This is a genomic window from Ochrobactrum sp. BTU2 (assembly GCF_024539785.1).
GTDB lineage: Bacteria > Pseudomonadota > Alphaproteobacteria > Rhizobiales > Rhizobiaceae > Brucella > Brucella anthropi.
Genome location: NZ_JAHWRG010000014.1, coordinates 1 through 45,306, shown reverse-complemented (window position 1 = coordinate 45,306; position 45,306 = coordinate 1). Strand labels below are relative to the sequence as shown.

Below are 45,306 nucleotides of genomic sequence, written 5' to 3'. Positions count from 1 at the left end.
TGTGAAACTGCCATAAATCTTCTCCTTAATGACAAATAGTCTATTCAAGGAGGCGGAAGCAAACCGTGACAAGTCCAGTTCGAAGTATGGCGGCATGGACGCCTCGATGATCAGCCAGATGAAGGCTCTGGAGGATGAGAACCGGCGGCTGAAGAAGATGTATGCCGAAATGAGCATGCAGGCAGAACTGCTGAAGGAAGCCTTGGGGAAAAAATAACACGGCCGTCTCAACGCCGAGAGATGGCCGGGAAAGCAGTGGCGTTGCACGGGGTGAGCATTGCGCTTGCCTGCCGCACCTTCGAGGTCAGCGAGACCTGCTATCGTTACAGCGCCAAGCTGAACGACGAGAACGGACAGATCGCCGATCTCCTGATCGGACTGACGCGGGCGAAGAAGACCTGGGGCTTTGGCCTGTGTTTTCTTTATCTGCGGAATGTCCGGGGACATCGCTGGAACCACAAGCGCGTCTACCGCATCTACCGCGAGTTGGAGTTGAACCTCAGGATCAAGCCACGCAAGCGTTTGAAGCGGGACAAACCCGATGCCTTGACTGTACCGGATGCGCCGAACCTGGTCTGGTCAATGGACTTCATGGCAGAAAGTTTGGAAGACGGCAGGCAGTTCCGGCTGTTGAATGTCCTGGACGACTTCAACCGTGAGGGGCTAGGGATCGAGGTAGACTTTTCGCTACCCGCCGAGCGCGTGATCCGAAGCCTCAACCAGATCATCGAATGGCGAGGCAAACCGTTCGCCATTCGTGTGGATAATGGACCCGAATACGTCAGTGGCAAACTGATGGAATGGGCTGAAACGCAAGGAATTGCTTTGAGCCACATCCAGCCCGGAAAGCCGCAACGGAACGCTTATGTCGAGCGCTACAACCGCACCGTCCGACATGAATGGCTCGACCAATACATCATTGAAAGTATCGAGGAGGCACAGGAATTCGCCACGCAGTGGCTATGGACCTACAACAATGAACGGCCCAATATGAGCATCGGCGGCATAACGCCCGCACAGAAACTGAAAATGGCCGCGTAAATTCTACTGCAGAGCCCCATTAAAAACGGGGGGATTACCCTCGGATAACTAAATCCTGTTTTCTTATAAATGCATGAACTACCGTGTCGATAATCCCAGTTCCCCCGCTTTACATACTTGGGGAACGAATCTGATCAATTGCACATGAAAGCGATGAAACTATTTGGATAAACGTGCGATAAAATGCACCTTACCCGAATATATGTCTGGAGAAAAAACTCTCCCGTCACTTGTTAGGCGTGCAATGAATTCAGCCCCGCTCGGCTGACGCCTCAAAATATACCTACCTTCTTTCGGAAGAATAAGGCCTTCAGCCAAACGAAAACTACCATCTCTGTAAACTATATTCGCTTCCCAAGTCCTGCCCAGACATCGTTCTGCGGAATTCAGATCGCCTGTGCTCAACGCCTCTCGAACACGCGTGGATGAAAACTCAGATTTTAGCGGAATGACATCGACACTCACTCCATATTTTCCGGCAAGCTCTACCAAAGCGTTGCAATCCCCTTTTCGCGCTGCACCAAAGCGAAAATTTTCACCTACAATCACATGGGAAACATCTAGATTTTGATGGAGCACATGAGACACAAACATATCAGGTGTCAGCGATGCGAACTCTTTATCAAATCTTGGCTCAAAAATATAATCGATACCCAGCATTTCAGCTGTGCGGTGTTTTTGTTCGGGAAGCGCCAGTCTTTCTAAAAGCACATTGGGATTGAAGAACTGGCGCGGATGCGGTTCAACGGACATGATTGCAACCGGACGTGTCTGACCTGCAATTTGCTGAGCTTTGCTGATCAGGAATTGATGGCCTAAATGAAAGCCATCAAAATTTCCCAACGCAATCACACCGCGTGCCAGACGAGTGCCTGCCAGATTGCCATTCCGCACAATCTCGATTGGCTTTATGACAGACTGAGAGACAAACGCGCTTTCGATGAACATGCTTTAGTCCTAACGTCTAGCGTGCTCCGCGTACAAAGCTTTCGCCCAAAGCCTGTGGAAGGCTGGCTTTACGCCCTGCGATCAACAGCACCAGCATTACCATAACGAATGGCAGCATCTGAATGACATCAGTTGGCACGTTAACGCCAGCCACCTGCAAAGCTGTCGCCAGCGACAAACTTGCGCCAAAAAGAAGCGCGCCACCAAGCACCCATAAAGGGCGACCACGGGCCAGCATCGCAAGGACGATCGCGATAAAACCATTGCCGTGACTCATGAAAGGAATGAATACGCCAGCAACCGCCACCGACATGAATGCACCGCCAAGACCGGCAAGTGCGCCCGTTATCAATACCGCGGTACTGCGGGTTCGCACCACATCGACACCCGTTGCATCCAATGCTGCCGGCTTATCGCCCGCCGCCTGCAACGCCGTACCCCAATGGGTCATTCTGTAAACCCATGCAAAAACAGCGACCAGCGCAACAGCCAGATAGACTATTGGATTGTGGTTAAACAGAATGGGACCGATCACCGGAATTTCCGACAATGGCCAGATCGGCCATTTGGCTGCGCCATCCAAACGCGGATAGCTGCGCGAGAATTGTACAAAATGCAGCAATGCAGTTAGACCTTGCACCGCAAGAGTGAGCGCAATGCCGATAACAATCTGATTGAGGCCCAAACGCACACAAAGCAGGGCCATGAATGCTGCAACAAAAGCGCCAGCAGCAGCGCCCCCGACAAAGCCCAGCCCCATATTGCCTGTACTCCAGGCGACAAGAAAGCCAGCATAGGCACCCGCGAGGATCATGCCCTCAAGGCCAATATTGAGTACGCCAGCCTTCTCGGAAAGCTGCTCACCAAGCCCCGCGAGCAAAAGTGGCGTTCCCGCAGCAATTGCCCCGAGAAACAAAGTGATGATGAAACTTTCGGTAAAAAGTGACATTGTCTTTCCTCAGATCTTCGCACGGTATTGGCGGTGTTTGTCGATATATTCAGCCAGCGCCAGCATGATCAGCAATAGTGCAACAATGACCAGCGAGAAGAAGCTCGGCACACCAAGACGACGTGCGGCACTCTCGCCGCCAATTGTCAGCGCAGAAAACAAAAAGACGTAAGCGATTGATCCGAAGCCATTCAAACGGGCAAGGAAAACCAGCGGTACGACGGTGAGGCTATATGCCGGGTTCCAGTCTGCACGCACATTGCCCTGTGTTCCCAAAATATCGACAGCACCAGAGAGACCGGCCAAACCAGCGGAAATTGCAAAGACCGCGATTGTCAGCTTCGGCACAGAAAGGCCCGCATGAACGGCGGCGCGCGGATTTGCGCCCACGAGACGCAATTTCATCCCGAACGATGTTTTCGTCATCATCAGATGCATAGCGATGATAACGACCAGACCCACAATCAAACCCGACGAAATGGTGGTATCAAACAGCTTCGGCAGACGCGCATCGACCGGCAAAGTCCGGGTCTGCGGCGTTGTGGTTGCCGGATCGAGAAAGGCTAGCTTAACCAGAACATTAGCAAGCGAAACACCAAGAAAGCTCATCATCAATGTGGTGATGATTTCATTGATACCATGCCACGCTTTGAGCGTTGCAGGCAAAAGCCCCCAAAGAGCGCCAATCACAAGTCCTATGATCAGACCCAGTGCCAGATTAAGCCAGATCGGAAGTCCTGCAGCATGCATCAAAGGTGTTGTTGCGGCAACGATCACAGCCGCAAGCAGGAATTGCCCATCACCGCCAAGATTCCATATGCCAGCACGGAAAGCGACTATCAGGCTCGCCGCAATCAGCAGAAATGGTCCCATACGCGTGAGTGTGGCCGACAAGCCTGATGGCGATAATATCGCTCGCTCCACAACATAGGCATAATAACTCAATGGGTTAACACCCATAGCCAGGAGGATAAGCCCTCCCAAGATCAAAGCAGCGATCAAAGGACCAATGCTGACAGTCATTATTTTGCCCCAGGCCGCAAAGGGCGAACGCATAGTCGGGCTTACCGCTCCAGCCGTGCCAGCCTGTTGATCGCTCATTCTTTTTCTCCGGTACTCATAAGGCGACCGATTGCATCGCGCGCGCCCACACCATTTTGAACTGTGCCAACGATCCTGCCCTGATCGATCACAGCGACCCGATCCGCCAGTTCAAGAAGCTCATCAAGGTCTGTCGAAATCAGCAAAACCGCTTTGCCAGCATCGGCTGCATCGCGAATGCGCTGTCGTGTGGCACGTATGTTTTTCACATCAAGGCCATAGGTCGGTTTTGCGAAGATAACCGCTTCCGCAGATCCGGTCAGTTCGCGTGCCAACAGTACTTTCTGGATATTGCCGCCCGACAAAGTTCCGACAGGCGTTTGTACATCTGGCGTGCGAATATCAAAATTACGCACATGATCCTGCGCCTGCGAGCGAATGGACTGCGGCTTTTCGATGCCTTTTTTCCAGAAAGGCGAAGCACCAATATCTTTAAGCAAGAAATTGGTAGCGACAGCGAATGTCCCTACGGTCCCTTCGCCCAACCTGTCGTCGGTTACGTAACGCAATCCCGCCGTGCGACGCTCGCCTACTGTTAGCGAGCCAATTTCCGCACCATGCAGCCTCACACTACCCGAACAAGCTGTTTGCCCGGCCAAGGCTTCTGCCAGTTCTTTCTGGCCATTGCCATCAATGCCTGCAATGCCAAGGACTTCCTTCGATCTCAGTACAATGGAAACATCGCGGACCGGAATACGACCCGCGTTCGAATTCAGCTTTAAAACCTCCAGCACAACAGAACCCAATTCGCGGGTAGCGTGATAATCGCTCGCGCTATCGTCAGTCGCTGACTGGCCAAACATTAAACGAATAATATTGGCCGTATTCTGCTGATCGCTATTCTCATTGAGTTCGTCAGGTGTAATTGCACCAGCATTTTTACCAAGGCGCAACACAGAAATCCGGTCGCCATAAGCAAGTGCTTCATTAAGCTTATGGGTGATGAAAATCACCGCCAGCCCTTCAGCAACCAGTCGGCGCATCAATTGCCCGAGAGAAACGGCCTCATTGGGCGTCAGCATGGCAGTTGCCTCATCCAGAATGAGACAGCGACTGCCGCGCATCAAGGCGCGCAAAATTTCGACCTGCTGACGCTCGCCAAGAGAAAGGCTCGAAACCAGCGCAAAAGGATCAACGCGCAAACCGATACGACTTGCTGTTTCATTGATACGTTTCGCAATGCCACTTCGGTCTGGCTTGCGCCACCATGTACCGCCGAGGGTAAAGTTATCGACGACAGTCAGACTTGGCACCAGCATCGAGTGCTGAAACACCGTTCCTATTCCCAATGTGAGGGCGTGACGCGGAGAGGTTATGTTGACCGCCGAGCCGTCAATCTCGATAAATCCTTCGTCTGGCTGCTGTAAGCCTGACAACATGCCGACCAAAGTAGATTTTCCGGCACCATTTTCCCCCAGCAAAACATGAACTTCGCCGGGCCAGATATCTGTGCTGACATTATTATTGGCAATCACTCCGGGAAAGCGTTTGGTTATACCACGCAGACCCACAAATGGCTTTGCCTTAGAATTCGATGGAAAGGCTACGTTTATAACTGACGCCTGCATCTCACTATCCTTCATGCAAATCCGTCTCGTCGCATCTTGACGGGCCGCTTTCAAAGGCGGTCCGGCAAGATGTAAGTTCATTGCTCACAGCATCAAACGCCCCAATTAATGGCATTTTGACGAATGCGACGAGACGAGTTTAAGAGCAGGCTGGCTCACTTGGAGGCGACAGTTTTTACCAGTACGTGAACGCTATCTGCATCAAACTTTGGCTCTACCTTGATAGCGCCCGAAACAACATCAGCCTGCAGAGCTTCCATTTGTTTCCAGACATCATCCGGTATGTTTTTGGTCTTCAGAAGTCGAAGACTGCCATCACTCAGCTTGATGTTATAGTTGTGGCTACCGTATTTTCCGTCCTTCAAATCCTTGATCATCGCAGCATAAACCGGCGTCAGATCCCAGATAACCGAGGAAAGTAGATTGCCTTTGTCAATCGACGTTTTATCGCCGATCACATCAATGAAATAGGCTTTTCCGCCATCGGTGGCAGGTGTCGTCTCAACGGCTTGCAACATACCAAAGCTTGAACCATTGCCCTGTCCGAAGATAATATCGGCACCAGAAGAAATAACCGTTTCCGCCACGCGCTTACCGCCAGCAGCATCGGCATATGCAGCCGGTCCAATCACGGCATAGCGAACTTCAACTTCTGGATTTTCAGCCTTCACGCCTTGCGCAAAAGCAACTGACATGTTGTTCCACGACGGCGGCTCACCGGATACGACGATCCCAACAACCTTGGTTCTGCTCATCTTTGCGGCCAGTCGGCCCGCGAGATATGCACCGTCGCTGCCAGCAGCCGTGTAATCAGCAATCTTGCCTTCAGCAAGCTTGTCCGGGCTATCGACAATAGCGACAGGAATATTCATTTCGGCACCGATTTCCGGTGCGGCTGTATTGTAGCCAGATGCATGTGCAATCAGCAGACCAGCGCCATCTTCAGCAAGTTCGCGCAGTGTCGGGCGAACGTCGCCATAACCAAGATTTTCGGCAACAACCACCTTGACGCCAGCGGCTTCGCCTGCCGCTTTCGCAGCATCGACGCCTTGCTGGTTCCAGCCCATATCAGTTCCCATTTCCGGGGCCAGAATAGCGATGGATGTAATTTCCTCGGCCAAAGCACTACTTGACATCCAGCCACTCAGGGCGAGAGCCAGCACAGCACTACTGACTGTTCCTGCTATTGTTTTTCTCATTTTATTGTTCCCATTTATAGATTTTTGTTGACTATTTAATCAATCCCGGATGATTTTTAAAGTATAACCGGGAGCAATGTTTCAAAATGAAAACTCAACTTACCTTTCTTGCTTTAGCAATTCTTGGCTTTAATACGGCATCTGCCGCAGTTAATGCACAGTCGCTTGATATTACGGTCGAGAACAGTGGCAAAACCGCATTGGTATGCTCTGCTTCAATCGCGCATTGGTTTTCAGCAGACCTCGGTGAAGTCAGCCCTGGCGCCAGCCGATCCTTCAGCTTTGGCGTGGATGTGAAAACGGGCAACGTCTTCCAGCTCAATACAGTCGGCAACGAGATGGCAGTGCAGCGCATCTGGTGTGGCCACAAAGGCAATGACTGGGCAACGCGGGCAGAAATTCCGATGGAACGACGTGCAGGCGTTAGCCCGAAGCCGATCCGTTTACGTTGTGTGGCAGACACCGCAACAACACGATGCACCCCCTCGTGACGAAACCCATTCAAGCTGACTTTTAATCCACCACAGCCTTGCATCTGACGCCTCAGTTACGGAAGGGGAGGTTTTTGAAGCGGATCACTTAGGCGATCTCGGTAACCCAAAAGCCACAACCCCGATTGACAGTGCGAGAATACGATAGCATGATCATACCGTAATACAATAATGAAAAAATCAACTAGAGGCGATTTTACGATTTTTCTTTTATCTTGCTGTATTTAAACAGAAAAATCTGAAATTATGTCAGCAGTATACACGAGAGAGTAAAAAATGCGCACTGCAATTGTCACTGGAGCCAGCCGCGGACTGGGTCGAGCTTTTGCTATCGGACTGGCAAAAGATGGATTCGCACTAAGCCTTTGTGCTCGTGATGGAGCAGCATTGGAAGAAACTGCGGAACTCGTCCGCGCCGCTGGTTCGCCGCAGATCGTCATCGTTGCTGCCGATCTTTCACATGCTGGCGCTGCTGAAAAAGTCGTATCCGAAACGCTCGCTGTAACCGGGCAAATTGATGCGCTCATCAACAATGCTGGCGCAACCAAGCGGGGTGATTTCTTATCGCTAACAGACGAAGATTTTCATGAGGGATTTGCTCTCAAGTTTCATGCAACAGTTCGGTTTTGCCGTGCTGCTTGGGATGCTTTGTCTCAAAGCAAGGGAAACATCGTGAATATATCAGGCGTTGGCGCGCATACGCCTGAGCCCGATTTTACCATCGGTGGATCAGTCAATTCGGCCCTTATCAACTTTACAAAGGCAATTTCCAAACGTGCGCAGGGCACAGGCATGCGGATCAACACGCTCTGTCCCGGCCATATCGTGACTGATCGTTTAAGCCGCCGGATCGAAGTATTGGCAAAAGAACGCAATATTTCCATCGAAGCTGCACGCGAAGAAATCCGCGAGGCGCAAGGCATCCAGCGTTATGGCGAGGCAGACGAAGTTGCAGACGTCGTGCGCTTCCTGTGCAGCCCAGCGGCTGCCTATGTGCATGGCACGGTTATCAATGTCGATGGCGGCGCGACGCAGGGGATATAGAGCGCAAAATGAAAATGCCGGGGCAAAGCCCCGGCATACTAATCAGGCATCAGCCTCTTCGGCAATTCGCTCTCGCAGAATAGCTATTGCAACCTTACCCGCGTTCATGACGTGGTAAGCCGCCGCCTTGCGCGCTTCCTTGCCGCGTCTTGCAGCAAGATGACCAACCACTTCTTCAAGCTCAGCCAGACTCTCACGCGTACGCCCCGGCGCACCAAGCGACGTCGCACGCAAAACCATGACCCGCGCGTTGAGCGATGACAGCGTATGACCAAGCGCTTCATTATGTGCGCCGAAAATCAGGCAATCATAAAAAGCATTCTTGGCTTGCAGGCGTTCCAACGGATCGGTGACTTTGTCACCTTGCTTGAGCACTTCAAAAGCAGCTTTAAGCGCCTCAATATCTTCGTCCGTTGCATTGCGGGCAAAAAGCTCGCAAGCAAGCCCTTCAAGCTCTACACGAACCTGATAGATGCCCTCTGCCTGCTCCGGCTTCAGACGTGCCACAATCGGCCCGCGATGCGGTACGACTTCAACAAGCCCTTCACTTTCGAGCTGACGAAGAGCCTCGCGCACAGCCGTACGGCTGACACCCGTCATCTCACACAGATCGCGCTCTGTAATGCGCTGGCCTGCCGTAAAATATCCCACTGCAATCGAATTGCGGATGCTTTCCGTCACGCTGTGACGCACGGGAGCCGCCGCTTTTATCACTTTAAAATCAATGGGCGGCGTTCGCCCATTCATGGATACAGTCATAAGTTTATACCCCTTTTGGTGTATGGGGACCGGTATTACCGTATTACTATACGCTAATTGCTTGTTTTGAAAGCATCAGATTTCCGACCATGCCTGTTTAACGTGCAAAACTTCAATTTTGTGCCGCTTCTATCACCGCCATCGCAGCCGCAACCCCTGCACCTACATCAATTCCAGAAACGCCCGCAGCCTTGAGACCACCGGCAATTGCCGCAACGGATATCAGCGAATACGGCGGGCGAGCCGTCGGCCCCATGTGCCCGATGCGGGTCAGTTTTCCGAGTGTTTCACCACGACCCGATGAAAAGACGACCCCATAAAGATCGCGAATAGAAGCACGCAGTTTCGCTTCATCAATGCCGTCAGGGATTGCCACGGCTGTACATGTTGCCGAGGCAATCTCTTCGCGTGCCGCCCAGAGTTTCAGTCCTGCTGCCTGCACCCCTGCCCGACAGGTCTTTGCAGTGAGTGCATGGCGCGCCCAGACGTTTTCCTCGCCTTCATCGAGATAAATATCAAGCGCTGCATCAAGCGCGTTGATCTCGGAAACTGAAGGCGTAAACGGAAATGGTCGGTCTGCCCTGTGCGCATCTTTCCAGTCAACAATCGAAAGAATTGAGGCGCGTGGCGCATCAGGATTAGCGGCCATTTTTTCCCATGCAGCGTCGCTTACATGCAACAAGGTCAATCCGGGCGGGCAACCCAGACATTTATTCGGACCCGTTACAAAAACATCCGCAAACGATGTCTCTGGCAGAACATCCATACCACCAAAGGCTGAAACGGAATCCACAATAAACAGCTTGCCCGCAGCCCTTACAACTGCGCCAATTTCGGCAACCGGATTAACTGTTCCAGATGGTGTATCATGGTGACAAATCGAAACCACGGTAACATCAGGCCGTTTCTTCAAGAAATCCGCGACCGCTTCAGCCGTCAGCACTTCGTTGTAGGGAACTGCCAGTTCTACGACTTCTTTTGCGTAGCGTGCCGCCCAATAGCCAAAACCTTTGCCATAAACACCTGAGACGAGATTAAGCACCACATCGCTTTTGGTAATAAGCGAAGCCGCCGCAGCCTCCAGCCCCAACACAGGTTCTCCCTGAAGAATGACCGGCGGTGTATCGGTGTGAAAAGCGCGTTGCACCTTCTCATTCACAGATTCATAAAATGCCAGAAAGGCTGGATCATAATCATAGAGAACAGGGCGCGACAGCGCACGCAGCACTGCCGGATAGGCATCCACCGGGCCGGTGGTCAGCGTGAATATCGGATCGGCAATTTTCCCAAAGCTCATATCGCTCTCCCATTCATATCCGTATTATCTCGTGTCATCGCGAGAAAAGCAGTTCCATCGGCAGCATCTTCGATAGTTTCAAGCGAAGCGATCAGCTTATCGGCATCGAGATCACCCCCGCGCCAGCGCATCTGCGCCCGGAATTTTGCAGCAAGATCGGCATCTGTCATCGGATGATCCAACCCGCCTTTGGCAGCATCAATCCTGTGCCGAATTTTGCGTCCGTCATGCAGCAAAAGACAAACTTCCGCAGCTTCAAATGTAAAGGAAGGATCATCTGAGAAAGATAGCTTTGACGCCAAATCCTTCAATTGTTGATCTTGCACAGCGTGATCAGAAAAAGCTTCAAGATCCGCCCTCCCCCACAGCAAACTAACTGCCACGGCATGTTGCGCACTCACCTGCGAAAGTCTTCCAGTCGTCACATTAGGACGATCTGTGCGCTGCCGCAGCAGCGGATGCCCGATAAATGTTATCGAAGCAATTTCATCTGCTTTGAAATTGCATTGCGCATGAAGTGCAAGACAGGCTTCGATAACCGGATTAAGAACAACGCCGCATGGATAAGGCTTGAAAGTGTTTTTCAACATCTCCCAGCGGCTTCCAAGTCCATCTGTAACGGCTGAAAAATCGGGCGTATCGGAGTGCAGTGCCAAGAACCCTCGTGCACCCTCAAGCGGTGTAGCGGGACCCGTGTAGCCATTGGCGGCCAGTAAAGCAGACATCAAACCAGCGCGTGCAGCCTGCCCTACTGAAAGGCTTTTTGACATGGTGCCAAGCGTTTCAACCGAACCCGCACCTTGCGCCAATGCATGCCCTAAAGCATCGACAAGCTGCGCGGGTGAAAGCTTCAATAATTTACCCGCAGCAAGCGCTGCACCGAATGCGCCACACGTTGATGTAATATGCCAGCCACGCGCATAATGAACCGGGTGCAAGGCATTGCCCAGCCGACAAGTGACTTCCGCCCCGAGAACGAAAGCTTCAATCAGTTTCGATCCTGCTATTGGCTTTCCTTCAGCAGCCAATGTCTCTGCCAATGCCAGAACGGCAGGTGCTACGGGGGCTGACGGATGAATGACTGTCGGAACATGGGTGTCGTCGAAATCAAAAATATTGGCCGAGGCCGCATTGATGTACGCAGCCCAAAGCATATCAGCGCGTTCTGAACGTCCGATCAAGCTTGCCGTTGCAGGCCCTGAAAAAGCTGGCAGCATTGCCACCAGCTTTTGGATTGCAGCTTCATTTGAACCGCCTATCGCCGTGCCCACCATATTGAGCATCGAGCGCCGTCCGGCAGCGCGCACGGCATCAGGCATTGCCGGTGGCGAATGAACAAATTCGGCGAGTGCAGCGCTCAAACCTGTCATGTCATGCGCCAGCAGCTTTGCCGCGCACTTCTGTGCCAGCCCATTGTTCTAGAGGCCGAATGATCGCAGTCATATCTGCATCCGGCCCCAGATCAGCTTTGGTGATGGAAAACAGCATCCGCACGGCATTGCCAACCAGCATCGGCACACCAAGTCGTTCTGCTTCTTCAAGGCAAAGCCGAATATCTTTGAGAGAAAGCGCAATTGCGAAACCAAAATCAAAGCCACGCGGAAGCACAAAACGCGGAATTTTATCAACACTTGCCGATGTGCGACCCGAGCCAGCATTAAGCACTTCGATCATGACATCAGCATCAAGTCCGGCTTTGGCACCCATGACCATCGCTTCAGAAGTGATCGCAAGTGCCGCAGCAGAGCAGATATTGTTGATGAGCTTCATCACCTGCGCCTTACCGGGTTCTTCGGCAACACGGATTACTTTACCAAGCGCCAAAAGCATCGGCTCAACAACACTGAAATGCGCGGATGGCCCCGCAGCCATCAAGGCAAGAGTTCCCTTTTTCGCACCTGCGACACCGCCTGAAACCGGGCTGTCAATCAGGGCAATATTCGCTTCCGACAGGATTTCGGCCAAATCCATTTCAGCTTTTGGGCCGGTCGTCGATAAATCGACAACGCGTTTTACAACACCGGGATTTGCTGCAATGGAGCGTCCAACAGCGAGAACAACTTCAGGTGTTGGGAGAGACAGGAACACGGTTTCTACACGGGCGCAAAGCTCTTCAAGGCTGTTAGCCGCATCTGCTCCTGCATTTGTCAGCGCTGCAACCGCAGCTTCTGCACGATCATTGACCACAAGCTTATAGCCTACACCAATGATCCGCTCCGCCATCGGGCGCCCCATATTACCAAGCCCAATAAAACCCACTTCAGACATTCCGCTCTCCTGTTATCTTGATCCCGCTGTCAGGCAAAAGACCAACCATTATCCACCGGTATTGCTGCACCATTGATGCCTTCGCTGGCAGAGCCGCAAAGAAACAATGCAAGTGCAGTCACCGTATCCATTGGAATAAACTTTCCGCCCGGTTGGCGGGTTGAAAGGAAAAGACGCGTTGCTTCCTCTTCGCTTAAACCTTTTTCAGCAGCCAGCACTTTGATCCGACCGAGTGCTGAATCTGTCGCCATCAGCCCCGGACAAATGGCATTGCAGGTAATTGCCGTTGAAGCCAGTTCAAGCGCGACAGTGCGCGTCAGGCCAATCATCGCGTGTTTGGTGGTCACATAATCCGCGCGTTCTGCAAGAGCGATCAGACTATAAACAGACGCCATATTGATGATCCGCCCCCAGCCACGTTCGCGCATGTTGGGAAGGCAAGCCCGTATCAGCCGAAACGGTGCTGAAAGATTGACCTCAAGCGCACGATCCCAGTCAGAATCCGCCAGCGATTGCACAGGCGAAATTTTACGAATAACCGCATTGTTGATGAGAATGTCGATACTGCCCAAATGCTTTTTAGCATGCTCAACAAGCTGATCTGCGGCCCCCTCTTGTGATAAATCAAGCGCCAAAGCGTCGACCGACTGACCTGTCTGATCAGCCAGAGCCTTTGCAACATCGTTTACTTCCGATCGGATATCGGTGAGGAAAATGCGGTTTCCAGCTTTTGCAAAAACCCGCGCAAGCTCAAGCCCCAACCCTAGCGCTGAACCTGTAATCAGCACACCGCGACCTGCTGCCGAACTCATCGCGCCAGTTCCTCCCACGTCAAAGCCGGCTCGACATCCAATCGAACAACAATGCCGTCAAGCGTTTCCGACGGCGCACAATAGGCGCGCATCACTGCCGGATCGTGCCCCGGCACGATATGATCAAGGGTCGGAGCCAGTTCAATTAATCGCGCATAACCACGAATGAGTGCTGCCTCGTCAAACAATACGGGAAATGGATTCTCACGCTCCATATTGGCGTAAAAATGCGTCGCATCAGACGCAAGAACCACCCAGCCGCGCTTCGTGTAAACGCGAACCGCCTGCAAACCTGCACTATGCCCCGGCACCGAATGCAGCCATATGCCAGGTGAAAGCTCCTTATCGCCACGATGGAACTCAATCCGACCTGCATAAAGATTGCGGATATAATCAACGATGTTTTCAACATCGAATGGCGCACGCGCTTTCGGGTCACACATACATGGGCCTGTCGCATACCCTGCCTCATTGACTTGAAGATGAAAGCGGGCTGACGGAAAAGCACTGACGGTTCCGGCGTGATCATAATGAAGATGCGTGAGAATCACCTCTCTGACTTGGTCGGCATCCACATCCATGAGTCCAAGCGCATCAACGGGACGACGCAAAAGCGTCCGGCCCCGCGTATCTGCTGCTTGCTGCCCAAAACCAGTATCGATGACGTAAATTTCGTCTGCTCGACGCGCCAGCCAGATGAAATAATCCAGATTTTCACCCGACTCATGCGGGTCAGCATAAAGAAAATTATCTTTGGCCGTCCGTCCGACATGAGTGGCATAACGAAGTGCGTAAAGCTCGAAAGGCTCTGGTTTCTCGTTAAAATCTGCCGCGGGAACCGTCATCATTTGCCCACTTTACGTTGATGTTTGCCGAAAACTGCCGAACTTTGTTTTCAGTATGACCGTAATCTTGTCATACAATCTATTGACAGGTCAAGTCCGGCATGTCTAACCTTGGGACAATCAGAACGGCAAAATCAGTCTGAAGCCAGACAACAAAAACGACAGCCGTGCTGCCCACCTTAACGGAGAGATGCATGACTCGTCCCGAATTTAGCGGTGAACAATTCCAGAAAGGGCTGAAGGTCAGACGTGAAGTGCTTGGCGATGGCTATGTAGCGCCCTCACTGGCCAGTGCAGACGATCTGACGGCTCCATTACAAAAGCTGGTCACGGAATGGTGCTGGGGTGAAATCTGGACCCGTCCGGGGCTGGAGCGCAAAACCCGCAGCTTTCTCAACCTTGCAATGCTGACTGCATTGAACCGTCCACATGAAGTAAAAATTCATGTGCGCGGCGCTCTGAATAACGGCGTTACGGAAGAAGAAATCGTCGAAGTTATTCTTCAGGCTGCGATCTATTGTGGCGTACCCGCCGCACTCGATTCCATGCGTGTTGCAACGGAAGTCATCCGTCAGATGCGCGACGAAAAGGCCGCAGGCGCCTGATCGAAATACCGAAAACGCTCAATAAAAACGGGGAACACCCGCGATTCCAATTGCAATAGGAGGCCCATGTGACACAGGGAACAGCAGCAAAAATCGCAAGTCAGCCGCATCGGTTGAAGACAGGCGAAGAATACAAAGAGTCGCTCAAAGATAATCGCCAGATTTGGGTCGGCGGTCAGAAACTCAATTCCGTTTATGACGAACCTGCACTCGCGAAAGGTATCGACCTTCTCGCCTCGATGTTCGATGATCAGTTTACTGAAGAACATGCTGACGCCACCACCTATTATGATGAGAAGGCAGGCGCAGTCCTAAGCCGTTCATGGCAGATTCCGCGCACCAAGGAAGATCTTGCCGCGCGTCGCCGAATGATCGAGTACACCTCGCTCAAGACCGCAGGTACCTTTGGTCGCCCGCCGGATCTTGCACCATCAATCGTTGTCGGCCTTTACGCCTATATGCCGACCTTCAAGAAAAAGAAGTCGCTGATTGAAGGTATCGACCCGGATTTTGCGGAAAACATCGAACGCTATATGGAATATGGTCAGAACAACAATCTGACCGCATCGGAAAGCCTCGCAGGGCCACAGGCTGACCGCTCGTCGCCAAAAGCTTCGGAAGCATCGCTGCTCAAGGCCCGCAAAGTCACCAAAGATGGTGTTTACATCTACGGTGCAAAAACCGTAGGTTCGATTGCCGCACAGGCAAACGATATTTTCTTCACCAATCTCGGCGGCATTCAGGAAACACCGGCAGATGCCTGCATCTGGGGTTCGGTTCCAATCGACACGCCCGGCATCAAGATGATCTCGCGTGAGATGGTCTCGCAGCCGTTGACGAGCAAGTTCGATCATCCGGTCGCAAGCCTTGGTGAAGAAGCCGACCAGTTCATCGTGTTCGATAACGTGTTCGTTCCGAAAGAACGCCTGTTCAACCTCGGCGACCCAACGGCCATGAGCTATTATGGACCTGTCTGCGTGTTCGCTCACTGGCACGTTCTGACGCGTCTTGCTGTGAAGGCCGAATTGTTTGTCGGCGCAGGCCAGATGGTTCTCGACTATCTGGGCACAGGCAAAATTCCTGCCGTCCAGATGATGCTCGGACAGCTCGTCGAATATGCGCAGACACTTCGTGCGTTCGTGACAGCAGCAGAAGCACTCGCAGTTCCGACCGAAGGCGACGTCATGCGTCCGGACGTTGGCATGCTGACTGCCGGTCGCCTTTATTCGATCGAAAACTATCCGAAGATCATCCATATCCTTCAGGAAATGTGTGGTCAGGGACTAGTGATGCGCTTTGGCAAAAAAGCGTTCGACAATCCGGAAGTCGGCCACTTCCTGCATGAATTGCTGCCCGGACATGGCGTTTCGGCAATGGTCAAAGAGCAGCTGATGAACTTCATCTGGGATATGACATCCGGCTCGCTGGCTGGCCGCGTCGCCCTGTTTGAAAACGTCAACGCAACGCCTGCACCGGCTCTTCGCGCACGACTCTATAACGAAGTCAAACGCGATGGTTATGTTGCTCAGGTGAAGAAAATCGCTGGCATCGAATAGACCCTGCATGCCCTGCCCGGTGAAAATCGGGCGGGGTTCTTCCTTTCGGGAATATTGGAGATTGCGATGGATCACGCCACGCTTGTCGACCAGTTTTATGAAGCCTACGCGTCACGCGATGCGGAAGCTGCCGCATCTCTTTATCATGCTGATGGCTGGCATGAAGAAGTTGCAATGGGAAAGCGCCGCGAAGGTCATTCAGCACTTTCAAAAGGGCTGACCGGCTTCTGGCGCATGTTGCCGGATGTTGCATGGGAGCGCCGTGGATATATTCGCGCAGGCAATCAGATTGCAGTCCCCTACCACATGACCGGAACTTTCACACCACGCGCAGAGAATACCACACCGCGCAAGATCGCGCTTGATGGTTTACATATTTTTGAAGTCAGCGATGGGCTGCTGACCGGCACAAAAGATATGTGGGATCTCGACCTCTTTAAAGCGCAGATGGGTTGAGACGATGGACGATCTGGCAACAAAAGACGGCATCGCAATCGGTGAACTGATTTCAAAAGGTGAAATCAGCGCAACCGAAGTGCTTGAAGCAAGCATTGAACGAATAGAGCGGCTTAACCCGCAACTGAATGCTGTTGTGCACGCACATTTCGACCTAGCCCGGCAGCAAGTCAAAGATGGACTGGCAAAAAGCCCGCTTTCCGGTGTGCCTATGCTTCTCAAGAATACTGGCTTTGAAGCAGAAGGAATGCTGCTGTCGAGTGGCTCTGAGTTGCTGCGCAACGTGATCAGCAAACGAGATTCTACGATCACAGCACGCTACAAGGCAGCTGGTATGGTAATCTTAGGCAAATCCAATACGCCGGAATTTGCTTTGAGCTTTACCAGTGAGCCAGAAGCTTTCGGCCCAACGCGCAACCCATGGGATTTAAGCCGCACGGCTGGCGGATCGTCTGGTGGCTCCACCGCAGCCGTTGCAAGCGGCATGGTGCCACTTGCCAACAGTTCCGACGGCGCAGGCTCAACACGCCTCCCCGCAAATCATTGCGGATTGTTCGGTTTCAAGCCATCGCGATTGGTCAATCCCGTTGGTCCCGTTGCCGCAGAAGCTATCGGCGGCATGTCCACGCCCCACGCAGTTACATGGTCAGTGCGCGACAATGCGGCGATGCTGGATATTTCTGGCGGCAGCGATCTGGGTGATCCATGGGCCTCACCGTACATTTCCGAAAACTATCTCTCAGCGCTCGATAAAACGCCACCACGTTTCAAAGTAGCGATGATTGCCGATGCGCCTGACGGCAGCCCCATTGCACCTGAAATGGTCGAAAGCATATGCGAAACGGCCAAATTACTTGAGGACCTCGGTCATCATGTCGAAGAAGTCGCTGATGCGGGCTATGATGCGGAAGCTCTGAAAGCAGCGTGGCGGATCGTTGTAGGCGTGAATGTCGCTCTGGGCGTGACGGGCGGTGATGCCACATCAGCCAACATCTCCAAACTTGAACCGGTCAATCAGGAGTGGGTACACGAAGCACTCGCAATTCCCGGTACGCGCTACCTCTGGGCCATCAATCAGCTTCATGCGTCTTCACGTGCAATGGCGAAGTTCTTCAGCCAATATGATATCATGCTGACCCCTGCTGCAGCCGAACCCGCTCCCCTGTTGGGTAAGCTTGCAGGTAAAGGCCAAAGCATTGATGCATTTTATGATCAGTTCTGGTCGCACTCTCCCTTTACCGCTGTTTTCAACGCGTCCGGCTGCCCCGCAATGTCTGTTCCACTTGGCATGAGTCCATCAGGCCTGCCGATTGGCTCGCATATTGGAGCGGGCTTTGGAAAAGACGCATTGCTCTTTTCCCTCGCAGCAGAGTTGGAGCGTGCGGCTCCGTGGATCAACCGGCGTCCAGCGATTTTTGGCTAAGGAAAGCACCATGAAAAACTCAGAAATCCTTACCCTGAATGCTCGCGAAATCGCTGCCGCCGTCAACGCCAAGACGCTTTCCGCCCGCGCAGTTACAGAAGCCTGCCTCGAAGCAATCGCCGAAAAAGACGGGCCGGTACAGGCATGGGAATATCTCAATATCGAACAGGTACGCACCAATGCCGACCGTTTTGACAGCAACGGAATCACAGGAACTCTCGCCGGTGTTCCGATTGGCGTAAAAGATGTGATTGATACGATCGACATGCCAACTGGTTATGGCACACCCATCTATAAAGGCTTTCAACCGCCATGGGATGCGCCCGCGGTGCAGATCGCTAAAAATTCCGGCGGACTGATTTTAGGTAAGACAGTCAGCACAGAACTTGCCATGGCAAGCCCCAACAAAACCCGCAATCCGCATAATCCAACACACACACCCGGCGGTTCGTCGTCCGGTTCCTGTGCAGCGGTTGCAGCGGGCATGGTGCCGCTGGCATTTGGTACACAAACGTCGGGTTCTGTTATCCGCCCGGCAAGTTTTTGTGGTGTGACGGCTTTCAAACCAACTTTCGGCGCGATCAATACCGTCGGCATAAAAGTTCTCTGCCACGGACTTGATACGCTCGGTATCATCGCACGCAACATCGGCGATGCAACCCATTGTGCAGCAGCACTCAGCGGACGTTCTGAACTCGCAAACCTCACTCCAACAGCGCGACCACGCATCGGTGTGCTGCTCGGAACTCGGCTTGAAAAAGCTGAAGGCTATGCAATCGAAACCGTTAACCAGCTCGCATCCATTGCCGGCGCAGCAGGCGCTGAGTTGACTTTTATTCCAGCGCCAAGCTGGTTTGACGGTATCTTCGATCTACATGAAGCTGTCATGGGCTGGGAAGTCACTCAATCGCTTGCTTCCGAAATCAGCCATAACTGGAACGAATTGACTCCCGTTACCCGCGTCATGCTCGAAGATCAGGGCCGCATAGACGAAGCCCGCTATCGTGCAGCAATGCATGAAATTCCGGGAATTCGCTCCATGATGGATGCAATCTTATCCCGCTTCGACGCTGTCCTTACACTTGCCGCTCCCGGCGAAGCCCCTCAGGGTATGCCGACTGGCGACCCTATCTTCAACCGCCTCTGGAGCGTTTTGCAGGTGCCCCTCATCTGTCTGCCGGTGTCCAAAGGGCCCAAAGGCCTGCCAGTCGGCGTTCAACTCGTCGGTGCCCGCGGCGCAGATTATCGCCTTGCCTCGGCGGCACTTTTTCTGGAAACCGCAATCGCTGAGAAAGGAGGCACATTATGAGCCATCCCCAAACGGATCAGCTAACCGATGATTTTCGCACCGCGATGCGACAGCTTGCAGCTACCGTCAACATTATCACCGCCGGTGAAGGTGAAACCCGGCGTGGACTAACGGCGACAGCCGTTTGTTCCATGTCAATCACGCCACCGTCGATGCTTGTCTGTGTCAATCGCTTTGGCGAAGCACATAAGGCAATCACTGCGGCTGGCAGTTTCTGCGTCAATATTCTCGCCGATGCCCAAAGGGAAATCGCCATGCGCTTTGCTGGCCAGATCGGCGAGATGGGCGAGGACAAATTTGCTCCCTATAGCTGGACGCATCTTGCAACCGGCGCACCTGCGCTTGATCTGGCAATGGCAAACCTCGACTGCGAAATCGCATCCGTTTCAGAAACAGAGAGCCACTCAATCTTTATCGGTAAGGTTAAGGCCATTCGATTTGGCCCGGAGACTTCGCCACTGCTTCACTACAACCGCAACTTCTTCACGCTGGCCAATCAGACCGCGTTATAAGACACCAAATCAAAGGGAGCTGACTGCGACCACAATAATAAAAATGTACGGTTTTCCCAAACCAAAGCACTCGTGGATGCAGCGATCAAACAAACGGGCAAGTGCCCAACGGAGGTATCTATCATGTCTATCAGTGACGCACAGTTCTTGAAGGGCTGGAGACAGGTGCTCGAAAGGTGCAACCTGAAAGCTGGCGAGCAGGTTACAATTCTGACAAGCGACGACAGCAACAAACAGATTGCTTATATCGCCAAGCTCGCCGCTTCTGATCTGGGCGCTGTCGTTACCGAACTTAACCTTGCGCCTGTGAACAGCGAAAAGGCCATCTCGCCGGATAAATCCGGCTATATCGGCAAGACACCGCTGGACGGCAATAATGCTGCACTCGCCTGCCTCAAAGCATCCGATCTTGTCATCGACACATTGCAGCTTTTGTTCTCAAAAGAGCAGGAACAGGTACTGAAAACCGGTACGCGCATGTTGCTTGCTGTTGAGCCTCCGGCAATCATGATGCGCCAGATCCCGCGCCCGGAAGACAAGCTGCGCGTCCTTGCCGCTGCCAAAAAAATTGGTGCTGCTAAAGAAATGCATGTCACCTCAAAAGCTGGCACAGATTTCCGCTGTCGTCTTGGTCAGTATCCGGTGCTTACACAATATGGCCTTGCCGACGAGCCGGGCCGCTGGGACCATTGGCCAAGTTGCTTTTCCGCACGCTGGCCGGATGAAGGCAGTGCCGAAGGTACAATCGTTATCGACGAAGGCGACATTCTGCTGCCGTTCAAAAAATATGCCCGCTCGCCAATTACCGTTACCATTGAAAAAGGCTTCATTGTTGACATCAAAGGCGGCTATGATGCTGAATTCATGCGCAAATTCATGGAAAGCTTCAATGATCCGCGCGCTTATGCCATGGCGCATGTCGGCTGGGGACTTGAAAACCGCGCGAACTGGACCGTTCTTGGCCTATACAACCCCGAAGCACAGCTCGGCATGGATGCGCGCTCTTTTGCAGGCAATTTCCTGTGGTCATCCGGGCCAAATACGGAAGCTGGCGGAGATCGCGATACGCCATGCCACCTCGACATTCCGCTGCGCAATTGCTCCGTTTCGCTCGATGGCGAAGTGATGACGCTGGAAGGTGCAGTTATTCCTGCAGATCAGAAGTAAGACCATGGCACAATATGATGTGGCAATTATCGGGGCCGGCTCTGCCGGCGCCCTTATCGCGGCGCGTCTCAGCGAGAACCCTGCGCGCAATGTTTTGCTGATTGAAGCGGGTGAAACGCCTTCCGACCCAGATATTTTGAAGCCATCCATGTGGCCCGCCATCCAGCATCGCAGCTATGACTGGGACTACAGGACAACACCGCAGAAACACGCAGCAGGCAGAAGCTTTGCATGGGCACGCGGCAAGGGGCTTGGAGGATCAAGCCTGCTCCACGCCATGGGCTATATGCGAGGACACCCGGCTGATTTCACCCCCTGGGCAGAAGCCACAGGTGATGAGCGCTGGAGCTGGCAAGGTCTTCTGCCATCTTTCATGGCAAACGAAGACCATATGTTTGGAGGTGATGGTATCCACGGCAAAGATGGTCCAATGCCAGTGTGGATTCCAGATGACGAAGTAAGTCCACTCGCACGGGCATTCATGTCAGCGGGCAACGCCCTCGGCTTGCCGCGCATCTCTGGCCATAATACTGGCCAAATGATTGGGGTTACACCCAATTCCCTGATGATCCGTGAGGGACGCCGCATCACTGTCGCAGAAGCATGGCTTACGCCCGAAGTCTGTGCTCGACCAAACCTGACGATCAGGACTGCCACGCTCACGCGCTATCTCAAACTGGAAAAATCGCGTGCTTCCGCAATTGAACTGGCAGGTCCCGAAGGTCTTTCCACCATTACGGCAAGCGAAATCATCCTGTCTGCCGGTTCATTGGAAAGCCCTGCATTGTTGATGCGTTCTGGCATAGGGCGTGAAGACGTACTCCGCGAGGCCGGCGTGACCTGCCACATCAAGGCGCCAGAACTCGGACTTAATCTGATGGATCATCTGCTTGGCGCGGGTAATCTTTATGCCACGAAAAAACATTTGCCTCCGTCACGTCTGCAACACTCTGAAAGCATGGCTTATATGCGTGCAGGAGATTTTTCAGCTGATGGCCAACCAGAAATCGTGGTCGGATGTGGCGTTGCACCGATTGTTTCTGAATGCTTCAATGCGCCTGCCCCGGGCAGCGCCTACTCTTTCCTTTTTGGTGTTACCCACCCTACAAGCCGGGGTGAAATACGAATAACCGGATCACAACCAAACGATCCCTTACACATAGACCCATGTTACTTACAGACTGAAAATGACAGGAAACTCTTCCGTGCAGCACTTACCGCTGCACGCGAAATCGGGCAGCATTCTGAACTGGATGCATGGCGAGACCATGAAATGTTTCCGGGTCCACTTGCAACCAACGACGAGATAGACGCTTTCATTGCCGAGGCTGTCATCACCCATCACCATCCTTCAGGAACCTGTCGAATGGGCAAAGATGAAATGTCGGTCGTGGATGCAAACCTCCGCCTACGTGGATTAGACAATCTCTATGTTGTTGACGGCTCGGTTCTGCCAAGCCTAACCGCCGGACCAATCCATGCTGCTGTTCAGGCAATTGCTGAAAATTTTGCAATCTGTTTCAATTGAATTCATGTAGGCTCGCAGTATTAAAGGCACCGTTACGTTAACCTGAGAGTCAACGTAACTCACTCTTTGACGCATTTTCTATGCAGATTTCAGGCAAGCGATTTCACGCCACATGTTGTTGGCGGTTTGTCGTAACTCACGATGATCGGCGGCGTTGAACTGGTTGCGGGGAAAGTGATGCAGATTGTAAATGGGATCATGTATCGACGTAAAGCGTTGCACATGCCGCGCTGATTTAAAGCGCTTCATGACACACTCTCGTCGTCGGATCGGCTGATGCGAATTCTCTGCCCGATTGTTTAAACCCTTATGCTGACGATGATCGCAAACGCTCAGGCCGATCTCAAGATTTGCAGCACCGTAAGAACCCAGCTTATCGTTCACCATGACGCGAGGCGAACAGCCTTGCTCAGATAAGAGTTTACGAATAAAGCGCTTGGCAGCCTTGGTATTGCGGTGTTCTTGCACGAGGACTTCAAGGACAAACCCATCCTGATCAACCGCGCGCCAAAGAAGGGGTCGTTTGCAGGAGGGGGCGGAATCCTACGCTAAGACTTTGGCCAGCGATATTCTCCGGTGAGATTGATGTGCTCCCATCCGAGAGGTGAGACGTGAGCCAGAACATCGGGCGATATCAGTTTTCCATCGCGTTTCTGGTTAGCGACGACTTCACCCAGCTTCATGGTGTTCCAGAAGATGATAATTGCCGCGAGCAGGTTCATGCCAGCGATTCGGTAGTGCTGGCCTTCGGCGGAACGATCGCGGATTTCGCCCCGGCGATGGAAGCTGATGGCCCGCTTCAGCGCGTGATGTGCCTCGCCCTTGTTGAGCCCTATCTGGGCGCGGCGTTGCAGATCGGCATCCAGAATCCAGTCGATCATGAACAGGGTGCGTTCGATGCGGCCGACCTCGCGCAAGGCCGTGGCCAGTTCGTTCTGCCGCGGATAGGAAGCGAGCTTACGCAAGATTTGGCTGGGCGCGATGCTTCCAGCGGCAATCGTAGCGGCGATGCGCAAGATATCAGGCCAATTCCGCTCGATTATGGCCTGATTGATCTTTCCGCCAATCAAGGTCTTCAAATGCGTCGGCGCGGACGAAGGATTGAATGCATATAGCCGCTTGGACGGAAGATCGCGAATCCGCGGGGCGAAGCGGTAGCCGAGAATGGCACATGCGGCAAATACGTGATCGGTAAAGCCACCCGTGTCGGTGAAATGCTCGCGGATATTGCGACCGGCATCGTTCATAAGCAGACCATCGAGGATGTATGGAGCTTCGCTCGCCGTTGCAGGAATCACCTGGGTTGCGAACGGCGCATACTGATCCGAGACATGACTGTAGGCTTTCAGGCCCGGGGTATTGCCATATTTAGCGTTGACCATATTCATGGCCTCACCTTGCTCTGTGGTGACAAAGAACTGACCATCGCTCGAAGCCGACGTACCCATGCCCCAAAACCGGGCCATGGGTAACGCCGCTTGCGCTTCGACAACCTTGGCCAGCGCCCGGTCGTAGGCTTCGCCTTCGACATACCATCGCCCTATGCGGATCAACTCCCAGAAAGTGTGGGTGTTCGTCGCGTCGGCCATCTTGCGCAGGCCGAGATTGACCCCCTCCGCAAGGATGACGTTCATCAGCCCGATCCGGTCAGCGCAAGGCGCTCCGGTGCGCAGATGCGTGAACGCTTCCGTGAAGCCAGTCGCTGCATCCGCTTCCAACAAGAGATCGGTGATGCGCGTGGGCGGGATCTGCTTGTAGAGATCAAGCACTAGATCTTCGGCGCCTGTCGGCGCGGCGGCTTCGAGCTTCTCAATAGGGGTCAGAACAAGAGCTGCTCGAAATCGTACGCTAAGACCGAACGGAGCGGGAACGTCATGCAGCGCGGAGGATTCTTCCAGGAAGTCGCAATGGCCTGAAGCCTTCGGGCATCTGCTGCTCGGTGTCCCAGGAATAGATGCCGGTGAGATTTATGTGCTCCCAGCTGAGTGGCGAGACATGCTTGAGCAATATGTCGGGGATAGTTCGACCACTTTGACGCAGATGGGCTACGGCACGGCTGAGATAAACGGTATTCCAGTGGACGATGGCGCTGACGACAAGGTTGAGGCCCGAGGCACGGAATGCCTGACTTTCGAACGATCGGTCGCGGATTTCGCCGCGCTCATGGAAGAAAACGGCCCGCTTGAGCTTGTGGGCGGATTCTCCTTTGTTAAGACCGGCTTGACATCGCCGGCGAAGTGCCGGGTTGGAATACCATTCGATCATAAACAGGGATCGCTCGATGCGCCCGAGCTCACGCAGGGCTTTCGCCAACTGGCTCGGTTTCGAGGATGCCGCCAGCTTTTTGAGGATCATTGAGGGCGCAACAGAGCGTGTCGTGATTGATGCCGCCAGATGGAGAAGGTCATCCCAGTGTTCCAGAATGAGGGCGGTATTGATCGGCGCGCCGATATGGTTGGCCAGTGCTGGATATGAGTCGGCCTTTTCGAAAGTATGGAACTTCCGGTCCTTGAGATTGCGCAGCCGAGGCGCAAAACGCTTTCCGATCAGAGTGAAGAGGGCAAATACATGATCGCTCGCACCTCCGGTATCGGTAAAGTGCTCCTCGATCTCCAGGATGGTGTCGTGGTCGAACAGGCCGTCGAGAACATAGGCTGCCTCGCTCTCGGTCGGGCTGATCGGCAGAATGCTGAAATAGCCGTACTGATCGGAAAGGTGGCTGTAAAATTTCGAGCCTGGCTCGCTGCCATAATGCAGGTTGATATCACCGCGTTTGGCGGCACGATCACTGGCCCGGAAGAACTGACCATCAGATGATGCGGTCGTCCCTGTTCCCCAGAGCTGGGCGTGGGGATGACGCGCATGGGCGTCGGTCACACATGCCTGCGCTGCGCGATAGGTTTCCGTGCGGGCATGGAACATGCGCATCCATCCGATCTGATGGGCGCTGATCCCCTTGGAGGCTCCGGCCATACGTTTCGGGCCAAGATTGGTGGCGTCCGCGAGCGTGCCGGCGAGCATGGCCGGAATGTTTTGCGGTGAATCGCCCGTTCGAACATGGGTGAACTGGTCGGCAAAGCCGGTCCACTCATGCACGTCTCTTAAGAGATCCGGCACTTCGACAAGCGGATACATTTCGCTGAGTTCGATATTTAGTTCATCGGCTGCAGCGGGCACTTCGCTCGCCAGCGGTGTTACAATCAGGGTTCCGGCATCGAGACGGACGCCTTCAAGTTTGCCGTTGCGGGCGCGATGGGCGAGACGTTTCAGATTGAAGTCCAGCAATTGTTGCATTTCGGTGAGCCAAGCCACCCCGTCGCGCTGCACACCGAGCCCAAGCTGGTCAGTTTCCTTCAGCTTGGTAAAAGTAGGGCGGGGCATGAAATTTTCATTTATCGGCCGGAACGCCCTGCTGCCTTCGACCCAGATGTCGGCCGAACGAAGCCGCTCGCGCAACGCTGCCAGTGTTGCAATCTCATAGAGACGGCGATCGGCCTTTGCCTGCCCGAAGATCAGTTTACGCTCCGGCGCGCCGAGATGAGCGATCGGGACACGTTCGGGAAGCACGCGCCTTCCTTCCGCGTAAAGGGATCTGAGTGTTTCGATCGCTGCCAGCAAAGGATCATACCGACGACTTGAATGGAATGTGAAGGTCAGGAGGAACCGGCCTGCATAATTGCGAACATTGGCATATTGCTCAGCTGCAATAAGCAAGGGTGAGGCGTCATTGTCTTCCACCATCGCCGCAAGCGTCGGCTTTGCCTGCACCAAGCGATGCCAGCCGACGTGGCGGTCGAGCGTTTCAATTGCATCTTCATCATTGTCATTGGCGCACTGAAGAGCCGATATCGTGTCGAGAAACAGCCGTAGTGCCTTAGCCGTCTCCATCCGGGTGTTCACATGGCGCTGCTTCTTGCGGTTATTCGCCTGCGAAAACAGCCTGCCGATCAGCTTGATGAACATGGTGACTGCGGCGTCGGTGAGCTTTTGCCCAAGCTTGATGATCTGCGCGATGATCGTCGCGCGCCGCCGACTGGCGTTGAAGTCGGCGGCAAGCCATGCCGGTGTCACATCGCCCTCCCGGACCATCTGCTCCCAGCGACCGGAGTGGATGCGGGCTTGTAGTCGGGGATCGATATCGAGCGCGCGGATGAAAGCGATCCTGTCGGTCAGCGTGACCAGGTTGGTTGCTCCCGGAGCATCTGGCGCAGATCGCAGCCAATGGAATCGCGTCTGTCGTATCTCGGGATCAACCGTCAAAAGATCATCGAGGGATTGGAGCTTTTCGGCTGAAAGGCCCGATATCAGGGCAGCCTCGGCGCGACGGCGGGCTATTACGCGGCCGGCAAAGCCGATCCGCTCTATTGTGTCAGGTGCGGGAAGTAACACCTTCCGCTCCCGCAGCGTGGTGACAATAGCTTGGGCAATAGAATGGCCCTTGTCCGTTGCGGTCGCCGTTCCGACGGCGGATAGTAAGGCGGCGCGCCGGTCCTGTGCTGTTGCTGTTCGTTTTCCAAAATAGGAAAGCAAATGCGCGATATGCTCGCGGCGAGTTTCCTCCCGCCTGGCATAGGAACGGAAACTCTCCGGATCAGCATCCAATTGTTCGGCTATATAATTGAGCATCGCCCTCGGCGGAATTTCGTGCACCATGAGAGCCCGGCCCGGATGCCGCATCATGCAAAGCTGGACAGCAAAGCCGAGCTGGTTATGTTTTCGCCTGCGGACTTCGATCTCCAGCCGGTCCGATGGAGATAGAGTGTAGTGACGGATCAGACTATCCTCATCGGTCGGTACGCCGAACAGCTCCTGTTGATCCTGAATTTTGAGAAACTTCCGCCGCGCCATTTTTTACTCCATACAAACTTGCGTCGATGGTTCCGGGCATGTCCGGAAACGGTCGTTTGAGTACAGGCCTAAATCACCCTGTCCACAAATTATCTTGACTTATTTGTGGACAGGCATCACCTTTCGGACAACCTATTCGGACGAAATTGAACCTTATGCCACGCACCTTTGCCTATGTCCGTGTCTCCACGACCGGACAGACCACCGAAAACCAGATTCAGGAAATCGAAGCGGCCGGCTTCCACGTCGAGCCACGCCGTATAGTCACCGAGACCATCTCGGGCAGCGTCGCCATTGCGCAGCGCCGGGGTTTCTCGCGACTGATGGATAAACTCGAAGCCGGGGACGTGCTCATCGTCACCAAGCTCGATCGGCTCGGCCGAGATGCGATCGATGTCAGTACGACGGTCAGGAAACTGGAGGAGCTGGGCGTGCGGGTCCATTGTCTGGCCCTCGGCGGCGTCGATCTGGCGAGTTCCGCCGGGAAGATGACGATGAGCGTCATCAATGCCGTCGCTCAGTTCGAGCGTGATCTGCTGATCGAACGCACGCAGTCGGGCCTCAAACGAGCCAAGTCGGAAGGCAAGACCCTCGGCCGTCCCGCTCGGCTCAATGAGAAGCAGAAATTGGATGTTCTCTCGGATTTGGCGGGCGGGATGAGCGTTTCCGCACTCGCCAGAAAATTTGACACCAGCCGCCAGACCATCATGCGTGTCAGGATCGAGGGCGACCGCTCCGTTTAAGCCGTAACTTGAGTAGGCACCCGTTTCCCTTTCGCCTCACCCCGCGCAGCAGGACAGTTTTTTCACATCCCTGTCGAAGGTCTGAGCCGCAAGCTTCAAACCTTCGACAGTCGTCAGATATGGAAAGATCGTCTCCGAGAGATCATCGATCGTCAGGCCGCAGCGGATGGCCAAGGCTGCCGTCTGAATGCTGTCAGCACCCTCTGGTGCAAGGATGTGAGCGCCAAGGAGTTTCCGGGTTGACCCGTCGGCGACCAGCTTGATCAGGCCGCGCGTGTCGCGCGCCGCCAGCGCCCGCGGCACATTGTCGAGGGAAAGGACGGAGGTGCGAACCGAATGTCCGGCAGCCCGCGCCTGCGCTTCGGTCATGCCGACGCTCGCCACCTGCGGATCGGTAAAGACCACGGCGGGCATTGCGGTGTTGTCGTAACTCAGGCTGTTGCCGTTCAATGCGTTCTTGGCGGCGAGCTTTGCGCCATAGGCGGCCATGTAGACGAACTGATCTTTTCCGGTTACATCGCCGGCGGCATAGACGCCCGCCTTCGAGGTGCGCATGCGATCATCAACGATGATGGCCCCGGCCGGTGTCAGGTCTATACCGGTTTCAGCAAGCCCAAGGGCTTCAGTGTTCGAGCGGCGTCCCGTCGCCACAAGAATCCGCTCGGCAGTCAAGATTTCCGGACGTCCGTCCCGCGCGATGGCGAGGGCAACACCACCATCATCGGTCTTGCGGGCGGACTCGTAGGTAATGCCGCTGACGATTTTAATCCCCTCATCGGCCAGATAGGTGGCAAGCGCAGCGCCGATTTCGGGTTCAGCCTCCGGCAGAAGCCGGCTGCGGAACACGAGTGTCACTTCGACACCGGCCCGTGCGAAAGTCTGGGCAAGCTCCACGCCGATGTAGCCGCCGCCAAGCACTATCATCGAGCGTGGCAGCTCGGTCAGGGCGAGCGCTGTCGTGCTGTCGAGCGGCGATACGTCAGCGATCCCCGGAATCCCCGGCAACGCCGGACGCGCACCGGTGGTGATGATAATTCGCTCGGAGCCGATGTGCTGGCCCGCGACCTGGACACCGCCGTCAACGAGGCGGGCCGGACCTTCGTGGTAGACCACATTGTTGTACTCCGGCAGCAGATCAGCGTATTTCGCCTGTCGCAGACCGGCAACCAAAGCGTCTTTCTGGGCGATCTGAGCGGCCCAATCAACCACGCGCGCGCCGCTTTCGATCCCATCAAACCGGGCAGCCGCATCGTTGGCGTGACGTACAGCCTCCGTGGCCCGGATCAGGGCTTTCGAGGGCACGCAGCCGATGTTGACGCATGTACCGCCGATCGTGCCATGCCCGACAAGAGCCACTTGGGCGCCTAGTTCGGCGGCCGTGATCGCGGCGGAGAAACCGGCCGAGCCAGCTCCGACGACCACAAGATCATAACGGCCGTTGCCTTTGTTGGAAGTTGGAACGTCGCAAGCTTCACACATTCAATTCACCTTTGTTGTCTTGTTATTCATCGAGCAGCAATTGGCATCCGCTGATGAGGCGGAACGCCGACGCCGGTAAAGATAAAGTGCGGACGCCCCAATCGCGGCGAGAGCGATCGGGATCAGCACATAGCCGGCCGCTGCGAACCATGCGGAAAAGCCAAAAGAGCCAGCGGCGACCAAAAGAAATGGCGCGGCGCAACAGATGACGGCGAGAAACCCGACTCCGCCAAGGCCGATGAACTTTCCATCTGTCATGCTGAACCTCCTTACTGCGAAACGCCGGACGGATAGCCAGCATTGGTGGTTGCGGTGATCAGCGCGGCGACATTCGTCTGGCTGTCGTCAAAGCGCACCTTCGCGATCGCCGCGCCGGTCGCCTCCGATACATCAACATCGAGCACGCCTGGAACGTTGCTGAGCGCCCGCTTCACAATCGGGCCGCAGAGTTCGCAGGTGGCATTGGCAACATTCAAGGTTACGGTCTGCTCGGCGGCAAAAGCGTGACCACCCGTCAGCAGGGACGCAGTAAGGGCAATGAGGGGCAGGATTTTCATGAGATTCTCCTTGGGATTAAGCATCGAGGACAAGGCGGGCGGCGTAGGGAAAGCCCACGGCGATAATGATCAAGACAGTTGCGACCCAAAGGCCGATCTTGGCGTTCCGATGGGATGATGGACGCGCGCAGTAGGAACCCTCGGCGCATTCAGCCGCCTTCGGCCTGCGATAGACGAGATAGAAACCGTAGCCGAGGCAGGCGAGCGCGATCGTGATAAACACAGGCTGGTAGGGTTCGAACGCGGTCAAATTGCCGATCCACGCGCCGCTGATGCCAGCGAAGAACAAGGCAAAGGGCAGCACGCAACAGGTTGCTGCGCCCAGTGCCGCAACGATGCCGCCGACCGACAGCAATGCTGCCCGATCAAAACCCTTTTCGGCTGGCTCTGTGACTGTATTTGCCAGCGTCCGTGTTTCATCCTGCATCATCGTTCACATGCTCCCGCAATTGATCTATCGTGACCCTAGTGCCTGTAGCGACTACAGGGTCAAGCGAGAAATTTTCACGGATTTGTGCGAGCTATGTGATGACACAGAATGATGAATTTTCGATCGGCGTGCTGTCCGAGCGCAGCGGCGTCAACATAGAGACGATCCGCTATTACGAGAAAATCGGCGTCATGCCGAAGCCCGCCCGCAGCGCAGCGGGTTATCGTATCTACACAACTGAACACGCAAGGCGGCTGCATTTCGTGCGGCGCGGCCGTGAACTCGGCTTCAGCCTGGACGAGTTGCGCGGCCTGCTTCGCCTGGTCGATGGGCATACCTACACCTGCCGGGAGGTCCATGCGCTCACCATCGAACATTTGAAAGATATCCGTCAGAAAATCGCCGATCTGCGGCGTCTGGAGCGGGCCATGTCGAATATGGCGGCGCAATGCACCGGCGATCAGGTTCCAGAATGTCCGGTCATAGATGCCCTTTTTGAAATGCGGTCAATCAAGCGTTCCCGCTCCGTTCAAGCTTAGCGTACGATTTCGAGCAGCTCTTGTTCTGACCCCAGATTGCAGCGAGAATCCCACCACCATCAACTTGAAACCGAACTGCCGGACATCCGGGCTCAGACTTCCCTCGACGATCTGCGCCGTGCCGTTTTGTGCCTCTGCTTTACCCTTGGCAAGTCCATAAGACAGCCAGGCGTGGAGCGGCAGGCAGACGAGCAAATTGAGCCCGGCAAACACCAGGTAGACGTTCTGCCACGACAAGTTGGCGTGCAATGCTGTGGTGAAAGGCCAGAAGATTGTCGAGGCGAAGCCGGCAATCAAGGTCAGGTAGGTGATGCTGCGCTGGGCGGTGTGGGGGCTTGCCTGTACCAGCAGCGCAAAGGCGGCCCCATATTGAACCAGATTGGCGGCGATCTCGATCACGATCAGGGCGGCGACAAAGCCGGTCTTACCCGGCGCATAGGCACAGGCGATCAAGGCTACCGCAGCAATTGCGGAGCCGGTCGTCATCACCCGTCCTGCGCCAAAATGATCAATGGCATGGCCGAGCCAGGGCGCAGTCAAGCCGCCCAAAAGGAGAGCCGCGGAAAGTGCTGCGAAAATCCACTCTGTCGACCAGTTCAGATCTCGCGCCATATCAGGCGCAAGGATGCTGAAGCTGTAATAAAGGGTTCCATAGCCGATGATCTGGGTGAGGCCCAGGGCAAGGATAGTGCCGACGGGCGGGCGCTCGCTCATATCGACTTCAGATCCACGCGCTGTTCAAGCTTTGCGGCCTCTTCCTTCCGTTCGCTGTAACGGTCTGTCAGGTAGTCGGAGGCATCGCGGGTCAGCAGTGTGAATTTGACCAGTTCCTCGCAGACATCGACGACGCGATCATAATAGGCCGAGGGCTTCATGCGGCCATCGGCGTCGAATTCCTGCCATGCCTTGGCGACGGACGACTGGTTCGGAATCGTGATCATCCGCATCCAGCGACCGAGAATGCGCAGTTGATTGACAGCATTGAACGACTGCGAGCCGCCGGAGACCTGCATGACGGCCAAGGTTTTGCCCTGCGTAGGTCGCACGGAACCGGTCGTGAGGGGAATCCAGTCAATCTGCGCCTTCATGATGCCGGTCATCGCACCGTGCCGCTCGGGGCTGACCCAGACATGGCCTTCCGACCAGAGAGAAAGGTCGCGTAATTCTTGAACCTTGGGATTGATGTCTGGCGCTCCATCAGGAAGAGGAAGACCTTCGGGATTGAATATCCGAACCTCGCATCCGAGGTGCGCGAGAAGCCGTGCAGCTTCTTCCGCCAGAAGGCGACTGAACGAAATCTTCCGTAGCGATCCATAAAGGATCAGTATCCGGGGCTTGTGCTGCGAATAAGCCGGGCGAAGCGCATCAAGGTTGGGCTGGCGAATGAGATCATCTGAGGCGGCTGGCAGATCGGCCATTGGGGCTACTCCGTATTGTAGGATTAAGACATTTGCGTTCCGAGGCTGTTAAGGATCTGACACGGCCAGTTCGGAAGGCGCGCAACCGGCGTCAGATTGACCAGAACAACAGTTTTCCATCAGGAAACGGACCAAGCCGTTGAGCGTCTCGAAATTCGCGCTGTAGACGATGGAGCGTGATTCTCGCTGAGCACTAATCAGGCCAGCATGTTCCAGTTCTTTGAGATGAAAGGAAATGTTGGAAGGCGAAACGTTCACAGTTTCCGCAATCGTACCCGCCGCCAATCCGCTCGGGCCGGCGATGACCAGCTTACGAATGACCTGTAGTCGTGTTTGCTGTGAGAGCGCGCCAAATGCATCCAGGACTTGCCGCTCGTTCATAATATCAATCCTCGTTAAATGCTTGGAGGTGCCGAGAGATACAAGGCGTCAGCGCCTGCCCGAGCGCTTCAAGCCACAAGTTAGTTTGAGATTTCTATGAATATTGAAATTATGGAGTATTTTTGGTCACGTCAAGGCATCTTGTTATTGCTATCTCGATCTTTGTTGTCACCCTATTTTAAGCTATCGAAGCTCGATGGTGCATCTAGGCACCTAGTTGCACGCATTCAAGATTCCTTCAAATGGAATATACGCCAGCTTGTGATAGCCCAACAGTTCCATAAGCATGGATACGCCGGACGGAATTTAGGTGTGGAGCGAGATCGGATTGCGTGCCGGCGGTTCGTATTGGTTCAAGATATTGTAATTCTCACACTCGGTAATGTGACTGCATCAGCAGCCACAGGAAAATGCACATCGCTCGCTTTGATTACAGGATTAGAAAAGCGTGAACCAACTCGACTTGGAATAGCGACTCAGCTTTGATGACTTCGGGCAAATCATTGGGGCTGGGAATGTCAAAGATCACAGTAAACTCGCGACACTTAAAATCGATCAGAGCAGGTAAGCTTCAGGCAAAATATAGCGCGGATGGCTCACGAATACTAAGATACTTTATCGACTTTTGGCATGATGGGCTTAGCACGCATAAGGATTTAAGTGCTCCAGAGCTTTATCTGCTCCAAGGAAAAGTGGATGCGCTTATCGCTTCATGGGATAAGAAATACGATTTACACTTGGCTAAGTCACAGGTTCTAGCCGGTAAAGATGCTGCGGACGCAGCCACAATTGATGCGCAGAGCAATCTTGAACGGCTCGGCTCCATTTTAGCGCATACGCTGAAGGTCGATGACCGTGTGGATTGGGGAGCACTTAAGAAAAAGGGCAATTATCCAAGAAAGCGCTTCACAGATCCTGCACCTCGCCAGTCTTTGATTGATCGGCCAGTTGAAAGACAGCCCGTTATCTCAATTTGGGATCGGATTTTCGGACAGGCTAAGAAAAAGATTGCGGCGGTAAACGAAACCAACCGATCAGCGTTAGATTGTTGGCAAGCGCGTGTCGCTGAGAATGATGTTCAACATCAAGTGGCAGTGAAAAATTGGGAAGCAACACAATCAGCCTTTGAAGCCACAGAGACAAAACTAGAAGCAACATTCAAGGCGGAGCAGGCCAGCCACAATGCGAAGGTCGACGCGCTCGCAGCAGGGGTGATTGCTGGTGAACCGGATTCTGTTATCGAGCATGCATCGCTCGTATTAGAGCGCTCAAATTACGCGGATTTATTCGAAAAGTCGTTCCAGATGGAATATCAAGCGGAAGGAAAAGTGCTCCTGCTTGAATATTCACTCCCTTCCCCCGACGAAATGCCGACATTAAAGCAGGTCCGGTTTGTTGCAAGCACCGGTGAGATGAAAGAAACGCACATCTCTGATCGTGAGAAGAAGGCAAACTTTGACCTAGTTTGCTATCAAATTTGCCTGCGCACTATTCACGAATTGTTTGAAGCCGACGAAGCTCACAACATTGAACAGATCCTGTTCAATGGCACTACCAGCTACATTGATCGCAGTAGCGGACAAGACGTTACATCCTGCATCATGTCTGTTCTCGTAGAGCGCGAGAGATTTATGAGCATCGACCTCAATCGCATTGAGCCAAAAGCTTGTTTTAAAAGCCTCAAAGGTGTGTCCGCTGCTTCCCTGTCTTCATTGGCAGCAATACCGCCAGTGATAGAGATGAGCAAAGAGGACCGCAGGTTTGTGGACGGTCGCGCAACGATAGATGCGCTAGACAATGCTACAAACCTTGCGGCGATGGATTGGGGAGATTTTGAGCACTTGGTTCGCGAGTTGTTTGAAAAAGAGTTCGCATCACGCGGCGGAGAAGTTAAGGTTACTCAATCAAGCAGCGACGGCGGCGTGGATGCAGTTGCCTTTGATCCTGACCCAATAACTGGTGGTAAAATAGTTATTCAGGCGAAGCGTTACACCAGAACCGTTGGCGTTTCAGCAGTTCGTGACCTGTTCGGAACCATGCAGCATGAAGGTGCTTCACGAGGTGTGTTGATTACCACGGCTGATTATGGGCCCGATGCGTACAAATTTTCATCCGGCAAACCAATCACCCTGTTCACTGGCTCTAACCTGCTGCACCTTCTCGAAAAACATGGCTATAATGCCAAAATCGATCTTCGAGAAGCACGGGAGACTTTGAGGAGTTAACTGTAAGCGGGTAGGCTACCCCACGTATCTTTCGTCGGTGTGATGGGCGATTTTCTGCATGAATCATGCGGAGAATCCTATGAGCGACACTGTGAATCAGGCCCGGACATTCGAGGTTTTGACGGCGGAACCTGTGCGAAGCCGACGGCGGCCGCGTGACTGGTCGGATGACGAGAAGGCGCGGATTGTGGCTGCGTCGTTGCAGCCCGGGGCCAACGTCTCGGCGGTTGCACGGTCTGAAGGTCTGGATCCCTCGCAGCTTTATGGATGGCGTCGTAAGGCGCTTGCGTCTGGTGTTGTTTCACCAGTAACAGCGGGAACGGCCAGTCCGGCCAGATTTGCACGTGTTGAAACGACGTGTAGCGCTTCGATCGATATTGTTGTCGCCGATATGGTAGTTCGCGTCGGTTCAGCCTTCGATCCGGATCACCTGGTGAAGGTTCTGAGGGCGGCTCGCAAGGCATGATTTCCAGCGGTGTGGTTGTTTATGTGTCCTGTCAGCCCGTCGACTTCCGCAAGGGAGCCGCTTCCCTGATGGCAGTTGTCCGTGATGGCGGTCTCGACCCTTTCAATGGCGCGCTTTATGTCTTCCGGTCAAAACGTGCCGACCGGGTCCGGATTGTGTGGTGGGATGGAAGTGGCGTTTGCCTTTATTCGAAAACGCTTGAGGACCGTGGCTTTTGCTGGCCGGGCCTGTCAGTTGCGAGGATACGTCTGGACCATTCTCAGCTCATGGCTTTGTTGGCCGGAATGGACTGGAAAAAGATCCGCCCGAACAGGACAAGACGCCCTTTGCTGACGGGGTGATAGCGCCTGCGGCAAGATGATTCATGATGCTGTAATGGTTGGGAAAACGGCCGCTTTTATGCTCTACTCAGCCTCATGGATTTACCGCTTCACGATCTGCCGGATGACGTTGACGCACTGAAAGCTATGGTGCTCGCAATGGCACGTGAGCAGGCTGAAAAGGAAGCCCGGTTGAAGGCTGCTGAAGCTGAGATTGCCCGGCTGGAGGCAGTGGAGAAGAGCGCCAACGAACGGATTGCCAACCTGACATCCATCATGAAGGTTTTGCAGCGCACCCAGCACGGCCGGCGCTCTGAACGATTACGCCTTGGTGTTAGCGATGAACAGGTATCGTTTGCTTTCGAGGAAGTGGAAACCGGTCTCTCGGCGATCCAGAGCGAACTTGACGATGCGGCCAGGGGCAAGCCGAAACGGGCATCACGTCCGCGCAAGGGCTTTGCCGCTCATCTCGAACGCATTGAGGAAGTCATCGAACCGGAGATTCCAGCTGGTTGCGAGGGGCTGGAAAAGGTCCTGATCGGCGAGGATCGCTCGGAATGCCTGGACGTCGTGCCCCCGAAGTTCCGGGTTATCGTGACACGTCGCCCCAAATATGCATTCCGGAACCATGATGGTGTGGTGCAGGCGCTCGCGCCTGCACATATTATCGAGAGTGGTCTGCCGACAGAGCGCCTGCTCGCCTATATCGCCGTTTCCAAGTACGCCGATGGCCTTCCACTTTACCGTCAGGAAGCAATCTATTTGCGAGATGGCGTCGAGATCAGCCGGAGTTTGATGGCGCAATGGATGGGGCATCTGGGCTTCGAGCTTCAGATATGCGCTGATTATATCCTGGAACGGGTCAAGGAAGGTGAAAGGGTCTTCGCCGATGAGACGACCTTGCCCACTCTGGCTCCCGGTTCTGGAAAAGCCACCAAGGCATGGCTTTGGGCTTATGCACGTGATGATCGCCCCTATGGTGGGAGCAGTCCACCAATGGTGGCCTATCGTTTTGAAGACAGTCGGGGCGCAGAATGCGTGGCGCGGCATCTTGCCGGGTTCAACGGAATCCTGCAGGTGGACGGATATGGCGCCTATACGAGCATGATCAAGGCGCAAGCCAAGGCTGGGCGCAATGAACAGATACAGCTCGCAGGCTGCTGGGCACATCTGCGCCGCAAATTTTACGATCTGCACGTCAGCGGGATCTCGCAGGCTGCAACGGATACGGTCATCGCTATGACCAAATTGTGGAAGATCGAGGATGAGGTTCGCGGCAAGAATGCCGACATCCGCGCCGCGTTCCGTCAGGAACAGTCCGAAACCATTGTCGCCCGCCTCTTCGACCTGTGGGAAAAGGAACTGGGTAAAGTCTCGGGCAAGTCCAAAACCGCCGAGGCGATCCGCTACGCGTTCACCCGGCGCGAGGCCCTGGAGCGCTTCCTCACCGATGGCCGCGTCGAAATCGATAGCAATATTGTCGAGCGTGCGATCAGACCACAGACAATCACGAGGAAAAACAGCCTGTTTGCCGGAAGCGAAGGCGGTGGACGGACCTGGGCTACACTGGCCACGCTTCTCCAGACATGCAAAATGAACAGCGTCGATCCGCTCGACTGGCTATCCCAAACACTAAGCCGCATTGCTCAAGGCTGGCCTGTAACCGAAATCGAAGCCCTTATGCCTTGGAACTTCAAGTCTAACGCTATCGGCTGACCGCTTACAGTTAACTTCTCGAATACTCTGGGTCTTTTCAGTTGGCGACAGCCTCTTGTTATAATTCAGGGGCTCTTTCGGCCGCTGATGCTTTGTGGCAGATATTCTTGACTAGCAATCTGGAAAGGTAGCCGCATCTATCTACAAAAGGCTGGTCGAGCCTATTCTTGCCTCATACTCTAAATCAGAAACCGCCAACCAATCTGACCTGCTGACGCGTATGGGGTGAACCGCAGTGTAAAACGATTGCTGAAAAAATAGCGCCGAATGATCCGAAAGAAGCCTTCGAGCTGATCTGGCAATTTCTTTCGCTTGAAGATTCGATATTTGAACGATCCCATGACGGCAGCGGTACACTGATTGAATGTTTTCATGCAGTATGTGACGATGCCAGACGTATCGCGATGCTGGCAAATATTTCGACGTAGCCTCTGATAGACAAGGTACTCGCGGCTCTTTAGGATAACGGCTATGGTCAAATCGAAGTGGATATTTATGTTGCACAACAATCGGAGGCATCGAAGACGTTTGCATCCCCAGTACGAACCAGCAAAGCAGGAGGACATCATGGGAAAAGTCGATAAAGTCATCTTCTATGCCAATGAAGTCTCACAACCGGACAGTTAGGGTAAGTTGCTTTCGATTGTCTGATAAAAGTCGGCATCCGCAATTCGCTGTGCTGCGAACAGGTTCCCTTCATGGGTCCAATGGCCATCACACGGGATAAAGTGTCTGGTGGTATCTTCGTCATCGATGTTCGCAAGTAAATCAACGTAATCAATGCCAAGCGACGAGGCTAATTTCTCAAGCCTGCTTCTCAAAGGCGGGACTACCTGCTCAGCTTTAAGACGTTGGACGTCTGCTGGGCGCGGGATCGTGACAACTGTGACTGGTCTTTCACCGGCGAGTTTTTTTAACTCTCGGATCCCCTGCGCCATACGCGCATACTGATCGTCGGTGAAATCGTAATAAGCAGAGCCCGTCACTGCGGTTGGTAAAGGCACCCCAATCTCTTTTTGCTGTTGGGACCAATCGAAATAGGTCCGATAATGATAATATGCGCGTGCGGTCATCAGGAACTCTAAGGGCAAGTTTCGACGAAATATTGCCCAGCGTGTTTTTTCTTTAAATTCCCCATCAGGATAAATTATCTCATAGCCCGTATCAGTCGCCGCAAAATATGGGCGCCAGCGTGCTCCCTTCATCAGTTTTGAAGGTGTCGGCGTGTCGTCTGCGAAATCATTGGCTGGCAAAATCAGCCAGACTATCGCATCGTGGTCAAACTGGCTCGCCAATTCACGATAAAGGACGAACGCTTGCGTTGTGCCAAAGCTACCGGCAGTCCCGAAGTTCAAATGCGGAATTCCCGTCTTTTCTTGAAGAATATTTGTAAGACGTTGATGATCGTCCACACCCCAGCCTTCAGCAAAACTATCACCTAAAACGACAACTCTTGGTACATTGGATTGCTTCTGCCTTTCAGTATCCCGCATACCATACTTGTTGGAGCGGTAAGTGACATCGAAACAGGAAGTCAAATGGCGCACTGTAGCATTGGGATTATGCCAAACACCCCAGTGAGGGTTATTATCGGCCCAGAATGGCTTCGCATAATCGACTGAGTAGCTAGGTAGTGACACGTTTATGTAGCCCGCACGCGCCAGAACAATTAGCGATAACTCCAGTAGTACCGCGAAGATGAGAAGATTTAAGAGAACGACTTTCAGGAATTTACCCGCACGTTTAATCAAGTTCATATGCCTCTTTGAACGACGGGTCGGGACGAATACTTTGCATATCCTTGTATAGGATACAGCGCCCGATAACCAATATATCGAGTTCGGTGCCCATGAAGCAGCGAAACGCGTCTTCAGGTGTACACACTATTGGTTCCCCCCTCACGTTAAACGAGGTGTTCACCAGTATCGGGGTAGCAGTAATTTTCTTGAATGAAGACAACAGGGCGTGGAATAATGGGTTCGTCTCTGGATGCACCGTTTGTAATCGCGCGGAGTAATCAACATGAGTCACAGCGGGTATAACTGATCGAGGAATGTTGAGCTTTTCAATCCCGAATAGCTGTTCCTGATCAGCTGTCAGCTCGAGGCGATGTTCTACAAGAACATTGGCCACAAACAGCATGTATGGACTGGGCCCTGTAAAATCAAAAAACTGGGAAACGTCATCTGCCAGAATGGCTGGTGCGAACGGCCTAAAGCTTTCGCGATATTTTATTTTAAGATTGAGATCCCGTTGTACCTTCGAGGACCTCGGATCCGCGATTATAGATCTAGCACCTAAAGATCGCGGCCCAAACTCCATACGACCTTGAAACCATCCGGCGAATTTTCCTTCCGCGAGAAGATTTGCGGTTGTTTCCACGAGTTCTTGATCCGAGGTAACGACTGTGTAAGACGCTCCAACGCTATCTAGGCGTTCCTCAATCTCCGCTTGCGAAAACTCGGGGCCGAGGTACGCTCCTTTCATTGCATCAGTGCCGCTGGGATGTTTCGGTTGCTGAAATTCGTTGTGCCAGACAGCAAGTGCCGCTCCAAGCGAACCTCCTGCATCTCCAGCTGCGGGTTGGACCCAGATGTTCTTAAATTTACCTCGCCGGAGAATTTTTCCATTGGCTACGCAGTTTAATGCGACACCGCCCGCCAGGCAGAGGTTCTCGGAAGGATAGCGCTCCGCAATATAGTCAGTTATGCGCAACAGAATTTCCTCCGTCACCGACTGTATCGATGCAGCCAGGTCCATATGGTCCTGAGTCAGGTTCTCATGTTCAGGAACGCGGCGTTTTACACCAAGCAACCGTTCAAAGGGTTCATCACGCGTCATCGTGAGCCCTCCGATAAAGTTGAAGTAGTCTGGATTCAGGCGAAACGATCCATCTGGTTTCAGATCGATCACGTTGTCCAGGAGATGGTTATGAAAACGAGGGCTGCCATAAGGCGCCAGCCCCATAACCTTATACTCACCGCTATTGACCTTGAACCCGAGATAATAAGTGACAGCAGAATAAAGCAATCCGATTGAGTGAGGAAAATTGATTTCCTGAACAAGCGTGAGATCTGCCCCCATGCCGACGCCAATCGTAGTTGTCGCCCACTCTCCTACACCGTCTACCGTGAGTACTGTGGCGTCATCGAATGGGGCGGGGTAGTACGCACTGGCTGCGTGGCTATAATGATGTTCCGAGAAGCGAATTCGGTCAAATATGTCAACTTCGAAGTGTTCGCTAAATGCCTTTGCTAAGTTTCGCTTTTGGAAAAGCTTGTCCTTCACCCAAATTGGCATAGCTCGAGCAAATGAACGCAATCCATTCGGAGCGATAGCGGCATAGCTTTCAAGTAGCCTTTCAAAGGTAAGAAATGGCTTATCATAGAAAGCGAGAATATCCACTTCCCGGGGTGTAATGCCTGCCTGCTTCAATACGCTTTCAATCGATCTGACGGGAAAAGCTGGGTCATGTTTGATGCGCGTAAATCGCTCTTCCTGAGCGGCAGCTACAATTTCGCCGTCAATGATTAGCGCTGCTGCACTGTCATGGTAGTATGCCGACACTCCAAGTATAATTCGACCCAATTATTCATCCTTCAATCTGCAAAAGAACCCATGACACGAAGCAATTTTTTGGTGCAAGCTTGCACATAATGGCGTCACGTCAGAAAATTGCATAAATGAATGGTGCCACAGCAGAACCGCTACTGATAACCAGAAGTCCGCCAACAATGACGACCACGAAAGTCATCGGCCAAAGCCAGTACTTTTGGCGCGATACGAGAAATCTGAAGAACTCTCCGAAAAAATACACTTATCCCCCTAGAATTGATCAGTGAACGAAACCGTACGCTGCGAACGGTCGACCCAGTATGATTGAATGGCATGCTGCTTTCTCAGACGCAGCGGGTCTTTTCCCAGCAGGCGCATGGCAATTCCTGTTGGGAAAACGGCAAACAGGAAAATCAAGCCGAGCACTATTGGCGAGACAATTCTGCCCAGAAATATTCCGAGCTTTCGCCAAAGCAGATTTGGCCAGCGCAGAATACGTGGCGTGAACAATGCTGCGAATAAAGAGATCGATGAAATCGCGATAAGAGCGAAATTGTATTCGTCTCGAAATACAGAAAGGTAGGCAAAAACAATCAAAAAAACTATAGCAATCAATATGCCAAAACTTCTCTCGTCTTTATAATGTATTTTCACTTTATTCGACACTGTCGCAAAGCCTCATTCGTTGGAAAGCAAGTTATCTGCTTCGAAAGCTCGCAAGGCGAGGTCGTAGCGGATTCATCACTATTGCTTGGTGGAATATCGGAGAACGTCAAAACAAGACCAGAAAAACAGAACACGGAAACCGCTAAACAGTCTGCGATTAAAGTACGTGGGTTGCCGGGGGATAGGCGCCCGGAGTAGCCACCCGTGAAAGGGTCCGTTGATGGCGTCAATATTGCTATAAAATGATCAACATTCAAGTGGGTGACCGAGGAAAAAATCTTGAAAACTTTTCAAACTTTGGTTGAGTACCCAGCACTTCGATCAACTATCATGTCATTGCAAGCTATAAGTGCGCAGAAGCAGCCCCTATCAACCATCAGCATCGTGAGAGATGCGAACCACAGACTTAGACTGATTAAGTCGGATCAATTAATGCTTGCAATATCACTGATTCTGAATCATTAGTGATTCCGCATCGGACCCGCCACGGCGGGTGGCTTCTCCGGGCGCCTATCCCCCGGCCACAAGTTCACTCCATACAGTCGTTTTGACTGCTTGGAGTCCCCGTTGGTTATTCCCATGGAAATTCTGCTCGCCTGAAATCCGTCTATCGTGCCGGTCTTTTCGCCGCATGATGTTCATCGGTGGTCACGTTCAAACAGTGTATTCGTAACTCGGATATGTTGCGGGTTCGCGCGTGCGTCCATGGAGAACGACGTATTCAGGATATTGAATGTCATCGTTTTTCGATCGCTTTGTTACGCAGCACATCAAGATCGGTCATCTGTCGATCATCTATCCTTCAGGCCGTCGCGCTTCATTTGGTGACGGCACCGGCGATCCCGTCACGCTTCACATCAAGGACATCCGGACACTCTGGTCATTGATGCTGAATCCCGAGCTCGCATTCGGCGAAGCCTTCATGGAAGGCAAGCTTGTCGTCGAGGAGGGGGATATCTACGCCTTTCTCGAAGTCGTGTTCAAGAACTCCAGTGTCTACTCGCTGACCGGCCCGGCGAGATTTCGTCGATGGCTAACCGGGCTGCGCAGGCGTTTCCATCAGCATAATCCGGTCGGGCGCGCAAAAGATAATGTGGCTCACCACTATGACCTAGACGGCTCCCTCTATCGCCTGTTTCTTGATAGCGACAGCCAATATTCCTGCGCGTATTTCGAGAACGCCGGCTGTTCGTTGGAAGAAGCGCAACTCGCCAAGAAGCGACACCTCACAGCGAAACTGTTGATAGAGCCAGGCCAGAAGGTGCTCGATATCGGCTCCGGTTGGGGTGGTCTGGGGCTTTACATGGCGGAAATGACAGAGGCTGACGTTATCGGGGTCACACTTTCGCAAGAGCAATTCGCGATCTCGAACGAACGGGCGCATGGGCGTAATCTTGCCGGGAATGCGCAATTCCATCTGAAGGACTACCGGCACCTGGAAGAGCAGTTCGACCGTATCGTCTCCGTTGGAATGTTCGAGCATGTCGGCGTGGGCCACTATGACGAGTTTTTCACCAAGGTGCGATCCCTGCTGAAGCCTGACGGTGTCATGGTGTTGCATTCGATTGGTGTCAGTGACGGGCCGTCCCACACCAATCCCTGGATCCATAAGTATATTTTTCCGGGCGGATATATCCCGGCGCTTTCAGAAGTGCTGCCCGCGATTGAGCGCCAAGGGCTCATTGTCTGCGACATCGAGATCCTGCGCCTGCACTATGCCGAGACGCTGAAAGCCTGGCGAGATCGCTTCATGGCGCGACGTGGGGAAGCAGTCCGGCTTTATGACGAGCGTTTTGCCCGGATGTGGGAATTCTATCTTGCCTCCTCGGAGACGGCGTTCCGCCACCAAGGCATGATGGTGTTTCAGATCCAGCTCGCCCGAGAGCAAGCCGCTGTGCCGCAGCAACGCGACTACATCCAGGAAGCCGAAAATCGGCTTCGGGAGATGGAGGCGTCATTGATCACGCTTTCGAGCCGTGCCGCGGAATAACCGCACCTCGTATTCATCGCTGCCATCTGGTGGCGGCCAAAACTCACACGCCGTCCGCTTGCGAAAAGCGGAAAGGAGGAGTCCCATTTTGTCGAACGATACTTTAACCCGAATACGAACCGAATGGTTTGGAAACATGCAAGGCGATGCGCTTGCAGGCCTCGTTGTGGCGCTGGCCCTCATTCCCGAAGCCATCGCCTTTTCAATCATCGCTGGCGTCGATCCGAAAGTCGGTCTTTACGCCTCCTTCTCAATCGCCGTGCTGATCGCCTTCGTTGGCGGTCGTCCGGGCATGATCTCTGCCGCGACCGCGGCAACCGCCGTGCTAATGATCACACTAGCGAAGAAACATGGCGTCGAATACCTGTTGGCGGCAACCATCCTCGCCGGCATCATCCAGGTCATGGCCGGTATCTTCAAACTCGGTTATCTGATGCGTTTCGTATCCAGATCGGTCATGACTGGCTTTGTGAACGCGTTGGCAATCCTCATCTTCTTGGCGCAGTTGCCGGAGTTGACCAATGTGCCCACGCTCACTTATGTCCTCGTCGCTGCGGGGCTCGGCATCATTTATCTGTTCCCGTATGTCACAAAGGCTGTTCCTTCGCCTCTCGTCTGCATCATTGTGCTAACAGCGCTGTCAGTCTGGTGGGGCTTTGACGTCAGAACAGTGGGTGACATGGGCGAGCTGCCATCTACGTTGCCAGTATTTCTAATTCCGCAGATTCCGTTCAATCTCGAAACTCTTTTGATAATCCTGCCATATTCTGTGGCTGTGGCAGTCGTGGGATTACTGGAATCGTTGATGACGGCTCAGATTGTCGATGATCTCACCGATACACCGAGTGACAAGAACCGCGAATGCGTGGGCCAGGGCATCGCCAATACGGTCACTGGATTTTTGGGTGGCATGGCCGGTTGTGCGATGATCGGCCAATCCATGATCAATGTTAAGTCCGGCGGTCGCGGACGCCTGTCCAGTTTCTGTGCTGGTATATACCTCTTGTTCATGGTGCTCGTACTTGGCGATCTCGTCAGCCAGATTCCCATGGCAGCGCTTGTCGCCATCATGATCATGGTATCGATTGGCACGTT

General features: G+C 53.6%; 41 protein-coding genes, 5 pseudogenes and 2 other annotated features. Of the genes and pseudogenes, 21 read left to right on the top strand and 25 right to left on the bottom strand.

The window, feature by feature from the left end; genetic code table 11:
• Positions 1-79 precede the first annotated feature (79 nt).
• Positions 80-1,041: pseudogene (locus KWJ32_RS23770) on the top strand (IS3 family transposase); the annotation flags it as partial.
• A gap of 159 nt (positions 1,042-1,200) precedes the next feature.
• Here KWJ32_RS23770 and KWJ32_RS23765 read toward each other — a convergent pair.
• From KWJ32_RS23765 to KWJ32_RS23745, 5 genes are all read right to left on the bottom strand, one after another.
• Positions 1,201-1,989 (bottom strand): FAD synthetase family protein, encoded by a 789-nt coding sequence (locus tag KWJ32_RS23765; RefSeq protein WP_256886345.1) that lies wholly within the window; start codon positions 1,987-1,989, stop codon positions 1,201-1,203.
• 16 nt (positions 1,990-2,005) lie between these two features.
• The gene (locus KWJ32_RS23760) at positions 2,006-2,938 is read right to left on the bottom strand and encodes an ABC transporter permease (RefSeq protein ID WP_256886344.1); all 933 of its coding nucleotides are present in this window, start codon (positions 2,936-2,938) and stop codon (positions 2,006-2,008) included.
• Positions 2,939-2,947: 9 nt separating this feature from the next.
• A complete protein-coding gene (locus KWJ32_RS23755) occupies positions 2,948-4,039 on the bottom strand; it encodes an ABC transporter permease (RefSeq protein WP_256886343.1) in 1,092 nt (363 codons plus the stop codon).
• Positions 4,036-5,661 (bottom strand): ABC transporter ATP-binding protein, encoded by a 1,626-nt coding sequence (locus KWJ32_RS23750; protein ID WP_256886342.1) that lies wholly within the window; start codon positions 5,659-5,661, stop codon positions 4,036-4,038. Before KWJ32_RS23750 ends, KWJ32_RS23755 begins: the two co-directional genes overlap by 4 nt.
• A gap of 101 nt (positions 5,662-5,762) precedes the next feature.
• Positions 5,763-6,806 (bottom strand): BMP family protein, encoded by a 1,044-nt coding sequence (locus KWJ32_RS23745; RefSeq protein ID WP_256886341.1) that lies wholly within the window; start codon positions 6,804-6,806, stop codon positions 5,763-5,765.
• An 86-nt stretch (positions 6,807-6,892) separates the two neighbouring features.
• On the opposite strand from KWJ32_RS23745, the gene KWJ32_RS23740 reads away from it, so the two are divergent.
• Complete coding sequence (locus tag KWJ32_RS23740) at positions 6,893-7,297, top strand: hypothetical protein (protein ID WP_256886340.1); 405 nt, start codon at positions 6,893-6,895, stop codon at positions 7,295-7,297.
• 276 nt (positions 7,298-7,573) lie between these two features.
• The gene (locus KWJ32_RS23735) at positions 7,574-8,341 is read left to right on the top strand and encodes an SDR family oxidoreductase (RefSeq protein ID WP_256886339.1); all 768 of its coding nucleotides are present in this window, start codon (positions 7,574-7,576) and stop codon (positions 8,339-8,341) included.
• Between the two features lie 42 nt (positions 8,342-8,383).
• On the opposite strand, the gene KWJ32_RS23730 is transcribed toward KWJ32_RS23735, so the two are convergent.
• The 6 genes from KWJ32_RS23730 to KWJ32_RS23705 all read right to left on the bottom strand — a co-directional run bounded on the left by KWJ32_RS23730 (position 8,384) and on the right by KWJ32_RS23705 (position 14,325).
• Positions 8,384-9,034: a GntR family transcriptional regulator gene (locus tag KWJ32_RS23730; protein ID WP_256886338.1), complete on the bottom strand. Its 651-nt coding sequence runs from the start codon at positions 9,032-9,034 to the stop codon at positions 8,384-8,386.
• 178 nt (positions 9,035-9,212) lie between these two features.
• Positions 9,213-10,397 carry an alanine--glyoxylate aminotransferase family protein gene (locus KWJ32_RS23725; RefSeq protein WP_256886337.1) on the bottom strand — a complete coding sequence of 395 codons (1,185 nt, stop codon included), beginning with the start codon at positions 10,395-10,397 and terminating at the stop codon, positions 9,213-9,215.
• Entirely contained in the window at positions 10,394-11,767 is a 1,374-nt protein-coding gene (locus KWJ32_RS23720) for an MmgE/PrpD family protein (protein WP_256886336.1), read from the bottom strand. Before KWJ32_RS23720 ends, KWJ32_RS23725 begins: the two co-directional genes overlap by 4 nt.
• 1 nt (position 11,768) lies before the next feature.
• Positions 11,769-12,665, bottom strand: a complete 897-nt coding sequence (locus KWJ32_RS23715) for an NAD(P)-dependent oxidoreductase (RefSeq protein WP_256886335.1) — start codon at positions 12,663-12,665, stop codon at positions 11,769-11,771.
• A gap of 29 nt (positions 12,666-12,694) precedes the next feature.
• The gene (locus tag KWJ32_RS23710) at positions 12,695-13,477 is read right to left on the bottom strand and encodes an SDR family NAD(P)-dependent oxidoreductase (protein ID WP_256886334.1); all 783 of its coding nucleotides are present in this window, start codon (positions 13,475-13,477) and stop codon (positions 12,695-12,697) included.
• On the bottom strand, positions 13,474-14,325 hold the full coding sequence (locus KWJ32_RS23705; protein ID WP_256886333.1) for an N-acyl homoserine lactonase family protein: 852 nt from the start codon (positions 14,323-14,325) through the stop codon (positions 13,474-13,476). The genes KWJ32_RS23710 and KWJ32_RS23705 overlap by 4 nt, the downstream gene beginning before the upstream one ends.
• A gap of 191 nt (positions 14,326-14,516) precedes the next feature.
• On the opposite strand from KWJ32_RS23705, the gene KWJ32_RS23700 reads away from it, so the two are divergent.
• The 8 genes from KWJ32_RS23700 (at position 14,517) to KWJ32_RS23665 (ending at position 22,878) form a co-directional block, all read left to right on the top strand.
• Entirely contained in the window at positions 14,517-14,927 is a 411-nt protein-coding gene (locus tag KWJ32_RS23700; RefSeq protein WP_256886332.1) for a carboxymuconolactone decarboxylase family protein, read from the top strand.
• A gap of 68 nt (positions 14,928-14,995) precedes the next feature.
• Positions 14,996-16,483 carry a 4-hydroxyphenylacetate 3-hydroxylase N-terminal domain-containing protein gene (locus tag KWJ32_RS23695; RefSeq protein ID WP_256886331.1) on the top strand — a complete coding sequence of 496 codons (1,488 nt, stop codon included), beginning with the start codon at positions 14,996-14,998 and terminating at the stop codon, positions 16,481-16,483.
• A 66-nt stretch (positions 16,484-16,549) separates the two neighbouring features.
• Positions 16,550-16,939, top strand: coding sequence for a nuclear transport factor 2 family protein (locus tag KWJ32_RS23690; protein ID WP_256886330.1), 390 nt, complete (start codon positions 16,550-16,552; stop codon positions 16,937-16,939).
• Between the two features lie 4 nt (positions 16,940-16,943).
• Positions 16,944-18,362 carry an amidase gene (locus KWJ32_RS23685; protein WP_256886329.1) on the top strand — a complete coding sequence of 473 codons (1,419 nt, stop codon included), beginning with the start codon at positions 16,944-16,946 and terminating at the stop codon, positions 18,360-18,362.
• A 10-nt stretch (positions 18,363-18,372) separates the two neighbouring features.
• Positions 18,373-19,671, top strand: coding sequence for an amidase (locus KWJ32_RS23680; RefSeq protein WP_256886328.1), 1,299 nt, complete (start codon positions 18,373-18,375; stop codon positions 19,669-19,671).
• Positions 19,668-20,183, top strand: a complete 516-nt coding sequence (locus KWJ32_RS23675) for a flavin reductase family protein (protein WP_256886327.1) — start codon at positions 19,668-19,670, stop codon at positions 20,181-20,183. The genes KWJ32_RS23680 and KWJ32_RS23675 overlap by 4 nt, the downstream gene beginning before the upstream one ends.
• Positions 20,184-20,306: 123 nt before the next feature.
• Positions 20,307-21,350 carry a 2,5-dihydroxypyridine 5,6-dioxygenase gene (locus KWJ32_RS23670; RefSeq protein ID WP_256886326.1) on the top strand — a complete coding sequence of 348 codons (1,044 nt, stop codon included), beginning with the start codon at positions 20,307-20,309 and terminating at the stop codon, positions 21,348-21,350.
• 4 nt (positions 21,351-21,354) lie between these two features.
• Positions 21,355-22,878: a GMC family oxidoreductase gene (locus KWJ32_RS23665; RefSeq protein WP_256886325.1), complete on the top strand. Its 1,524-nt coding sequence runs from the start codon at positions 21,355-21,357 to the stop codon at positions 22,876-22,878.
• Positions 22,879-22,956: 78 nt separating this feature from the next.
• Here KWJ32_RS23665 and KWJ32_RS23660 read toward each other — a convergent pair.
• The 3 genes and pseudogenes from KWJ32_RS23660 to KWJ32_RS23650 form a co-directional block, all read right to left on the bottom strand.
• Positions 22,957-23,403 (bottom strand): annotated as a pseudogene (locus tag KWJ32_RS23660) (DDE-type integrase/transposase/recombinase); the annotation flags it as partial.
• A 23-nt stretch (positions 23,404-23,426) separates the two neighbouring features.
• A pseudogene (locus KWJ32_RS23655) lies at positions 23,427-24,692 on the bottom strand (Tn3 family transposase); the annotation flags it as partial.
• 58 nt (positions 24,693-24,750) lie between these two features.
• The gene (locus KWJ32_RS23650) at positions 24,751-27,726 is read right to left on the bottom strand and encodes a Tn3 family transposase (protein ID WP_256886324.1); all 2,976 of its coding nucleotides are present in this window, start codon (positions 27,724-27,726) and stop codon (positions 24,751-24,753) included.
• A 155-nt stretch (positions 27,727-27,881) separates the two neighbouring features.
• Between KWJ32_RS23650 and KWJ32_RS23645 the strand changes: the two genes are divergently transcribed.
• Entirely contained in the window at positions 27,882-28,469 is a 588-nt protein-coding gene (locus KWJ32_RS23645; protein WP_003501080.1) for a recombinase family protein, read from the top strand.
• Positions 28,470-28,505: 36 nt separating this feature from the next.
• Here the strand turns inward: KWJ32_RS23645 and merA are convergent, their stop codons facing one another.
• Genes merA through KWJ32_RS23625 form a run of 4 tightly spaced genes read right to left on the bottom strand, consistent with a single transcriptional unit; the run spans position 28,506 to position 30,935 of the window.
• Positions 28,506-29,948 (bottom strand): mercury(II) reductase, encoded by a 1,443-nt coding sequence (merA, locus tag KWJ32_RS23640; protein ID WP_003501078.1) that lies wholly within the window; start codon positions 29,946-29,948, stop codon positions 28,506-28,508.
• Entirely contained in the window at positions 29,949-30,206 is a 258-nt protein-coding gene (locus KWJ32_RS23635; RefSeq protein WP_003501076.1) for a hypothetical protein, read from the bottom strand.
• A gap of 11 nt (positions 30,207-30,217) precedes the next feature.
• The gene (locus KWJ32_RS23630) at positions 30,218-30,505 is read right to left on the bottom strand and encodes a cation transporter (RefSeq protein WP_010661778.1); all 288 of its coding nucleotides are present in this window, start codon (positions 30,503-30,505) and stop codon (positions 30,218-30,220) included.
• Between the two features lie 16 nt (positions 30,506-30,521).
• Positions 30,522-30,935 carry a mercuric transporter MerT family protein gene (locus KWJ32_RS23625; RefSeq protein WP_003501072.1) on the bottom strand — a complete coding sequence of 138 codons (414 nt, stop codon included), beginning with the start codon at positions 30,933-30,935 and terminating at the stop codon, positions 30,522-30,524.
• A gap of 98 nt (positions 30,936-31,033) precedes the next feature.
• On the opposite strand from KWJ32_RS23625, the gene KWJ32_RS23620 reads away from it, so the two are divergent.
• On the top strand, positions 31,034-31,474 hold the full coding sequence (locus KWJ32_RS23620; protein ID WP_023517540.1) for a helix-turn-helix domain-containing protein: 441 nt from the start codon (positions 31,034-31,036) through the stop codon (positions 31,472-31,474).
• 21 nt (positions 31,475-31,495) lie between these two features.
• Here the strand turns inward: KWJ32_RS23620 and KWJ32_RS23615 are convergent.
• From KWJ32_RS23615 to KWJ32_RS23605, 3 genes and pseudogenes are all read right to left on the bottom strand, one after another.
• Positions 31,496-32,188 (bottom strand): annotated as a pseudogene (locus tag KWJ32_RS23615) (MFS transporter); the annotation flags it as partial.
• Entirely contained in the window at positions 32,185-32,892 is a 708-nt protein-coding gene (arsH, locus tag KWJ32_RS23610; protein ID WP_125302882.1) for an arsenical resistance protein ArsH, read from the bottom strand. The gene arsH and the pseudogene KWJ32_RS23615, both read right to left, overlap by 4 nt.
• Positions 32,893-32,940: 48 nt before the next feature.
• The gene (locus KWJ32_RS23605; RefSeq protein WP_094574624.1) at positions 32,941-33,273 is read right to left on the bottom strand and encodes a metalloregulator ArsR/SmtB family transcription factor; all 333 of its coding nucleotides are present in this window, start codon (positions 33,271-33,273) and stop codon (positions 32,941-32,943) included.
• 96 nt (positions 33,274-33,369) lie between these two features.
• On the opposite strand from KWJ32_RS23605, the gene KWJ32_RS23600 reads away from it, so the two are divergent.
• The 6 genes and pseudogenes from KWJ32_RS23600 to KWJ32_RS23575 all read left to right on the top strand — a co-directional run.
• Positions 33,370-33,759 carry a hypothetical protein gene (locus tag KWJ32_RS23600; RefSeq protein WP_256886323.1) on the top strand — a complete coding sequence of 130 codons (390 nt, stop codon included), beginning with the start codon at positions 33,370-33,372 and terminating at the stop codon, positions 33,757-33,759.
• Positions 33,760-33,788: 29 nt separating this feature from the next.
• Entirely contained in the window at positions 33,789-35,498 is a 1,710-nt protein-coding gene (locus KWJ32_RS23595; RefSeq protein ID WP_256886322.1) for a restriction endonuclease, read from the top strand.
• 79 nt (positions 35,499-35,577) lie between these two features.
• A complete protein-coding gene (locus KWJ32_RS23590) occupies positions 35,578-35,964 on the top strand; it encodes a transposase (RefSeq protein ID WP_105541262.1) in 387 nt (128 codons plus the stop codon).
• A complete protein-coding gene (gene tnpB, locus KWJ32_RS23585) occupies positions 35,961-36,305 on the top strand; it encodes an IS66 family insertion sequence element accessory protein TnpB (RefSeq protein WP_100649048.1) in 345 nt (114 codons plus the stop codon). Before KWJ32_RS23590 ends, tnpB begins: the two co-directional genes overlap by 4 nt.
• A 75-nt stretch (positions 36,306-36,380) precedes the next feature.
• Positions 36,381-38,000, top strand: coding sequence for an IS66 family transposase (locus KWJ32_RS23580; protein ID WP_256886320.1), 1,620 nt, complete (start codon positions 36,381-36,383; stop codon positions 37,998-38,000).
• 227 nt (positions 38,001-38,227) lie between these two features.
• Positions 38,228-38,425: pseudogene (locus KWJ32_RS23575) on the top strand (DUF6880 family protein); the annotation flags it as partial.
• Between the two features lie 198 nt (positions 38,426-38,623).
• On the opposite strand, the gene KWJ32_RS23570 reads toward KWJ32_RS23575, so the two are convergent.
• The 4 genes from KWJ32_RS23570 to KWJ32_RS23555 form a co-directional block, all read right to left on the bottom strand.
• Entirely contained in the window at positions 38,624-39,757 is a 1,134-nt protein-coding gene (locus KWJ32_RS23570) for a GDSL-type esterase/lipase family protein (RefSeq protein WP_125303319.1), read from the bottom strand.
• A complete protein-coding gene (locus KWJ32_RS23565; protein WP_125303316.1) occupies positions 39,744-41,588 on the bottom strand; it encodes a carbamoyltransferase in 1,845 nt (614 codons plus the stop codon). Before KWJ32_RS23565 ends, KWJ32_RS23570 begins: the two co-directional genes overlap by 14 nt.
• A gap of 79 nt (positions 41,589-41,667) precedes the next feature.
• On the bottom strand, positions 41,668-41,817 hold the full coding sequence (locus tag KWJ32_RS23560; protein WP_255414850.1) for a DUF5989 family protein: 150 nt from the start codon (positions 41,815-41,817) through the stop codon (positions 41,668-41,670).
• A gap of 8 nt (positions 41,818-41,825) precedes the next feature.
• Positions 41,826-42,221 (bottom strand): SxtJ family membrane protein, encoded by a 396-nt coding sequence (locus tag KWJ32_RS23555; protein WP_125303313.1) that lies wholly within the window; start codon positions 42,219-42,221, stop codon positions 41,826-41,828.
• A 168-nt stretch (positions 42,222-42,389) separates the two neighbouring features.
• Positions 42,390-42,440, bottom strand: a sequence feature (sul1 is cis-regulatory element that is thought to sense ions involved in sulfur or methionine metabolism; They are found in Alphaproteobacteria).
• A gap of 255 nt (positions 42,441-42,695) precedes the next feature.
• Positions 42,696-42,748 (top strand) — a sequence feature (sul1 is cis-regulatory element that is thought to sense ions involved in sulfur or methionine metabolism; They are found in Alphaproteobacteria).
• A gap of 206 nt (positions 42,749-42,954) precedes the next feature.
• On the opposite strand from KWJ32_RS23555, the gene KWJ32_RS23550 reads away from it, so the two are divergent.
• Positions 42,955-44,211 (top strand): cyclopropane-fatty-acyl-phospholipid synthase family protein, encoded by a 1,257-nt coding sequence (locus tag KWJ32_RS23550; RefSeq protein ID WP_125303310.1) that lies wholly within the window; start codon positions 42,955-42,957, stop codon positions 44,209-44,211.
• Positions 44,212-44,347: 136 nt separating this feature from the next.
• The coding region (locus KWJ32_RS23545; protein WP_256886319.1) for a SulP family inorganic anion transporter at positions 44,348-45,306 on the top strand (959 nt) is incomplete at its 3' end.

Excerpts from the sequence above, each read along its gene's own strand:
- KWJ32_RS23765 (WP_256886345.1), bottom strand. The coding sequence starts at position 1,989 with ATGTTCATCGAAAGCGCGTTTGTCTCTCAGTCTGTCATAAAGCCAATC.
- KWJ32_RS23760 (WP_256886344.1), bottom strand. The coding sequence starts at position 2,938 with ATGTCACTTTTTACCGAAAGTTTCATCATCACTTTGTTTCTCGGGGCA.
- KWJ32_RS23755 (WP_256886343.1), bottom strand. The coding sequence starts at position 4,039 with ATGAGCGATCAACAGGCTGGCACGGCTGGAGCGGTAAGCCCGACTATG.
- KWJ32_RS23745 (WP_256886341.1), bottom strand. The coding sequence starts at position 6,806 with ATGAGAAAAACAATAGCAGGAACAGTCAGTAGTGCTGTGCTGGCTCTC.
- KWJ32_RS23740 (WP_256886340.1), top strand. The coding sequence starts at position 6,893 with ATGAAAACTCAACTTACCTTTCTTGCTTTAGCAATTCTTGGCTTTAAT.
- KWJ32_RS23735 (WP_256886339.1), top strand. The coding sequence starts at position 7,574 with ATGCGCACTGCAATTGTCACTGGAGCCAGCCGCGGACTGGGTCGAGCT.
- KWJ32_RS23725 (WP_256886337.1), bottom strand. The coding sequence starts at position 10,397 with ATGAGCTTTGGGAAAATTGCCGATCCGATATTCACGCTGACCACCGGC.
- KWJ32_RS23720 (WP_256886336.1), bottom strand. The coding sequence starts at position 11,767 with ATGACAGGTTTGAGCGCTGCACTCGCCGAATTTGTTCATTCGCCACCG.
- KWJ32_RS23715 (WP_256886335.1), bottom strand. The coding sequence starts at position 12,665 with ATGTCTGAAGTGGGTTTTATTGGGCTTGGTAATATGGGGCGCCCGATG.
- KWJ32_RS23710 (WP_256886334.1), bottom strand. The coding sequence starts at position 13,477 with ATGAGTTCGGCAGCAGGTCGCGGTGTGCTGATTACAGGTTCAGCGCTA.
- KWJ32_RS23705 (WP_256886333.1), bottom strand. The coding sequence starts at position 14,325 with ATGATGACGGTTCCCGCGGCAGATTTTAACGAGAAACCAGAGCCTTTC.
- KWJ32_RS23700 (WP_256886332.1), top strand. The coding sequence starts at position 14,517 with ATGACTCGTCCCGAATTTAGCGGTGAACAATTCCAGAAAGGGCTGAAG.
- KWJ32_RS23690 (WP_256886330.1), top strand. The coding sequence starts at position 16,550 with ATGGATCACGCCACGCTTGTCGACCAGTTTTATGAAGCCTACGCGTCA.
- KWJ32_RS23685 (WP_256886329.1), top strand. The coding sequence starts at position 16,944 with ATGGACGATCTGGCAACAAAAGACGGCATCGCAATCGGTGAACTGATT.
- KWJ32_RS23680 (WP_256886328.1), top strand. The coding sequence starts at position 18,373 with ATGAAAAACTCAGAAATCCTTACCCTGAATGCTCGCGAAATCGCTGCC.
- KWJ32_RS23675 (WP_256886327.1), top strand. The coding sequence starts at position 19,668 with ATGAGCCATCCCCAAACGGATCAGCTAACCGATGATTTTCGCACCGCG.
- KWJ32_RS23670 (WP_256886326.1), top strand. The coding sequence starts at position 20,307 with ATGTCTATCAGTGACGCACAGTTCTTGAAGGGCTGGAGACAGGTGCTC.
- KWJ32_RS23665 (WP_256886325.1), top strand. The coding sequence starts at position 21,355 with ATGGCACAATATGATGTGGCAATTATCGGGGCCGGCTCTGCCGGCGCC.
- KWJ32_RS23650 (WP_256886324.1), bottom strand. The coding sequence starts at position 27,726 with ATGGCGCGGCGGAAGTTTCTCAAAATTCAGGATCAACAGGAGCTGTTC.
- KWJ32_RS23645 (WP_003501080.1), top strand. The coding sequence starts at position 27,882 with ATGCCACGCACCTTTGCCTATGTCCGTGTCTCCACGACCGGACAGACC.
- merA (WP_003501078.1), bottom strand. The coding sequence starts at position 29,948 with ATGTGTGAAGCTTGCGACGTTCCAACTTCCAACAAAGGCAACGGCCGT.
- KWJ32_RS23635 (WP_003501076.1), bottom strand. The coding sequence starts at position 30,206 with ATGACAGATGGAAAGTTCATCGGCCTTGGCGGAGTCGGGTTTCTCGCC.
- KWJ32_RS23630 (WP_010661778.1), bottom strand. The coding sequence starts at position 30,505 with ATGAAAATCCTGCCCCTCATTGCCCTTACTGCGTCCCTGCTGACGGGT.
- KWJ32_RS23625 (WP_003501072.1), bottom strand. The coding sequence starts at position 30,935 with ATGATGCAGGATGAAACACGGACGCTGGCAAATACAGTCACAGAGCCA.
- KWJ32_RS23620 (WP_023517540.1), top strand. The coding sequence starts at position 31,034 with ATGACACAGAATGATGAATTTTCGATCGGCGTGCTGTCCGAGCGCAGC.
- arsH (WP_125302882.1), bottom strand. The coding sequence starts at position 32,892 with ATGGCCGATCTGCCAGCCGCCTCAGATGATCTCATTCGCCAGCCCAAC.
- KWJ32_RS23605 (WP_094574624.1), bottom strand. The coding sequence starts at position 33,273 with ATGAACGAGCGGCAAGTCCTGGATGCATTTGGCGCGCTCTCACAGCAA.
- KWJ32_RS23600 (WP_256886323.1), top strand. The coding sequence starts at position 33,370 with ATGAATATTGAAATTATGGAGTATTTTTGGTCACGTCAAGGCATCTTG.
- KWJ32_RS23595 (WP_256886322.1), top strand. The coding sequence starts at position 33,789 with ATGTCAAAGATCACAGTAAACTCGCGACACTTAAAATCGATCAGAGCA.
- KWJ32_RS23590 (WP_105541262.1), top strand. The coding sequence starts at position 35,578 with ATGAGCGACACTGTGAATCAGGCCCGGACATTCGAGGTTTTGACGGCG.
- tnpB (WP_100649048.1), top strand. The coding sequence starts at position 35,961 with ATGATTTCCAGCGGTGTGGTTGTTTATGTGTCCTGTCAGCCCGTCGAC.
- KWJ32_RS23580 (WP_256886320.1), top strand. The coding sequence starts at position 36,381 with ATGGATTTACCGCTTCACGATCTGCCGGATGACGTTGACGCACTGAAA.
- KWJ32_RS23570 (WP_125303319.1), bottom strand. The coding sequence starts at position 39,757 with ATGAACTTGATTAAACGTGCGGGTAAATTCCTGAAAGTCGTTCTCTTA.
- KWJ32_RS23550 (WP_125303310.1), top strand. The coding sequence starts at position 42,955 with ATGTCATCGTTTTTCGATCGCTTTGTTACGCAGCACATCAAGATCGGT.